The organism is Shinella sp. GW821-FHT11G07, from assembly GCF_058808115.1.
The window spans coordinates 279,817-334,696 of sequence record NZ_JBXARJ010000008.1 but is presented as its reverse complement, the minus strand read 5'-3'; the positions used below and the strand labels follow the sequence as shown (position 1 = coordinate 334,696).

Sequence of the window (54,880 nt, the reverse complement as noted above, 5' to 3'; positions counted from 1 at the left end):
CCGCTACCGCCGCAAACACCGAAACCAAAAACCGCTGGAGCGAACTCAAAACTGGATAAAACTTGGGGGCAAGGTCATGGTCAGCCTCCGATAAATACGGAAATGACCATCACTCTCTCCAAATTCTATAACTCAGTGCGTCCATCCCTATTCGACGGCAAGCTTACAGCCGATCAAGTCAAAGGGATGGACGCACTTATTTTGGCTGGCGTGGACCTTGATCTTCGCTGGCTGGCTTACGCGCTTGCCACGGCACATCACGAGACAGGGCGCAAATTCGTTCCCGTTGTCGAGAACCTGAACTACAGCGCATCGGGCCTTCTCAACACCTTCCCCAAATATTTCAGTAAGGCTGATGCAGCGAAGTACGCGCGCAACCCCGTAGCGATTGCCAACCGGGCCTATGCCAACCGCCTTGGAAACGGTGATGAGGCTTCAGGCGATGGTTTCCGCTGGAGGGGCAGGGGCCTTGTTCAGATCACCGGGCGGACCAACTACCGCCGCTTCGCACTGATTTCCGATCCTGATGCCGCCTTAGAACTGGACCGCTCTGTTTCGATCCTGCTCGACGGCATGACCAAAGGCAAATTCACCGGTCTGAAGTTCGCTGACTATTTCAACGAACGCACGACGGACTGGCGCAATGCGCGGCGCATCATCAACGGAATGGACCGTGCCGACGATATCGCCGGATACGCAAGAAAATTTCACGCGGCTCTTGAGGCAGCTTGTTCCTAACGCTTTCCGTCCGAAGGCGGCATTAACGTATAGATGAGAAGCGCAATTGTGCCGATTGGCGGTAACAAAATGAGAAGTTGATACCAACCGCTTCGGTTCGTGTCGTGCAAGCGCCGAGCGCCGACCGCGATGCTTGGCAAGAAAATAACAATGGATGTGATCAAGTTGAGTGTGCCGGACGGGTCAACCAAGTTGAAAGCGATAGCAGCGACCACCGAAGCTAGTGTCACCCACCAATAGGCTGACCGGCTTGCGCGCCCTTTGAAGTTTGCGAAATTTTTGAAGAAGCTCACCACAGACTCAACAAAATTGAGAGCCGGAGGTACGTCGCCGTATCGATTAGCGCCTGTCGGTTTGCTCGACACTACAAAATAGACGGGAAGGAAGAGGATGATTGCGAGGATCACCCAATGAACGACTGAAAAACTGCCCAAGACATAGCCCCCAATGCTGGTTGCATAGGTGCACGCTTCCGCGAGTGAAATCAATAGGTTCTATCTCAGGTTATGACTGCCAAACAGAAAAGCCGCTATCACACTGAAGCGATAGCGGCTTTCTTGCGTTGTAAAAAGGAGATTAAAACAACGCTTCTATTTAGTGTGCATCAAGCCGCCAATGCTTCATTCCACATCGTGTCGACCGTTTCCGCTGACAATTCGAGCGCTGAAGCAATAGTCAAAAGCGTCGGATTCAGCCGCTCAAACGTCGTTGAATCTTCCCACTCGATTTGCGCTTCGTCCTTCACTTGACCAGCCGGAAGTGCGGCAATCGTGCTGGTAATTGTATCTAGAGAGAAGCCGTTTCGTACCAATGTCAAACGCAATTGACGACGCGTAATCGGCTGCAATCCAGCGCGGATTTGTTCAGCGGTTGGCGCGATATACGGAAGAACTTCGTACTCGCCTTCGTTGTCGATCAGCCATTGGCGAATGGTCGGTGCGAGACCGAATTCATCGCCGGGTGCGCTGATATAAAAGCAACGATAGCGTTCGCCGTTCATGTCGGTTAGTTCGACATCTAAGCGATACACATCGGCGTCTTTCGTCGCCTGAACGGCGAATACGTCATGCAAAATTGCCGTTGGATTAGAATTTTCAATCGTCATTGTTATGCGGTCCTCTGGAGAAGCATTTCGTTGGCAACGCGTCCACGAGCACGCCAAGTTCCGGTAAGCGAAGCCCCGGCGCTGCCGTTGCCTGCGTCGACGTAACGGCTAGTCGTGCTGCTATGAATAGTCGGCACAATCGAGGCGTTACGGTCGGCGACGGCATCGGCATAGCAAATGATCGTGTGACCAAGACCGAACGCGGTGTTGTCGCGCGTGCTTCCTGTGTAGACTTCAGCCGCCGTGAAGCCGAGTGCGTGCGTGTGGGTCGTACCGGTTACACTATTGGTCGTGCTGTTCGTGATGCTTGACGGCGTACCGAGCGAGATGTTTCGATCAGCCGACAGATCGCCACCACCAAGCAGACCAAGGTTCGCATTGATCGAACGCGAAGTCGGCGGTGCACCAACATCGGCGGCGGACAGACTGATTGCGTGCGTGTGCGAAGTCGTCGTTACCGCATTGGTCGTGCTGTTCGTGAGCGTACCCGGTGTGCCAAGCGTAACCGTACGGTCGGCAGTCAAAGCACCACCACCAGACAAACCGTTACCGGCGATAATCTGGCGGGCGCGATCAGCAGGGGTAAAGCCGAGTGCGTTCGTAATGTCTGCGATTACCAGTTGCAGTTCGTGCGTGTGCGAAGTGGTCGTTACCGCATTGGTTGAACTGCCAGAAATCGAGCCGGGTGTGCCGAGCGTAATTACGCGGTCAGCGCCCAAGTTGCCCGCCACCAGTCAGACCGTTCCCGGCGGTGACGAGACGAATGGGCGTTACTGGCGTGTAGCCGATGATTGTGTTGATGCGCGATGTAGTTGCGTATGCATCAGTCCAGATGCGCGAACCATTCGCATAACCGACTTTCGTGTCGAGTTCGAAACGGAAGACTTCGGCGTAGTTTACATCGTCGTTGGACGTATCGAGATAGAGGTTGTTTGTATCGACGCGGATACGACCGTTATACGAGCTTGTCGTGCTATCGGAAAGCGTGATTGCTGGTGCAAATCCGGTGACAGTGAGACCACCAACGCCGAAATTCGAGATGCCAGTGTAAGAACCAGCCAAACGACCATTCGGCAGTGTGCCGGTAGAGTTGGTCAGATCGCGGTAATAAGCGCCGTGTTGACCATCCAGCAAGTCAGCATCAAGCGTCGAACCGGAACCATCATTGCCAGCGGTCCAAATTACATCGCTGTTGAATGACATATTGCCGGAACCATTAAGTGGGACCGACAAAACGAGACCGTCAATCAAACCGTTGTTCGCTGAACGATAGATCGCAAATGCATCAGAATTGACGCCAACCATGGCACCCAAGGTTCCGCTAGTGTCTCGGAATTGGATGTTTGGTGCGGTACCGGAAATCTTGAAGCCGGTCGTCTGTGGCGTTCCTGAAGACCACGTCACACCAGTAATGTCGATGTCGGTCGTTGACAGCGTGAAACCGCTATAAGCGCCATTCAGGCGTGCATTCGGGACCGTTCCTGCATTGAGATTGGATGCACTACGATAGAATGCGCTGTCCTGCCCATCCAGCAAATCGGCATCCAAGCCAGAGCCCGCACCATCGTTCGCGGCGGTCCAAACAGGACTACCCGCAACGGTGAGCGCGTTGGCGTTCCACACATGGCTGTTTTCGCCGGTCATGTAGATGATGCCGTTGTTCGCGAAACCGAGATATCCGGCACGAACGCCGTCGCCGTTACGGAATTCGAGCAAACCAGACCGGTCAACGGTGCCAGCGCGAAGCGACGAATAGCCGTTGTTCGCGGCGGTCGTACGGACAAGCACGGAATCCGTGACTGTCGTCGGCGCTGTAAATGTCGTGATGTTGGCGGCATTGGCAGCAAGCGTCGAAAATGTCGCGCTATTGGCGGTCAGCGCGCCTGAAATGTTGGCGGAGTTCGCGGAAATTGAGCCGTTGACGGACAGGTTGCCGGTGAATTTCGGGTCCTGCACATCGGCGGAAAGCAGAGTGAAGCTCGTGCCGTCGTATACCAGTTCAACGACCTTGTTCGCGCGGATTTGACCAGCGGTCAGCGCCGTACCGTGCGTGCTGAGAATGGACTTAGCGCCAAGCGAGTTGACGTTCAGTGTGCATGCTCCCGTGTTGTTGATGTGGGACCAAAAGCGAAGGACCATGCCTTTATAATAGGCGGTCGGTGCCTGAACGAAGGTCAGGACATAGGCTGCACCCGTGCCGGTCGAAGTGAAAATCGGGTTCGTGCGGACGAATTCACGCTTTGCAGCGCCGCGAATAGCACGAATGATCGGCGCAATCGAACTCGGGGAATATCCTCCTTGAACACCATTAGGCTGTGGCGACGTGTTGTTCGCGTCATTCTCCGACCAGTCTGCATTTACGTAATCTGTCATGGAAGCTTAGCGCCCCTCTTGTTTGTGCCTTTCGGTATTTATTGATTTTCGTCGTAGCCAAGGTCGATCAGGAATTCATCGATTGCTACAGCAAGAGCCTGATTGCCGCTGCGATTGCGAAGCGTTACCAAGTTCTTCATGTGCTGCTTGATGCCGCCCTTACGCATTTCCGCCTGACCGATATTCGCCAGCCAGTTCACGGTTGCCGGATCGGTCAACAGCTTCACGCGAGATGCGCGCGCCATGCCCCGGGAAGCGGCTTGTGCACCACCCTTCGCAGCGCCCACAAGCAAGCCAGTTGCCGCCGATCCGCCAGAAGCCATGATGCCAGCCGTTCCAAGAGCCGTGCCGAGCACGTTTTCGCGGGACAGCGGGTCCAATGATTTCAATGACGACTGATGCGCGGCGGTGTTCGAATGGTTCGCGTTCTTGCGGTACTTGGTGAAGTTTTCTGCAATGCCGCTAAGCCGATCTAGGTCCGCGCGGTACTGAGCGTTCGCGGTGCCCTTGAACATCGCGTCCTTGGCTTCCTTGGAAGTCTTGTTCCAGTTGCGCATGAACGTGCCCGGGTCGAAATCGTCGGCGCTGTTCCTGCCGAGCCGATCCACATAGCCGCCAACAACGGCGTTCCACGCATCCTTGCCGCCTTCTGACTTCTCAACCAGCCGACGCGTCGAAGCGATCCGGTTGCCGCCGTTCTTCGCGTTTGCCGTCGCCCAATTAAAGATTTTGTCGGTATCGTCGGCGGATACAATTTTGTCTGCAACCGAGCCTTTACCAAAGCCGGTTTCGTTATCAACAAGACGGCGATAGTGGTTGTTTGCCTTTCGGAAGGCTTGCTGCGCATCGGGACCGCTTGCCAGCGCCGTATTCTGCATGTCGTCGGAAAGCGAGCGGTACAGCCCGTCGAGATGACCTTTCATCACCTTGTCGGTTTCGTCGGCGGCAAGCTTGCCGATGGTCGTGCGAGCTTCCTTGATCTTGTCGAAGCTCACGCCGTTCTGCGCATCGGCAACGATGGCTTTCGCCTGTTCAATTATGCGATCTGTCTGCGATCCGCGTGTCAGCTTATCGAATTCACCGAAACCAGCGCGTTCGCCTTCCAACTTCTGAAGGAAACCAGCCGTGCTATCGACAACGGCAGGCGATGTGATCTTTTCACCGGCTTGGCGATACAGGTCATTCGAGCGAGCGAAACCAGCTTCCTTTGCAAGTTCTGCCTGTCGGCGAAGTGCTTCACCAGCTTCAGCGATTGATTGCGGCTGATCTGTAAGACCGCCGATGATGCGAGAGAATTCGTTATCCTGCGCTTGAAAGGCCTGCTGAATGCGGTCTTCGATGACGTGACCGCTACGGGTCGGGATAAGCGCATGTTCAAGCTTTGCTGCACGATCTGAACCGGTCGCCATGCCAACGGTTGGTTCGACGCCAATCGCGCGGTAGTCGGCAGCACGAGCCGCGATTTCCGGTGTTTCGTCCATTTCGCCGATGATCCGGCGGTTCCACGCGTTCTTACCGGCTTTGAGACCGTGACCGATTAGACGACCAGCGCCTTCGCCAGCCGCGCCCATGGCGATGTTCGTGCCTGTGTCGCGGAGATATTCGCCGGTTGTGCGGGTGTCTTCGTTGCCGAACCACCAGTTCAAGCCGCGTTGCGTGAGGTCACGCGCACCAGCCGCACCAACACCAGCACCGGCAACCGCGCCACCGACGCCGCCCGTAGCCGTACCAACGACCGGGACCGCCGAACCGGCAATCGCACCACCAACGCCACCAACGGCAGCGCCGCCGATACCGCCAACGGTTTCAGCCGCTTCAGGGACAATACTGGCGAAATCCGAAAGGGACGGAACCCAGCCCTCTTGGTTGTACTTGTTTGTACGCCCGGTCTCGGGATTGGTGTAAATGAAGTTCTGGTCGCCATTCGGCACGGCATCGGGGAAGAAACGGCGCAATGCGGTCAGGCGGTCTTCGTCTTTGTCGAGCGCGCCAACTGCCATGCGGACCATAGCGGGCGCTTCGGCAGAATCGTCAATGTTCGTGGCGTCTGGACCTGTAACCGTGCCGAAGATATCGCTGCCTTCGATGGCGCGTTTCTTCCAATCCGGTAGAACGGTTGAACCTGCAATGGCTCGTTGTTTCCAATCTGACATTAAAGCAGAAAACCCCCAATCCCGCCGAGTCCGCCCCGGCGTTTGCGTTTATTGAGCCCCGGCACTTCGGTGCCCATGAGCGAAATCTCAATCGGCGATGCGACACGACTACGCGCGGCATTCGCCTGTATTTGGCTATTTAGCTGATTGTCCTGCGCTGCCATGGCTTGTGCGAAACCGCCAAGGCCTGAGAAGGCGTCCATAACCTTGTCTGTACCGACGCCGCCAATGGTCGAAGGAACCTGTGCGTTCTTGCCCGTTATGCGATTGAACGCCTGAACAAGCGGACCATTCAAGGACTTCGGCTTTTCGGCAACGGGCGTGGTGTCGGCGCTGGCTTTTGCTGCCATCACTTCGGCAATCGGATCATACGTCTTGTTCTTCACGGACTCCGCAATGACCGTCGAGGAAACGACCGGATCGGCGGAACCCTTGGAACCGTTGTAGGCATCGCGCAACCAGCCGGGAGCGTTGTCGCCCTTGCCGCCAGCACCCCATACCCCGGGCTTTCCCATGCCGACATGCATCGTGCCTTCGCCCATGTAACCGGGACCAGCGCCGAAGCCGGTGATACCAGCCTCTTTGCCCTTGCGGACGATGTCTTCGAATATCGGGCGGTCTTCAGGATTTGCCCAATTGAGGCGTCGGTCTCCTTGGTAGAACCGCATATCGCCAGCGCCACCGTGGTCGTGGCGGACAGAGCCGGTACGCTGAGAACCTTCGCCAATGCCGTCTTGTCCACCCGAAAACACTTCGGCGGTGATGCCCATTTGTTCAAGGTAGGCGAGCCGCTTCAGAAGATCGTCCGAAAGCGGCTTATTCCTCGTAGCCCCGGAATTGGCGTAACGGATGTAGTTCGCCATTAGCGCTTCACCCGCTTCGTTCCCGGCGGATCGTCATCGAAGCTGAACGTGGTGCCAGACGGCAGGGCTTCGAACTGTTCCTGTGTGGAGACAACGACGCCAGCCGGAACGGCGGACGAACCGGTATCGCCAGTGGATGAGGTAAATTCCTTGAACCCCGCGTACGGGTTCGGCAGTGCGCGGATTTCGGCTTCGGCTTCTTGCCATGTGATTTCGTTACGCTGCGCTTTCGATGCGATTTCAGCGGCGGCAATCTTGTTCTCGGAAATGCCCTTCATCGTCTGTGCGATGATGGCGTTACCCTGCGGGTTTCGGCTAAGGGACGGGATAGACGCGAGGTATTGCTTCGCGTCGAAGTCGGACGTGGCACCAGCACCGGCAGGACGCAAGTTTGGCGCGATACGCGATGTGATCGAGTCGAACGCCTGCGCTTCCGAAAGACCGTCGATATCGATGCCGAGCGCTTCCGCATACGGACCAGCGGACAGCTTGAATTCGGCAACCTTGCCGGTTCCGATCTTGCTGCCAAGGTCCATCAACATTTCCATATCCGACACCATCTGCGGTGCGGCACTGCCAGCTTCCACAATGGTAGCGAGACGTTTCGCGGCTTCTTCGTCGGACTTCTCAGCGAACTTGTTTGAGTTCTGACCAACCGTGACCGTCGTCGCACCGGCTTTCTTGCTCGCGCGCATCCACGTTGTGAAGTCTTCGGGTGCTTCACCCGTTGCGGTTGCTTGTTCGACATACAGGTTGTATTCGCGGATGTCGTCCGTCTGGCGGAAGGCTTCTTCACCAGATACGCGACCGCCAGCCTTGAAGCGTTCGGTTGCGCCAAGACCCTCGTTATAGCCGGGTGCGGCTTCGAAACCATCAGCGCCAACCGTGAGACCGGCTTTCGCGCCTGTCTGCTGAAGCTGCTGGATCATACCGAGCGTATCGCGGGCACCGGCATCGTCGCCAACGGAAACCTGATATTGGAGGTACTGCTTCAACTGGTCGATGGAATAGCCCATGTCGCCGTTGTCGCCACCGGCAAACAGGCCTTCGCGAAGCTTCGCAGCTTGTTCGGCTTGCTGAAGTTTCTGTTCCGATTCCTGTGCGGCGGCGCGCTGTTTGGCGAATGTGGCGTCGGCAACAAGGCTTTCGTCATATCCGGCAACACCAGTGCCAACGCCCGCACCGAGCGCGGAAAGGAAGTTGGTAGGCTTCATCGAAGGACCACCAGCCATCATCATGCCAGCGCCGCCTTGCATAAGAGCACGAGCGAGGGCGCGTTTCTTGTCCTCATCTTCGGGCAAAAACTGCGAAAGGAAGTTCTGGCGGTCAGGCGAAACGACCTGTTTTAGATCGTTTCCGCCGCTCTTTTTGAAGAAATCGAATACGCCCATTATGCTGCCCTCGCTACGAACGAAGCAACGTCAATGTGCTTCCTTCCGTCAATCTCAACGACCGCTTCCGGGTGCTCTTCTTCAAGCTCTTCCGCAATCGGACCAATCCAGATTTTCTGTTCTGGATCGTCTATGTATGAGAACGAATAGATTGGCAGTTCCAAGCCATTCGTGAGCGGCATGTGACCAACAATCGAGTGCATAATTTTCGCAGCACGCGTACACAAAGCGAACAGACCAGCAAGCGATGACAAACCACCAAGAACCTGTGCACCAGTGTTCGAGTAGACTGGCGTAGTTTGGTTCTGATATCCACCGCCTTGCAGCATGTTAAGGAAGTTCTGCACGTTCTGAATAGGCTGCTGTTCTTTCCTATCCCATTTGTTGATGTCAGCCTGAAGTTCAAGCGTCGAACGGTCGTCCCTCTGCTGACCCACGCCCGCCAATTGCTGATACGGAAGGAACTGGTTGTTGTACGCATCAGCCGACTGACCAGCCGCCTGAAGACGCTGGTTGTTCAGGTTCGATTGATAGCTATTCTGTGCATTAGCCGCGTTCATGCGCTGGTCATTCGACGCAAGCATGTTCTGGATATTCGACTGATAGTTGTTGTTCATCATATTCAGACCTTGCATCTGATATGCACGGTCCTGATTGAACTGATCGTTCATCGAATTTGCCGCATTCAAGCGCTGAGTCTGCTGAGAATCGTTCAGGTTCCCATAGAGTTGTGCGCCCTGCATACGCGTATTTTGCTGCTGATTAAGCAAGTCGCCGTATGCGGTCGTGGCATTCAAACGCTGTTGATTCTGATCGCTCGAAAGCTGTCCATACTGCTGATTTCCGGCAAGGCGCTGGCTCTGCTGACTGTCATTGACGTTCGCCCAATTCTGGTTGCCCGCAAGGCGCTGAGCTTGCTGTTGGCTGTACGCATCAGTGAGCGCATTCGCCGAATTCAAACGCTGCTGGTTCTGATCGCTGGCAAGTTGTCCGTACTGCTGGTTAGCGTTCAAACGAGCGTTCTGTTGGCTATCGTTGAGCGCACCGAGCGAGTTGGCGGCATTCAACTGTTGCTGCTGTTGCTGACCGTACATATCGCCGTACATTTGGGTTCCAGCGTTGCGCATCTGCTGTTGCGAATTCTGAAGATCGCCGTACATTTGCGTGCCCTGCATGCGGTTCTGCTGTTGCGCATTGCTCGTCTGCGAAAGGGCTTGATTCGCCTGCATCTGGTTTTGCTGATCCGCGTTGTAGAGGCTACCGTATTGGTTAGCCGCCGACATCTGGCGATCTTTGTCAGTGTTGAACTGATTGCCGTACATTTGCGTCGCGACATCAGCCATGGCGGTGCTGGCAGCGGTTTCGGCGTTGTTGCGCTGAGTAGCGAATGCACCGCTGCCGAGCCTGCCCATAGCGGCTGCTTGGCTATCAATGCCCGGGTTCGTGACGTTCTTCAGCTTGTCGGCGATCTTATCTTGCTGGCTGGAAACCATCTGATCGAGATACGGATTGTTGCCGATTTCCGCACCGGAAGCCGTCTTCTTCAGCATATCCATCGCAGGGTTGTTGCCATTGGCGAGATTGTTCGCCTGTGTGTTCTGAAGACCGGATGCAGCATTGGTGTACTGGTTGTAACCAGCTGCCTGACCAACTGCGCTGTTCTGGAAATTGCCAGCCTGTGCAGCCTGTGCGAGGGCAGGATTCTGCGCACCAAGCATCTGCTGGATATTACCGATGGCGGAATTCTGATAGCCGGTCATGCCCTGCGTATTGTGGAGCGCCGGGTTGGAGAAGTCTTGCAGGTTGTTCAGCCGGTCGATGCCGCCGTTCGTGAAATTCGAAAGCTGTTGTGCTTGTTCGGCAGCGCCATTGGTGTAATTCGCTGATATACCGGCGTTCTCGATAGCAGGGTTGTTAAAGTTCTGGAGGTTCTTCAGATCGTTAGCAGCGCCATTCTGAAAATTGCCGAAATTCGCCGCTTGCTCAGTCGCCTTGTTGGTGTAGTTCTGATCGAATTTCCCGGGCGAATTAGCAGTCTTGCCGTTCGCGATATTGCTAACGAGCTTGTCTGTCGGGTTCTTGCCGAGTTCAACGCCCTTTTGCAGATCAGTCAGCGTCTTGTTCGACGGCGACTGCATCGTCTGGTTCATGATCGAATTGACGGTCTTGTTCGCGTTCGTGAGCGCCGATTGATCGCCGTTACGAGCAAGGTTTTCGATACCCTTTAGCGCGTCGGTCGTTGCCTTCGACTGGTCAGCAATGTTCTTGCCTTCCCAAGGCTTCGGGGAGCCATTTTTAAAAAGCTGGTCGGCAAGTTTGTATTGCTCAAGGATGTACGGTTTCGCGCCGTCCCAAGGTTCAGTTTTGGTAGTCGTTTCTTTTGGTGCTGAAGGCATTGGTTATAGCTCCTTGAAGAGTTCTTCTTGTCCTTTCTGGAACCCATTTCGCTGCAAGACAGCGTTGAATTCCTTTCGTGGTTGTCCTACGATTTTCGTGTATCCCAACGCCTTTAGGTAATATCCAACGACCACATGGGCCTTCATGATTTCGCGTAGGGACTTGTTCCTTTCGCCGCCAATAAGCAGCACATTTGCAATCTTTTCGCCGTCAACAACGCATAGCTGAAGCACGGATGCGGCGCGTTCTGTCGTGATAAATGTCCACTCATCAGAACGAAGCTTTTCGAGCAGCGTTTCTTCGGTGATCTTCGTTGGATCATGCGCGATAGCGGCAAGCAGCCAATCCCGAACACGCTGATATTCGTCCTCTGTGAAACCAACCCTCATACGCCGAACACCGCGAAATCGAACGGTCGTGCGGTCGTTGCGGATGTGTGACCGACAACGAAGCTGCCGTTACCGATAGACGACACAAATGCAGATGCAGACGCCGCATTTGCATTGCGCGCCTGAATGAAAATCTTGCTCTGCGATGTGACCTTTGGATCGGTGACAGTCGTCGTGGTTGCCGTGTTGGCAAGCGAAAACGAGCCGGTGTTCTCGCTGATCGCGGCGACGACTGAGTTCAAAACTGTGGTGACTTGCCGGGAGTCGGCATGGTTATAGACTCGTTCCACTTTCCTTTCCGTGTTTCGGGTATTTAGCTATCGCCGCCCCGCTGCCTTCGCATCTACCTGCAAAGCGTACGCACGCTTCCATTCGCCATCGATAGTGACCTTGAACCTTTGATACCGGCTCTTCTCACGGAAGTAGCAAAAACCAGTTTCGGCGTTGGCTTCCTTCTGGTCGGACCAGTCGAGGTCTTTGTTCTGTAGCGACTTGGTGCCGACTGATACGCGTGCCGTGCCTTCACCTTCGAACAGCGGACGCGCGGCGCTGACAATGGCGATATCCGCGCCGTTCTGGCTGACCTGTCGCGAAAGCTGATATTCGGGCGTCTCGATTTCGAGCGGCATCGTCGGACCACCGAAGCTGTAGACAGCGCCGGTAGAATTCATTGCCCAAAGCATCGCCTTACCGCCTGCCCAAATCGGATCGTCAAAGGAGCTTGGGACGGCGTTGATGGTGACAAACTCGTCAAGCTGATCCAGCGTGAACGGCAGGCTCATGCTGTTGAAGATGAAGTGCGTGGTAGCAGTCGCTGTCGTCCACTCGCCTGTGTTGTAGTTGAAGATCAGCATCATGTCCGGAACGCCCGGGGTCGCGTCCTCGCTGCAATACTGCCAATAGACGAGCGTTTCGCGCGGATCGGCGGCAACGGTCATATAGTTGGCTTGGGTCAGGTCAGCGGTATCGAGGAACCACTTATCGATTTTGCCAGCGCCGATTGGGGTAAGCTGACCCTGGGAAAGCTGGTAGAACCCGTCATCTGAGATGAAGAAGTGTTTGCCTTCGACCGTGATGACGGACTCGGGGACCGAACAGCCTTTGCCAACGACGCGGTCGGTGAACTGGAAAATATATGGCGCACCAACGAACTGCATTTGGACGATGCCGCGTTGCAAAAGCAGGTAGCAGGAGTCATCGGCGACGATTCCAGTGATGGCACCGAAGCCGACGACATCCTGAAAATCCGCCATGGTCGAAGGGCTAAATGTCCAATCAGATGGGGCTTCAAGACCTGACCAGCGGACACGGTAGGGAACAGCGCCATCAAGCGCGTCATAGGTGTTGCCAAGGATGACGAAGCCCTTGTGCGTGTTTATGTGCCTGCCTTTCACCAATGTGGTGAGATTGGCGAACTGCACGTCGGCGTTCATGTCGATGAATTGCGGCTCATCAAGATAGTTCGTTGCGATCTGTAGCGAGCCGTATTCGCAGAATTTCCAGCGTTCATCGCCTGTGGTGTTGTAGCCAGCCGTTCGACCGATGGATGTCCATTTGCGGTCAACGGCGGACAGCTTGTAGAGCTTCCCGGCATCGCCTGAGTACACACGCGCATTGCCAAGCCGGTCTTGCCCTACGGCTGAACCGAGCGGCATCGATGTCATAGACGTGTTGGAATAGAGCGTGGCGCTCTTCAGCGGGAAGAACGTGACGTTACCCTGACCACCGCCGCGACCGGGCGTGCAGTTATGGGCGCGCACAAGGCCCGGGCTGTTGAGCGCCGGGACATCGGGCATGAAGCTGCTGAAACCGACATCGATCAAAGCCATGTCCCGGTATCCATAATGATAGTGCCGGTCTGGCGTCCGCGCCGGTCGTCTTCAGCAGCCACGCCAAGGGCTTCCTGAAGGGCCTGGCTTTCGATCTGGACGCCTTCCGGGTCCTTCTCGAATTGGTAGAAGGCCTTCATCACGGCAGCGAGGTACACGCCGACGTGGCGGTCAAACAGCCAGTTCGTTTGCGTTTCGGTCAGATCGGAGAAGGCTGAATGGTAGACGATATCAACCGTGCTATCCGGTTCGCCAACAAAGACCAGATCGTCGGCGACACGAAAATAGCCGACTTGTCCTTCAAGCAGGGTGGCGCTCGTCGGTGATACGGGCTTGTATGTTCGGGTGCCGGTGATCGAACGAATTTCGATGAAGTCAGCGGGTAGGGTGGTTGTACCATCCGTTACCGTGAGCGTGACACTCTTCTCAGCCAGATAATGCTTCACGAGCGGGCGAAGATAGGCTTCAGCGCGACGGATAAAGGTGACGATTGGCGCGTCATCACGGATGGTCAGCGCGTTGATGTGGGCAATGAATTCGTCGTAGGTCAACGGTTAAAGCCTCCACGAATTAGTGCGAAGCTTCTGGAAATCAGCATCGTTCAGGCGGCGCTTTAGGGCTTCGGGATCGGATGTGATACCTTCGCGCTGCCAATCGTAGAAGAGGCCCACAGGAATGTGTGCGATTCGGACTGTGTCACCATGTGATCCGGTCGAATTGAATGAGTTTTGAGCTTGTGAATTTTCGTCCAAAATCGCTTGGATCACATCGGGCTTCCATTCGGTTGTGATGCGGAGTTGATCACCGTCGCGTGTCATCCAAACCCAATATTCGGGTGTTTCTTCCCAAAGGACAGTACCGTGTGTGACCAAGTCACCGGCAGTTAGATCGAGCATTAGCGTTCCCTGTGTTTTTGTCTATTTAGGGAACAGCGAAAATAGAAAGAGCGCCCCGAAGAGCGCTCCTAAGTTTGGTCCTGAAGTTGTTGGTTTTATCAGCCGTGAAAATAGAAAGAGCGCCCCGAAGAGCGCTCCTAAGTTTGGTCCTGAAGTTGTTGGTTTTATCAGCCGTTCAGGTCGGCAATCTTCGCAGAACCACTTTCATTCAACGACTCAAGCGTGACTTCAGTAACGATCTGAACCTTGTCGGAGTCGCCGACTTTACCAAGCTCATTCTTCGTGTAACCACGATAGACAGCCTGCTTCCACAAGTCGGGATCATAAGCAATTACCGTGGTCGTGGACATATGGCGATGAGCTTGGATATCGTAGACCCCGAAATCTCCGTTATAGACATCGACACCGGCGTAGATCGTCTTTTCCTTGGCAAGCTGCTGCTTTGTGCCGCCGCCATTGAACGTGGAAAGCTTTGCCTTAAGTGACGGCGGGGCGATGATCTTGGAAACTGATCCACCGGCACTGTATGCCGATTGGAGGCCTGTTTTCAGAAGTTCTTCTGTGAACGCGCGTCCAGTGCCAGCGGTAGGAGCGGCAACAAGACCAGTGCCAAAATTGTAGCCGGTTGAGGCGCCGTTCGCGCCATGAAGGCTGTTCGAAGAAATCCAAGATTCCATACCGGCAAGCTTGCGATTACCGGAGGCAACAGAAGCGTTTCCGCTCACGAACGCGGCTTCTACATCACGACGGAGTTCCTTGCCGGCTTTGGCGATCTGCCGAGCCATTTCGTCTTTAGCGCCAACAGTATCGGCAGCGCGAAGCGAACCAGAAACCATGACAGTTTTGGTGAAAATCTGAGCATGGTTTGCAAGGCGTTCCGGCGTAGAAAGCGTAGCGTCGGCGGCATCAGCACCTTCAGCGGCAGCGTTATCCTTGTTGACAGCCGCCAGATCGTCGCGGAAAAATTCGTGTGTCTTCTGCGTTGCTTTTGTTTTGCCGATGGACGACGTAAAAGGAACGTCTTCCGGAGAAATCATGCTGATTACAGTGTCGAGCGACTCTTTAACGTGAGCAGCATTGGTTGAAGTAAGAACGGGCATTTATTTTACCTTCTAGTTAGAGCAAGCCCTTAATGAGCGCAGCGGCATCACTAATGTTGCGGGATTTGTTGAATTTGTCGTACTGAGCGCGATCAAAATCGGTGGTGTTACGCGAACCATTCTTCTGCGAAATGACCGGCTTCTTCTCAATCTTGGCGACTACTTCCGGCACGGCTTTGTGCTTTTCGCGCAGTTGCAGATAGTCGTAGACCAAAGAGATAATCCGGTGGTCGTTAAGGCCTTGCAGTTCTTCGCCGCTAAACTGGTACTCGCCCAAGAGAGAAGCCATGCTTTCAAGCGCGGCGTCGGACTTGGCTTTGTCCTTCAGTTCCGGATAGCGTTCCAACAGCTTTGCGCCTGACTCCTTTAGCGCGTATTCGTGCTGTTCGCGTTCGTATTCGGCTTGCTTGGCACGTACGTGCTGCTCTGCTTCAATGAGTTGGCGGACAGTTGCTTCGCGCCTCTGCCATGCATTTTGCTGGCGCAAATATTCGCCCGGGTCATTTTCGATTAGGAATTCCCAATCCGGCTCGTCCATCGTACGAAACTGAACAGCAAGCTCTTGCTTGATCGCTTCAATACTCTGTAGGGCCTGTACACGGACTTCGTTCACGTCGCGCTGGTTCTGCTGATACGTACGGCGTTCTTCGGCAAGTGCCTGAGTTTTCCGCGTGTAGTCAGCCTGTTTCATGAAGCCGCTTTTGAGGTCGGTTAGCGAAATCTGTTCGCCGTCGATATCGAAAAACGTGTCTTCAATCGGCTCGACAACGTCTTCGGTTGTCGGTACTTCAACATGCTCTTGAGGTTGCTCCACAGAGTCTTCAGGCACGTCCATTGATTGGCTAATCAGGTTAGCCGCTTCATTGATGTCGATGCTTGCAGTTCCCGTATCTTCGGGATTATTGCTTTCGTCCATTTATCGTCTTTAATTCCTTTTCTGAAATTCGTTGGTATTTAGCGTTCTTCGTCCTTTGCGGATTCGAATTTGGCTTGTTCAACGTATTTAGCGATGCGATCCGTTACGAGTTTGAAACCGTGTGCGAGCGAATGTACGTTGCTCAATTCTTCGCTGTTGCCAATTTTCGTGTTTTTGAATGCCGCAAAGACATCGGCTTCAATCCAGCCGATAACGGCTTTGAAGTCCTCGTTTTCCTGTAGACGCTTTGCGGCGTTAGCTTTGTCAAAGACGTTCATTGCGGCATCCCCATCGGGTTAGCTGGCGGCATAGGCGGCTGCGTAGGCGGTTGTTGTTCGGGCATAGGCGGCTGTTGTGGTGCCGGTGCTGGCGGTGCAGCCTGTGCGACCGGCAACGGCACGGGATTGCGCGGCAAGTCCTGTTCCAGCTTCATGCGCTCGATATCCACCTGTGCCGCGTATTTCGCGCGGATTTCGGCTTCCTTGAGTGCAAAGTCTTGCGCCATGCCATCGCGCTTCAGGTCCAATTCGGCTTGGAATTTCGCCATCTGGAATTGGCGGTCGGCATCGTCGGACTGCGCTTTAAGCTGTGCCTTGACCTTCTCGACTTCGATCAGACCGGCGTTCGGGTCTACTGGCGGCGGCGGTGGCGATGCAGGCGGCAATGTCGAAGGATCGACAAAGTATGCGCCCGTGTTCTTGAAGCCCTGCACTTCGGCAAGCTTCGACAAGGTTGCATAGATGTTTTGCGGCGCAACGATTGGCGAACCGGTGGACATAAGCTGTTGCTGCTGAGACAGGATGTTCATCAGCGATTGTGTGGACTGGTCGCGGGTGAGAACGCCAAACGCTACAGAGGTCGTGACGTCGAGTTCTGGCGTGAATTGGTCAAGCGCCGGTACGAAACCGTTGGTCAGGCGCGAAACAAGCTGTTGAGCCTCTTCAGGCTTCTGCAACAGAAGGTCCACGACGATACGGGTCAGATATGCGTATCCGCCTTCAGCAAAGAACCGGGACACCATCTCAACAAGCAACTGGCTGGCGTTGGAGCGCTGGTTGGTTGCAGCGGCGGTCGTGCGTTGAAGGTCGGCGGCGTCGAGTGACATCAGGTTAGCGCCGACACCAACCGAGTAGTCGAGCGACTGGCTAAGGCTCTGAATGATCGGCAAGGCCTGCTGACCGGCAAACGGCGGCGCATTGTAGCTGATACCGCCAGTCGGGTCGGTTGAGCGGACAACGCTTCCGGGCGCGACGTTCAAAAGGTCGTCAAGGTTCGTGCTGTCTGGATTGGCGATCTTCAGTGGATGAACAGCCATATGGAGCGAATCCAGCATGGCGCGCTGCATCTTGGTAATCAGCACATGGTCGTCCGAAATTTTATCTGGAATCCCGAGCGAAAACAACGTGTTAGCCAGAGGAAATGGAATCATCGGCGCGTAGGGAAAGTATGGGCTGGTCTCTTCGTAGTCGAGCAAGACCGGGCTATCCAGATCACCAGCAAGGATAAGCCGGTACGGGCGCGTCTTCTTGTCGAGCTTCAGGCGGGAGAAGATCGTGTAGACTTCTACGTCATCGCCTGAGATGCCTTGTTCGCTATCGATGTCGCGGGTGCGCTCAAGTGCGATGCCATCGGTCTTGTCTGATGCAAGCGGAATGGCTTTGACCTTCTTGGCGTCAAAACCCATTTCAATGAGGGCCTGCTTGCCGATCACCTTGCGATGTCCCTGGACTTTTGCAGCGATGCCGCCTGTCTCTGGATCAATCTTAGCGTCCTTCGAAACGACGAAATCTTCCGGTGCGACGGCAAGAACCGAGAATACGGGCGTCTTGCGGATGGTGCGGATTTTCAGGTCGCGAACCATGCCCATTGGACCGGGGTAGGGCTTGCCTGCCTGTTCGATGACGATCTGACCGGCTTGTTCTTGCTGATCGAAATCGACCAACTGTTCGTCGGGAATGCCTTTCACCGTTTGCGGAAGGGATTCCTGTGTGACGGTCTCGAATTCGACGGTAGCGATGCCAAGACCAGTCAACAGGCCTGATTGAAGCCATGGCTGAAGGTAGGAGAGGTGGCGGTTCTTCGTCTTGAGAATCCAGTTGACGGTTTGCGTTTGCTGTCGAGCAATGGCTTCGTCTTCAGGACCAAATGGCAGGAATTCGCAGACGTTTTCAGGTGCGTCGAAGATACGGATTAGCTGAGCAGTCATCCAATCGACGCGCTGTTGCACTTCCGGTGACACCCACTTAGAGCGCCCGCGAAGCTTGTCGTCACCCGGAAGGGCGGCGCGCTTGTAATATTTTAGGGCCTGTTCTTGCTTGTTTGCAATGTTTGAATTTGAGAAGTTGACGGCGTCTTTCAGTCGCGTTCCAACCATCTTCAGGATATCGTCTTCGGTCGTCATATACCTTTCTCGAAAGAGTGTTCTTTCGCGTATTTAGCGGCGGGGTTCATTCGAAGGATTGGAGGTTGTCGTACACAATTGGCTTCGACCAATTCCACTTCGATGCAAAGCGCGTTTTGGACACGGCAAACGAAATGGCGAGCGCGTCGGCATAGTCTGGAGAACGACCGCCAAGGCGCTTTTTAATCGCCTTTTTATCCTCCAGTTTGATCTTGCCGGAACCGTCTTCGTACGTCGGCGTGGCAAGCTCTTCGATCAATCGTTGATGGTTCGGGATGCTGACATTCTCAGAGTGAATCCATTCCCGCATTTCCCACCAAAGCTGATCCCTTATTCGGCTAAATCTATCGGGCGAACGTGTTGGCGTTCCGGCGAAGATGCAGGCGTGAACGGGAAGTCCCCAATCCTTGAGGATGGAATAGACACCATTACCGAGACCAGTCGCATCAATCGAGATAACGGCTGGTCGGTCCTTCTTCGGTGCCTTTTCGTAAAGTTCCCGAATTTTGTAGGCGAGGGGAGTCGGCTCCAAACCTTGCCACTCGTGAAAGCGAAGTAGCGTGTTGTCATGCCTGATCGCCATCACGGATTGGTCCTTGCCAGCACCAGCCGGGTCCAAGCCCCATACGTGAGGGACATTGTCCGCTGGTACGCATTCTTCATTGAGAACGGCGGCGTCGATGAATTCGCGGTTGATCAGCCCGTCAACGTCTGAAAGCGGGAATTCGCCTTCGACCATCACGCGATATTGGCGAGAGGTTGGACCGCCGTAGTTTTTCGCAAGCTGCTGAAATGTGACCGGGTCGAAATGCGGCGAGTCCGCCATCTTGCCGTGAACCTGTGTCCATTCAGCGGAAATGTCGGGATCGCAATGGGTACGCCAGAAGAAGCCGGATGCTTTCGACGGGTTCGATACTAAGCAGAGCTTGGCGTTCGGGTCGGTCAGGACGTTGAGCAGAACGCTTAGAACCTCGTCATCGACGCCGGATGCCTCATCCACCAGTACGAAGTTGTTCTTGGCGTGGATACCACGGGCGCTATCAGGCCTGTCGCCGCTCGCCAGACGCATATCGGCAAAGCAGGACGCCGGATTGACCTTGCGGCTAATTCGGGTCGCCTGAACGTCGTACGCGTCCTTGAACATCGGATGCATGCGACCGTGCAGGATTTGTAGTTCCTTCCAGATGCCGCCCTTCAGGTTCGGTTCTGAAGGTCCGAATACGGATACCTGCACCTCGTCATGGCAGAGCAAGGCCCACCACGTAACGATGGCTTCGCAATGCGTCTTGCCGAAGCCGACACCACCGCGAAAGGTGATCGTCCGTTTGGTACGGAAAGCTTCGCAGAATTCGCGCTGCTTTGGAGTGAGGTCTGAATTGAAGACCTGTTTTGCAAAGACCGCGATATCGCCGTGATACAGGTCTAGAAGCTGTCTAAGCTCCTGAAGATTTTGGGTATTGTCCGTCATCCGCTATTTAGCGGGACCACATTTTACCCGTTACTTCTTAGGGGCAATCAGCCGCAACAGAATGTCTTTCACAGCGTCTTTCAATGCGCCCGGGTCGCGAGCATAAGCCTTTGCAATCCCGATGATCGCTTCAGCCAGATACATGCTGATGAGGCCCACGATAAAAGCTACTCCGCTGATAACTTGCGGGTCGGGAATGCCCAAAGCCAATACGAATATGGGGGTGAGATAATAGCTCGACACCGCACCAGTGAAGCCGCCGATAATCCGCTCTGTAAGGGTGCCCGATTTGGCGAGGTACGCACGCACGAGACCGCCAAGAAAACCGGCGATCAGATAAGATGATTGACCACCATCGGCAAAGCCATTGGCGGATGCGAAAAGAAGTAGGGCGGTGAAGCCGGTAACAATCCAATCAATCACTTGTCTTCACCCGGCACCGGCACAAACGCGGCGTCTTCTACCGGGGTAGGCGTGATGTCGATTGTCTTGCTATTGTCGGTCAAACGCATCGAATTGACCTGTGCGAGCATGTCCGCAATGCTGTGAGAGTGCGACACCTTCACCTCGCTTTGCGTTGCCGCCTTGGCAATGAACGGCGAGAGCAAATACTCAGCCGCCTTGATGCGTGCCATGTCGTTCTTGCTGTTCTGCATGACATCAGCCATGATCTGGACGGCTTCAAGCGTCTTCTCAGACATCGCATCTTTGACTTCTTGCGGCAGCGCCTTGCGACCACCACCGGAACCTAGACCACCGCGACCATCGCCCTTTTTGAAGCCGATCTTTCGCATGTGTTCCGCGTGTTCTGGCGTCTTTCGTTTGTCAATCTTCGCTGTCAACAACGCGTCCTCCAAATGTCTTGAGAAACGCGTATGCATCGTCCTCGTATACGAAGTTGGCAACGAAGTCCTTTGGGGTAATCGCCAGCGTAAAATCGTCTGAAATCAGGTTACGAATGCGCGCACCGAATTTCCGATCAACCCACCCGTCGAAGTCGTTTTCTTCCCGGGCTTGTGTCATTTCTGCGAGATAGCCGCGTGGGAAATCAAAACGAACTTTCAAAATTTCTGTTGCCTTCTGTGGTGAATTAGGTTTGACGTATTTAGCGGCGAAACGAATTGCAAAAGGAGTCGAACGATGAGCACGTTTTTAGAGTACGCAAAGGGCTACGAAGTTCGAGATAGCGAACACATTGCAAAGTTTCTCGCGGCGCTCTTGAAGCAGAAAAGGGCCTTCGAAACAGGTCCGCTCAATCGACGTAGTTGGGTACAGGAAGACGGCGAAGGCTATCGCATCAAGCTGGGAAAACTTGAAACGGTCTATCGCGTCCGTGAGAAGACCGACGTTAGTGCGTTCCTGCACAAGGCTGCTGTTGGTGCGCAAACCGAAGACGATTTCCGCGCACTCATTGAGAAGACTTACGGCGGCGCTGAACCCGCAAAGACGCGCAAGCCGCGTAAGCCAAAGGCTGAGTAAGTGTGTGACTGCTGAAAACACGAAAGCCGCCCGGTGAAGGCGGCTTCACTTGCCGTGGAAACCACGGATTACTCTTGCGTCATGGCGGAGACAATCATTGTTTCCCACTCGTTCCTTGAATTTATGGGGCATGCGACTGTGTATCCATCGTCTGTCCAACGCATAAGGGTTTGGTGAAGGTTGTAAAGATTTGGTCGGGCACCCGAAATAGGGAATAGCTCCCTGCCCACCTGCGTAATTGCTGCCATTCCAATGTAAAGTGATTGCCCGAGTGTGGACAACGGTGCGATAATCTCGACCGGTGCCCCATAATATCGTGGGACAATAACCTCTTCTTCGAAGCTCATGGCAAGGTCGTCAGAGGATATTGTTACCAAGCCCAATGACGCAAGGTGCAGTAACTTACCATATGAGAACCAGTCGCTTCGAAACGAGCCGGGATAACTGTACCATATCGTCACTGTCTGGTCGTCGGGGAATGATTCCCATGCGCAGGCACAGAATTCGGTAAAGAGGTTCGCATCTTCTTTAGACAGCGTCGAAACAACGTCGATTGTTTTTTTTGAGAATGAGCGCGGGGTATTTGCCTCTTCAGCCAATATTCGAGCCCAGAACTCTTGCATTTCTTCATCAGACACGATGCGTGCTTTGCTGAACACGTGTGCCAGCCAGTCGTTTTCGAGCACGTCCGTTCTGGCATCCTTGCCGATGTGGGGTATCGCCTTATAGGTAATTGACTCGATATTGTGTTGTTCGATGGCTTGCTGGCGGATCAAACGTGCTATTCCGCGTTGCTCGATTTCCGATAGCTCTATCCGCGAAAGCGCTGCGATCCTAGCCGTTTCGGCGGCGGCTTCGGCTTCGGCTTTGGCAACGCGTTTAATCTGCCCGGGCTTAGCAATTCCGCCCACGGCATCTGAGACTTTCTCGATGAAGGTCGTGATAGGTTGCGCGAGGTCGCCGATGTTTATGAGCGTCATTCTTAGTCGATTCCCGTTGGCACCTATAGATTGTAGGTTGCCGCTGTATGTTCATCAAGCACGACGCCGATGATGAAGTGCTACATCACTTGATCAGGAGCGCGGCACCGATTTAAAACCAAAGCCCAACTCGCCAAATGTCCGTCCCATCACTGGTTCACCGAGCGATTGCCGATAGGCTGACTTCCGATAGAGCAAGGGACACGAATCTTGAAAAAAATAGCGGTGCTGATCGGACTGACGCTCTTTGGTCCTGCGCTACTTTTCACCGGCATTCAGTGGACACTCAACGGCGAGTTTCCACGCACAGGCGGTGGTGGATTTATCCAAGCAGAAAACCCCGTCGCTTTCGCTCTCGTGATGCTGGTATGGTTCGCGGTGACGATACCGATGGCTTTGGCAGGCATCGGCGTGGCAATGGGGTACGCACTGTCCAGAATGGACCCCAACGATCAAAGACACTACAGAGCACGTAAGGTTCTAGTCTCCGCAAACAATTGCATTTGGTCGTTTTTGAAATGGCTGAACACCATCACCGATTTCAAGCGTGGAAAGTAAGCGCCGGATCAGAAGTCTGTGAAAAATAAAAAATCGTGGGGGGCGACGTAATAGAGATTTTTTGGTGCGCAGCGGGGCAAGCGCCTGTGTGCGTAGCCAAAATTCGGCGATTTTTCGGGTGATTTTCGCGGTCGGCATGAGTGCGCCGTGGTCCCGTGATGATGGCGCAATTGTAGTGGAAATCGGCGGTTGAGTCAATGGCTATGTGGTTGATTGGACTCGATAATCCTTGCATCTACCTTCGGTATGGTTTACTATGGGTATAGCTATGATAAACCAGATATCGACTGTGGTTTCTCAGGCTGTTGCGGACACTCGACAACGCCAGAATGACACCATGACACTGAACCACATTAAATGAACCAAGAGACCCACATGCATGTACGTGCCTACCTTCGCGCATCCACCGATGAACAGGATGCCAACCGAGCCAAAGCCGATCTTATCAAGTTCGCCCATGACCACGGGATGAAGATCGCGACCTTCTATGCCGAGCACGAAAGCGGTGCGAAGCTGAAGCGACCTGAACTGTTCCGCCTCCTATCCGAAAGCCATCCCGGCGATATCCTTCTGATAGAACAGGTTGACCGACTGTCCCGCCTTGATGAAGCCGACTGGCTGAAGCTGCGCGCTGAGGTAAACGCCAAGCAGGTACGTATCGTGGCGCTCGATTTGCCCACATCGTGGACGTTCTCCGCACCATCGGACGAATTCACCAGCCGCATGTTCCAAGCGTTCAATTCGATGATGCTCGACATGCTGGCTGCTATCGCTCGCAAAGACTACGAAGACCGTCGTAGACGCCAAGCGCAGGGCATTGCGAAGGCGAAGGAAGGCGGACTGTATAAAGGCAAGCGTGAGGACGTGAGGCGCAATAAGGCTATGGCTGACATGCTGGTAAAGGGTATGAGCTATAGTCAAGTGCAGGCGGCTACAGGTGCTAGCCGTGCGACCGTGGCGAAGATCGCTAAACGACTGCACGAACAGCCGTGACTCTACCGTGACTCTATTGCGACTAGCGCGTAATAATATTGCGTGGTGTTGTAATATTGTTGTTCAGTAGTATGGTATGCTAACTATTATGTGCCGGAATTCTGGCGACTATACGAGGCGAGGGCGGGAAATGTCATCAATGTAAGGATGTTACTTCTTCTCATCTTTCAGCCACCAACCCATTTCTCTACAACTTGACCGCATGGGCGCATGAAATACACCGATGAGGTGTGTCTCTCGCCATCAGCTTTCTTATAGTAGAGATCGACGCTGGTGATTACGTAGCCGAACCACGCGTCCACAAATCCCAAATTTGGCTTCTCAATTTGCGCATTACAGCAGCCGGGCACTTCTTTTCTATAGTCGTCCACGGTTTCAATATGAGCCGGGATAGCGCCTCTGTTTCGGGCAAGCTCGTACCCAATGGCGGTATCGATCAAGAATTCGTCCGTGCTGAAGAACCCGCCGTCATAGCAAAATCTGTTTTTGCCGAGGGTGTATGGTACGATCAAGAGGACTGCGACTGCAACAAAGATGGCGGTTTTCAAGTTGATGTACGTCATTCCCCGACCGCGCCTTCCAGCATCCCCTACGGCTGATATAATACACGGGGACCTGATTGACGAGCTATCCGCCGTCTCGATTGTTTTCAGCCAATTGCTATGACGACAATGGTGCTTGCTACGCAAGCGGTCGCTTCGCTCCATAACAGGTCTTTGGATGTTGGTGGGTTCAGGCGCAACAGCGATCATTGATCCCTACGGGATACAGGAGGAAAAAGAATATGCCTTCGGCTATTCGTTGGATTGCATGACCATTTCATTTTTCAAATCTAATGTGTCACGTTTTCCTTAAAAGAACCCATTATAGGTTTTCGTGACAGTTTAGATTCAAGAATCCATAGGAAGACCGAAGGTCTATTTTCTTTCCTCCTGAGACCGAAGGTCTAACCAATCGCTGTTGCGCCTGAAACTACCAATCTCAAAATGCCTGTTAAAGGAGTGCCGCAAGGCGCGACACGGGCGTAGCCCGACCTACTATCCTATTGATTTTGTTGTTGACTATTTCGTGTCGACGATGTACAATTGCCCCTATCAGATGACGAAATTCGCTCTCTGAAAAATCCCCATCTACTAAATAAAAGCATCTGGAACGAAACCACTCGGAAAGCGGCTTCTGTTCAGAGGTCATTTTCGTCGGTTTGGTTCCGCACCTGTACTGCTCAATAAGAAAAGAGTCTGAAGGGTCATAGCGCGTTCCGAGTGGTCGCTATGACCCTTTTCTTTTTTTGAGCAATTAACAGGTTGAAAGGATGAATTCACTTAAGTTTTACTACGTCGACTCGCATACCGGTTCAGGCAAGACATACGCGCTGCGGTTCGTTATCAATCCCAATTCAAGAGCCATCATTGGCACGCCGCGCACTGGGATTAGCAATGAGATTGCCGCCGACCTTCGGGACCGAAACCTTGGCATCACAGTCAAAGTCATCAGCGGGAAGACGCATGCGAAATGCAGCAAAGCTTTCCGTGAGGCAGTGAAATCAGGAAAGTACGCCGTTATCATCGCCAACCACGCCGTCGTTATGCGCAAGTACGCCGGCGCTGAAGAGACCGATCCTTGCCTCACGGCTGACTATGATCTGTACATTGACGAAGCGCCCAAGGTTGATGAAGCGGTTAGCCTGAAGGAAGAGCACGAGCATCTGAAAGAAGCGTTCGCTTCGGTCCTTCACGGACATATTGGCATCGATGCCGCATTCCATGAACTGGGCTATACGAAACACGTCGCCGATGTTCTCGACAAGCACAAAAGGATGAGCGGCGCGGCGGTCACGCAGTTCAGCGATTCATACATCCGCTTTTGCCACGCTCGGAAAGACCCTGACTATCGGGTCGTGATCCGTGCGGACGAGCTTCGCCGTTATCATGACGCCGATACGACCGGCAATGAGGACGGCGGTGAAGACGTGTATACGCTGCATTTCCACCTTCTGAAGCAGCCGTCGATTTTGGATGGTTATAAGACAGTAACCTTCATGGCGGCGAACTTCCTCCACATGGAAGTGTATCGCCATTGGGAACGCTTGGTGGATTTCGTCCCGCATCCGGTGATGACCGACCGCCTCCGCTATAGCGATTTCTCGCACAAGGCTGGCTTGTTCCATATCCACTTTCTTTCGGAAATTCATGGATCATGGGCAAAGCAGCAAGAGATTGGATATCAGCACTTCTTAAACAAGATGAAGGATGCATTCCTTGCCCGGTTTGGCAATGTCGAGCACATCTTTTGCGTCAAAAAGAACAAGCCGAAGCTTGGTGAGGAACCTTACATTTGGGGTCTCGATAGTGAGCACAATCCGGACGGAAAGGGACATCGCCTTGACCCAAGCGCCAAAGGTCTCAACAGCTACCAGCACATCACATACGCTCTTCATCTGGTGCCTTTGAACCCGCCGACGCGCACGTTCAAATTCAAGAACGACTATTTCAACATGGACGGCGAGGCACTAAAGGCGGCTATCGCGTACGAGTCACACTACCAATTCGCTTCCCGCACCAATGCACGCGATTTCGATGACCGTCGCGAAACCCATATCTTCGTCTTGGATCGTCGCGCGGCTGAAGAGCTTGCTGAAAAGTATGGTCCTGCTTGTGCTGGCGAACCGCAATTCTTCGACATCGGAATTCCGGAATTGTCAAAAGCGAAACAGGAAGCAAAGACGACAAAAGAACGAAAGGCAAATCAACGAAAGAGAGAGAAAATGGAACAGAACGACCACGAAAACACCATCCAATACAACGATTTCTTGTTTCGCCAGTGGGTAAACAAGGGTGATGTCATGCCAACTCAGGTGCCGCTTCGGTGGTCTGAAGTGGTCGCGTACCTGACACATACTGCGACGAACAACACCCTTAAATCAAAATCAAATTCAGCGGAATTTCGCGAAGGCTTCTTCAAAGACCTTGATGTTCATACGCTCAAGGGAAACATCATGTCAGCGAAACTGATGCTAATGGATATCGACAAGGCAACGCGTGATCCTGCCGAACTTGTAGCATTCTTCAGGCGTAACGGAATGTCCGTTCTGCTCATTCATAGCTTCAGTAGCACGCCGCTTGAACCGCGTTTCCATCTTATCATACCGATGTCTGAAGCCGTGAACCAAGAGAATTATGCCCGCATTTTTAACCTGCTCAAGGCTGACATTGAAGCGGCATTCGGTGATGCGTTTGAGGTTGAGGAGAAGTATTTTTCGTTCAATCAGCGGATGTCTATTCCGTACGCTTCGAACTTTAAGGCGGATATGATCATCGACGGCACGGTGTGGAAGGACGTGATGACCTACACCCACGCGTTTCTTGACGTGCGGTTCTTCCTCAATGAGCGCAATGAGGTCGTGAAGTTCAGCAAGAAACCGGCTATCGAGACCGCCAAGCCCGAACAGGCTATGGACAAGAACCGCGACGATCTTGCCCGCGAAGTGATTGACCGTTGGGCAGTAGCGCCGGGGCAGGGGCTTGGACGCAAGCACTTTTACAACGCGGGCGTAGACCTGAAAAAGGCTGGCTTCACATATGCTGAATGCCTTTTGATCCTTGCACAGAACCGGCAGTTCTTTGGACATGGACAAGACCGGGACGCCAAGGCGGTTGCCGATCATGTCTATTCGAACACATGGCGACGGGCGGCATAACAGCCGCCATATCAAGTTCGAGGTTTCAAGTAGATGAAGGACTTCTCAGGCAGGTTTTTCGAGGCACGGATTGCGGTTCCAATAACGCCGTGCAAGACCTTTATGCATAGCTCCATCGCCGCTATTCTTCTTTGCAGGCCTGAAAATTCTAACCCATGGTCGAACTGAAAATGCGGGAATACAAAGTTCTCCCCGTCGTAGTCTTCGTTGTAAATGTCCAGCCTTACGTGAGATAATTCGGTGTCGGAGTGGGCATAAACCTTATTTCTGACCAAGACTATTTCATCGTGCAGAGTTTGTTCGTCATCAGTAAACTCAATATCAAGCAATTCCGGTGTTAGTCTGTTTGGCTTCCCGCCGAAAGATTTGGAGAATGGACGGCAGTATGCGATAATAAATGCCGTCTCATAGCACTTAAATTCCCGCAGCTTAACCTTCGTATAGCGGATATCTTCGTTCAGCTCGTTCAAAAATGTAATGGCACTTAACGCCATTTGTAGGTCACCGTGCCATATGGTGAGCATCTTCAGGAGATCGGTTGAAGCGTCGTTCAAGAGTATCGGTCCCTAACATCATCAAGTTGATAGCACTGTATTAGCCTATCCGCCCCGCGTAGCAATCATCGCTGCCACGATTAGGGCGGCTATCCCGATGGCGAAGTGACCGTTCGCCGATATCTCAGCGATGCCAAAGAGATTGATTGTCAGGGATTCCATGTGCAGCGGTCCTCTCACCAAAAGAAAAAATTGGTGGTGCTGCTTGCTGCTTCGCAGAGTGACTTTGTTCGCGTGTTCGCGCAACCACGATTTTTACGCAAAATTAAGGGCGAAGCGTTGACTCGATCTAACGAGCCTGCATGCGAAAGACCCATGTATTCGCGCCCTTCGACCCGCAAGCCATGCACCGCAAAGCGGGGCGCAAGTCAGCCATATATCGATGCTTGCCGAGCCGGGACGCAATTTAGTCCGTGAGGCGCTCGCATTTGCCGACCGCCACGTAAGGGGTATCCTCGTTGTCCCCATCGGCGTCCATATAGCCGCCTTTGAACATGAGCTGGAAGCGCATCGTTGAGAAATCAAAGATGTAAGTCGAGCCAAAGTACGAGCACTGCATGTCACCATCTATGGTCGCCACAACTTCTCCCGTTGTGACCGGGCGTTGACCGAAGCAGTTACGAAGCTTGTCGTCCGTTCCAAACTCTTTGATGCCAACGGTGTAGAGACGCGCCTTCACGACCGCATATTCAATGTCCATACGTTCGCCAGTGTCGGTGAGCTTGACCAGATAACTTTGATCGTCGTGATTAAAGCTCGTGCCTATCCAGCCGCCATTCTGCGTCGGTGCGACACCGCCCATCGCCTCTGTTTTCCAAAGGTACGTCCCTGAGAAGTCTGGTACGCTTGGCGTCTGTGCCGCCGCCGTCGAAACGATTGAAACAAAAACCGCTAGCGCACGTAAGGTCGGGATGGCGGTCACGATGAATGCTCCGGTGTTTTGACTGGCTCCTGGTTGCATTTGACCTTTACTCGGAACCTTTGCAAGGGCTGTTTCTCTGGCTCGCCCGAACCGGGTTCTTCTTTGTCTGTGCGGACACATTAGGGGCGTTTGGGTTCCGTCTTGTCGCAATGCAAGCGCGTGCTAATATTCTTGGGTCGCAGGAACTCTTCAGCCCCTGTAGCGCGTCCTGCGATATCTGCCAAAGAAGCCGAGGCGATTGTCAGCGTGATCGCTTCGGCTTTTCGTTTCGTTATGGCAGTAAGTCAAAGTTAATAGCGAAGCTCGCCTGCGCTGCGTAGGATGCGCGGATCGGCAGCATGTGAACGCGTATTCCAATCGCAAAAGCGTTCATGTTTTCGCCGCCAATCGGGAGGCTCTTATGCAGCACTCCAATCACTTACAGCCGGAAGAGCTTTCCGAAATTCGGATTATATACGCTGATATCGTGGCGAGCGACTGGTTCGATCCACGCGAGGAAGCCAAGGCGTCATTTGCGCGTTATCTGATCGACACCTTTTCGACCACTCAGATCGATCCTGTACGATTTCGTGCGATTGCTGAATGCTCAGCGCGGTCGCATTATAGCCGTACGAGATAAGAAACATCCGGGGGTGGATGCAGGGACTCGGTGTCAGAGACGACGCCGGGTCCTTTTCGTTCCATGATCAGCATGCGCCAATGCGCGGTGGCAACGAGAGACAATCTCGATTGAACTCACCCGATTTGACTATGCCCGTCTTGCTTGTTCATTCGGCAGTAAATGCTAATGTTCCGTCGCAGTCGTGAATACCCCCTCCTGACCCCCTCAAGCTCGACTGCAAGAAGGAACCCGGCTCGGCAAGGTCGGGTTCCTTTTTTATGGGTTCTTTTTGGGTTGATGGGCTGGCAGACATGATGCCGGGTCCCTTTTCGTTCGACAGACTTCAATATTAGCGTATTGTTGTGCTACCGGTCGCCGTTACAACGGGCGCGACCATGAGAGTTTGACGACTTTCGCCCCAATCTATGAGGCGAAGCTATGTCGCGTAGCTCTGTTATGCTTTTTGCAGACAAGAAAGAGTGGTCGGTAATCGTCATTGAAGACGGTGGCGAGTCTCTTCATCCCTTCCGCCTCCACAAGCATGCAGCCAGTTTCGCCGATGGACAGCGGACGCGCCTCGGTTTTTCGCATATCGATTTCACGGCTTGCGGCAACGCAAATATACCAGTCGCAGGAAGATAGTTTCGCACGTCCGAGTGGGGGACGCCTGCAAGCGGCGGCATGGTTCTGAGTAGCCGTCGCTTGCTCTTCCCGCTCAAGCGGAGTCCAAGCGTTGCGCGCAAACTCAGTCGTGATTTACGTCGAAGATGAAGATTGGGTCGTTGCCGTTTCAGACCCGCACGGCGATACACGACATTCGTTCCGCACACGCGCCTACGCGATTGATTTTGCTGATCGACAGCGCATGAGGCTTAAACTGCCGAAGCACGGGGAACAGCCGAAGAGTGACGGTGTTTCAAGGGTCGTTCTGGTGGAAGACCCGACACCAACCGAATATTGAGATAAAGCGCGTTATATATTGCCCGGGAGGTGCCGAACCACCCTGGAAAAATTTAACGCAAATTCGCGAAATACGGGGTCCGCAAAGCACTGATTCTCAGGCGGTTCAGAGGCCGCTTTTCGTTTTCATCAATCTGAGCAAAGAAAAACCCGACTGCCTGTGCGGTAGCCGGGTCTTCATTTTGTGTATCATGGTCTTACTGCTGATCGGTCTGGTTAGCCCATCGCGTATGATAGGCGTCCATTCTGGCTTTCAGTGCGGCGGACTGGCGATTGTGCCAATGACCAGCCTTGGCACCGAAGGCGATGATAACGCCGCACACGAGCGTGAATGTGAACGCTGATACGGTGATCATGGCGTGTCCCTTTTCACTGTGAGGTTGAAGCCGACGAAGAACAGGAAGTAGGCGAGGATCGCCGCCTTCCACCAGACGATGATGATCATCGTTTCCATGTCGTCACCTCACTGGCTGGTTTGAAACTCGAAAACAGCTTCGTGCAGCTTCTCACTGGCTCGCCAGACAAGTTCGCGCCCTTTGTGAGCAATTGCGCGTGCTTTCGGTTCAGCTACGCCGAGTGATGCAGCCTCACGATACGCGTCAATCGCTTCGCTTGCATTGCGTTTGCATTCCCGCACGTATTCAAGAGCTACCCCATAGTAGCCGGTTTCCAATATCATCCGCTCAACGTCACCGGCACTGTCAATGTAAGTCTGAGCCGTTGTGCAACCAAAGTTCATATGGTTGATGAAGGTTTCGTTCAATGTCATTTGGTATTTCCTGTCAGTGATCGAATGCGGAGAATTCAAACATCATCCGCTTCAGGTTTCGTTTCTGTGAAAGTGCCACTTCGGTTAATCCCATTTCAAGCAGCACCTTTATTTCGTCGTTGTAGTCTTTCATGAAGCCTTTCCGTGCTTCCATATTGGTGAACATTTCGTCGTAGTTGTACATTGTATGTTTGGTAGCCTTTTACCTATTGAATTACCTTTCGATTTCGTGATCTTTGCGGTTCTCTATGCTGCCTGTTTGTGTGCGTCTTCCTCCCTCTTTTGGATGATTTCTGTCTGTCGTTTTTCGCCGTGTTCCATCGCCGCTTTGACGACATTGTACTTCTGCTCAAGCTCGAAACCGTCGCCATAGTAGCCGTCCATGGGGTTCACATCTTTGGTGTGTCCCATCAGGGCAGATCGGATATCCACTTGCGCGCCTGATCGCCGCAAAAGGTCTTCGAAGCGATGACGGAATGAGTTCCAGCTACGGTCAACGCCGTTCTTGCGAAGAAGCGTGGCAACGCGTGTCGAAACAGCACGGTCGCCGCTAGGTCCGAGATAGCGACTGAAGCCGGTCTTCGCGTAGGGCTTGATAGCTTCGACCGCCTTGTTAGTGAGCGGCAATTCTCTTGGACGGTTATCGTTCTTCAGGTGCCCACGCCGAGAATTCGGACGAATTTTAATGTGCGGATAGGGCGTGCCTTCCAATACGATGTCAGCCGGTTCAAGACCGATAAGTTCGCGGATACCAGCGCCCGTGCATTCGGTGATAAACATCAATGCGCGGATATCGGGATTGGTCTCTGTGATTGAGTTGACGACAAGCATTTGTTCTTCGGTCAACGGCAAGACCGTCTTTTCGGTCTTCGCGCCTGTGCCCTTTTTTTCAGTGATCGTGAGACCGGCGAAGGGGTTCTTCTGAATGTCGTAGACAGAGTCCAGAAGCGTACCGACAACCATGTTGACGAATGTCAGCTTCACATTCGCTGTCTTCGGTCTGATGACGGTTGAGTTCTTGTCACCCTTTGGGCGCTTGCCAATGCGATTTTCGAGTGCTGCCTTGAATTTGACGGCGTGGCTCTTCTCGATTTTGCGGATGTCCATATCGCCGAAGAGGGCAATGAAATCATCGATGGGGAGTTGCCAGCGCTGGACCTTAGCGCGCCGCTGGTTTTCGGGAATGTCGCTGACCTTCGACGGGTTGAGTTCGATGTACTTTTGTAGAGCAACGGACATCCGAATTCCGTTGGCGTCGATGGCACCCCAACCAGCGGCACGGACAACTGGCGGCGGTTCCCCACCAGACTTTGTGAAGTCCTTCAGCATTTCGAGGAACGCGGCGACTTGCTGAAACGACTCGATCAGCGGGCGGTTAGCAAATTCGGTGTGGTGCCATCGCGGCAAGCCAAGATCGGCTTGCGTCTGCTCGATCACCTTGGGCTTTTTGGTCTCCATTAAATCGACCGGAGACAGTGGGCGCTTCGATTGAAATAGAAGCTGATATTTCGTCCGCAGCGGCTTCGCCCGTTCAATGGCTTCGTTTAGGTCGCTGGTATCAAGCGACTTCCAAATCTGATTGGAACCAAGTTTTTTACGTAGATGCTTCGGTACGGCAATGAGGAAGTACCAAGTCTTTCCACGTAAGTGCAGGTGAGGGACGTCGAGTTTCGGCATGTTTCTATGTCTTTCTTGTATGCATTGTGAAATAGCCGCAATGAGCGCGGCGTATGGGAAAATCTACTATTCGTGTTGATTGGGTCCGTCGCGAGACCGAGAAGTTCCGTGTAAACTACACGGCTTCGGGCGGCTGATTGGACGTGACAATCTCCCTTTACAGCCGCTAAGCAGGCTTGACAAGGGGGGTCCAAAATATTTTCTGAAGCTAACCTTTTGCCAAGAAGCTTTGCTAAGAACAATCCTTTGACCGCAAAACTTGAAATGAAATCGAATTCCTATTTCTGTGATTTGTACTCGGAATTTGCTTTTAAATCGAATTCTGCGCATCAAGACTATACTTGAAGTCGGTGCGACTGATTTAACGCCTAAATTAGCGAAAACCAGGGGTATTTTGCCATAGTGCGTTGATTTTGCAGGGGAATTCATCACAGTGGAAAAGCACCAGAATTCATCCCATCCGGCCATCAACCGCGCTAGAGTTGCAGCTCTCTGAATCGGTTCTCCGGTCTCCCTGAAATCTGTTGCCATGGCCTACCGGCCATGATGAGTTCCGCATGGACACGCAGTCTTCCGATCCCATGAAGGGGATTTTTCTCAAGGTCGCCTCGGTGGTGATCTTCCTGTGCATGTCCGCGCTCATCAAGGCGGCCGGCAAGGATCTTCCGGCGGGGCAGATCACCTTCCTGCGCTCCGCCTTCGCCATGGTGCCGATCCTCGTGTTCCTTGGCATGCATGGCCAGCTGCGCGATGCCTTCCGCACCAACGACATCTTCGGACATTTGAAGCGCGGCTTCATCGGCATTCTCTCCATGGGCTTCGGCTTCTACGGTCTCATTCACCTGCCGTTGCCGGAATCGATCGCGCTCGGTTATGCCCTGCCGCTCGTCACCGTGGTGGTCGCCGCGGTCTTCCTCAAGGAGAAGGTCGGCGTCTACCGCTGGTCGGCAGTCCTTGTCGGCCTGCTGGGTGTTGCCATCATCAGCTGGCCGCGCCTGACGCTCTTCCGCACGGGCGGCCTCGGCTCGTCGGAGGCGACGGGTGTGCTGGCCATGTTGGCTTTTGCCGTGCTCGGCTCCTTTGCGATGGTGCTGGTGCGCAAGCTGGTGCAGACCGAGCGCACGCCGACGATCGTGCTCTATTTCTCGCTGTTCGCCTCGATCTTTTCGCTTGGCACGCTGCCGTTCGGGTGGATTGCGCTGAGCTGGCAGGCCTTGGGCCTGATGGCGCTTGCCGGCTTCTGCGGCGGCATCGCCCAGATCCTGCTGACGTCGAGCTACCGCTATGCCGACGTGTCCACCATCGCGCCGTTCGAATACACGTCGATCGTACTCGGCCTCATCATAGGCTATTTCATGTTTGGTGACGTGCCCACCGGTCCCATGCTGATCGGCACCGCCGTGGTCGTCGGCGCCGGCATCTTCGTGATCTTCCGCGAGCACCAGCTCAACCTGAAGCGCCGGGCAGAGCTTCGCCACAAGCTGCCGCAGGGGTAAAGGAAATTCCGGCAAAAGCCTGGTGTTAACGCCACTCCGGCGTCGTCGTGTCCTCGACCCGCTCGTCCGTCACCGCATCCGGCTGGAGAGCGGCCGCCGCCGCATCCGCGCCAAGCGGCTGCGCAGACATGGCCTGATAATCCGTCTTGTTGACGAGGCCTTCATTGGCTTCACGCCGGCTGATCCGCCAGGCGGCATAGGCGCCGTAGAGTGCGAAATAGACTGCCAGTACCCCAAACAGCGAACCGGGCCCGAAGCGATCCATGATGGGACCGACCATCAGCGGGCCGGAAATCGTGCCGAAGCCATAGACGATCATCATGCCTGAGGAAACTTCGACATATTCGTCCGGCTGCGCGCGGTCGTTCGCATGCGCCACGTTCAACGCATAGATCGGGAAGATCACCGAGCCGACGAAGACCGCGACCGCATACAGCAGCACCGCCGGCCCGCCGGCCACCATGGCCATCACTAGGCAGGAGAGGGTGCCGACAATGCCGCAGACGACCATGACGAGGCGACGGTCCATGCGGTCCGACGCGCGGCCGATCGGAATTTGCGCGAGCGCGCTGCCGAGCAGTACGCAGGCGAGCAGCGTAGCACCTTCCGCGGTCGACAGGCCGGCGCGCTGTGTGAACACACCGCCGAGGTTAAGCCAGGCGCCGGAAAGCGCGCCGGCAAGAAAGGCGCCGATGACGGCGACCGGCGAGCGTCGGTAGAGTTTCGGGATGTCGAAGCGGGCCTGCGTCGGCGCGGCGGGAAGCGGCGAGGAGGTGAGGGCGGTCGGCAGAAGCGCGACGGAAAAGATGATGCCGCACAAAATGAACAGCGAGGTGTTGGATGGGTCGCCGAGCGGCACGAGATATTGTCCGCCGATCGTACCTACCATCGTGGTGATCAGGTAGAGCGAGAAGACGGAACCGCGGTTCTCATTGGTCGCGCGCTCGTTCAGCCAGCTTTCAATGATGAGGTAGCTGCCGGAGATGGCGAAACCGGATATGGCGCGAAACAGCATCCAGGCCCGCCAGTCGACAACGAGCGCGCAAAGCAGGATGGCGATTGCAAGCAGCGTGATCAGCGCGACGAAGACCCGCACATGGCCAACCAGCAGCACGAATTTCGGCGTGACGATGCAGGAAAGCGTGAACCCGACCGTATAGCCTGTCGCAATCATTGCTATCGTCTGCGTCGACCAGCCCTCCGCCACCGCCCGCACCGGCACGACGTAACTCTGCAATCCGAACGCCACCATCATCAGCAGGGTGGACAGCATCAGGCTCAGGATGGAGACAAGGCTCGCCAGCATGGAGGCTCCGGGAGAGGGCGCGAACGGCGCATTCATTTTCCGAGTGTCGCTCTATTGCGACGGCCTTGCGCTGTCCACTGCGACAGTGGCTGACGTAACCAAGAAGATTTGGGGAGGGCGGGAATTCAGCGAATTCGCGGAAGGCATCGCTGCGGTATAAAAAGATGCGAGACGTTTCGAAATCCGGCTTACGCTGACGATCAGGTTCAGAGGTTGGCGCTTCACCCTGACGATCAGCTAAGAAAACGGAGATGGGGCCTCGGCCCGGTCTCCATCGGAGAAAGGCGTCTCACCTCCTCACGATGAAGATAGTATCACGGCGGCAGCCGGGTTCAAAGCCGCGGCCGAACCTCAGTTCGGCAGGAAGGCCTTGAGCGGGTCGCGGCGCTGGACGGAATCGCGCGGCAGCGAGGCCAGCACGGAATATTCCCGGGCCGCGTTCACGGCGGCGCGGATATCGGCAATGTCAGAGATCAGTTTACGGATCTTGGTCATGGCTTGCTCCTTGAATCGTTGGCGCGTGCTCAGCGCGTGATGAACTCGGAGAAGAGCTGAACGGGGCGGCTGATACGGGCAAAGCCCGTCGCCGTGAGCTGCTCGTTGGCCCGGGCAGCGATGCTGCCGAAGCCGTGCCCGGCGCGAAGACCGGAGTGGCGGAGCGTCTCGAAGCTCGAATGAATGGGCCGAAAGCGGGCGGTCATGGGTCGATTCCTTAAATCCTATCCCTCCCGTTTTGATATATTGCGCCGCAGCATTGATTTTGCAATGCGACATTCTGCCCGGCAGATATGTGCAATTCACATGGCTGTTGAAACAATTTGTTCATGCTTGAGGCAGGTTTGCGGCGAAACCAATTCCGGGAATCGCGGCGTAAAAGCCAAGTCCATGAAAACGTTGAATATAGCCCGGCCGCTTAGCCTTTGAGCCCTGCACGAAAAGCAAGCAGGTCCTGCCAGGCGAGACGCTTGCTGATCGCCGCTGTCACCAGGTCTTGCGGATGCAGGGTCGCAAATGCCGGAATGGCACGCCCGGAAACATCGATTTCCCGCCATTCACCGCGCAACTGATGGATCGTATCGTTCGAGCGGAACAGGAATCGCGCGGCGAAATTGCCGAGAACGAGAAGGTGATTCGGCTCAGCAAGCGCGATCTGCCGCTCGATGAAGGGCCGGCAGATATCAGCCTCGCGTTGCGACGGCGGGCGATTGCCCGGCGGCCGCCATGGAACCACGTTGGTGATCAGCAGATCGGCGCGGGCAAGCCCGATACCGCCAAGCATGCGGTCGAGGATAGCACCCTGCCGGCCGGAGAAGGGCTGGCCGTCGCGGTCGTCCTCGGCATTCGGCATGGCGCCGATGACCATGATGGACGGTTTGGCATTGCCCTCGGCAAACACGAGGCAGCGGGCGCTGGTCTTGAGGTTGCAGCCGTTGAAGGCCTCCATCGCCGTGCGCAATTCGTCCATCGAGCGCGCGCTGCTCGCCGCAAACTCGGCCTCGGCCACTGCCTGGCCATCCGGAATTGCGACATTCGGCATGGGAGCAGGGGCCGCAGGGCGCGGCTGCTCCTGCCGCGCCGGCTGCTGCGGAGCGGAGGCCGTCTCCGGCTGCGCCGGCGCACCCCGCGCCGCACGCATCGCCTCGAATTCGGCAAAACGATCGACCGGTTCCTCCTCCAGCAGCCATTCCACGCCCGCATCCGCATAGAAATGCAGAAGCGAACGAAGCTGCTCGGGGTGGAGGTCTCTGGCGGCGTTCATGGTCGCACCTTAGAACAATCCCGGCAAAAGTGCGAAGCCGTTTTGCGTCAAGCGCTCACGCTGCCCACGTCGCGACATCGTCGCTTTCGCCGATGAGCGCGAGGCCGTGTGCAATGGAGAGAAGTTCCCCGCCACTCTCGATCTTGCCTGCATCGAAACGACGGGAAAAGATGTCGCGCACCGCCGGCACGAAGGAAGTGCCGCCGGTCAGGAACACCTTGTCGATTGCGCCCGGCGCCGTGTTGGTTGTTTCCAGCACCTCGTCGAGCGCACCCTCGATGCGCGCGAGATCGGGCGCGATCCAGCGCTCGAAATCGCTGCGCTTGACCATCTTGCGGCCGGCGGCTCCCAGCGGCGGGAAGTTGAACTCCGCCTCGTCCGTTGCCGACAGCGCCATCTTGGCGGCCGAGATCGCCTGGTACAGCGGGTAGCCTTCGTCGTGCTCGACGAGGTCGATGAAGAGTTCCAGCTTTTCCGGCTCGAGCGAGGAGCGCACCAGCGACTTGAGATCGGTGAATTCGCGCGTCGTCTTGAAAATCGACAGCTGGTTCCAGCGGGCGAAGTTGGCATAGTAGCCGGACGGCACTTCCAGCACCTTGTCGAAGCTCTTGAAGTGGGAGCCCTTGCCGATTTCCGGCGCGACGAGATGTTCGATCATGCGGGAATCGAAATGATCGCCGGCAATGCCGACGCCCGAATGGCCGATCGGCGTTGCCGACAGCCGACCCGCCTGCCGCTCGAAGCGGATCAGCGAATAGTCCGTCGTGCCGCCGCCGAAATCAGCAACGAGCACCGTGGCGTCGCTTTTCAGCGTCTGGGCGAAGTAGTAGGCGGCCGCGACCGGCTCGTAGACATAGTGGATTTCCGGAAAGCCCAGCCGCGTCAGCGCCGCGTTGTAGCGCTCCAGCGCCAGCGCCGGGTTGGGGCTTGCGCCGGCAAACTGCACCGGCCGCCCGGCGATCACCCGCGAGACCTCTGTCGGCCATTCATCCCCCGCATAGGCCTTCAGCCGGCGCAGGAAGATTTCCATCAGGTCGTCGAAGGCATGCCGGCGGGCATAGATCAGCGTGCCCTGGAAGAGGGCACTCGCCGCAAAGGTCTTGATCGATTGCAGGAAGCGGCAGTCGCCGGGATTGTCGATGAACTGGCGGATGGCCGCCTGTCCCGCCTCGACCTTCAGCGCCTGCGCCCCGACGAGCGGGTCCTTCATGAAGGACAGCGCCGTGCGCATCGTGTCGGTTTCGCCGACGCTGCTGGTAAAATGCATCGATTGTGTTTCGCTGCCGCCGGCCGCGAGCGCCATAACCGTGTTCGTCGTGCCGAAATCGAGCCCGAGTGCGCGTGCCATCGCCGTGCCCCTTGTGGTCGCCAAAATGTGTTGAACCGGAGCGAGAGGCTCCGCGCGAAAGGGCGCGCTATCGCGCACCCGAAAATTTGAGAGCGCGCCAGATGGCACAGGGCATGGAGAATGGCAAGGGGAAGGGCGGCTTTTAGACCGACCGCGCCGCCCCGCCGTCGCAGCGCACCAGGCTGCCGGTGACGTAGCTTGCCGGCGCACTGCACAGGAAGGCGGCCGTCGCCGCAAATTCCTCGACGGCGCCGTAGCGCCGGGCTGGAATGGCCTTTTCCGAGGCGGCGCGCACCTCCTCCACGCTCTCGCCGCTGCGCTCGGCCGCCGCCGCATCGAGGCTCTTTAACCGGTCGGTCATGATGCTGCCGGGCAGCAGCATGTTGCTGGTGATGCCATATTGCGCGACCTCGCTCGCCAGCGTCTTCGACCAGCCGGCCAGCGCCGGGCGCAGCGTGTTGGAGAGCGCGAGGCCGGGGATCGGCTCGATGACGCCGGAGGAGGCGACGGTGAGGATACGGCCCCAGCCCTGTTCCTTCATGCCGGGCAGAAGCCGGTTGGTCAGCGTGATGATCCTGAGCACCATGGCTTGAAAATAGGTGATGAGCTTTTCCTCGCTCATGTCCTCGGTCGAGCCCGGCGTCGGGCCGCCGGAATTGTTGACGAGGATATCGATGCCACCAAGCTTTTCCTGGACGGCCTTGGCGAGGGTGTCGACGAAGCCTTCGTCGCCGAGGTCCGCCTGCACCCAATCCGCTCGGCCGAAACCTTCCGCATTGATGGCATCGCAATTGGCTTGCAGCGTTTCGGCACTGCGGCCGCAGAGCAGCACCTGCGCGCCCTCACGGGCAAGGGCAACCGCGATGCCTTTGCCGAGGCCGCGGGAAGAGGCGAGAACGAGGGCGCGTTTGCCGGCGATGCCGAGATCCATGGTGATGTCGTCCTTATGTTGCGCTCAGTCGGCGCAGTAGGGCACCTTGCCCGTATTGAACAGATTTTTTGGGTCGAGCGCCGCCTTGATGGCCTGCGCCACGGCACGGCGCGCAGGATTGCCATAGGTAAGATAAGCACGACGCTTTTCCGTGCCCACCCCGTGCTCGGCAGAAAAGCTGCCGCCGAGTTCCGCAACGCCGGAATAGACGGCGTCTTCGATCGGTTCCTTGAATGCGGCACCCGCGACACCATCGCCAATGACGGAAATATGCAGATTGCCGTCGGCGATATGGCCGTAGACATAAGCGTCGAAGCTCACGTCTATCGCCTTCAGCCGTGACCTGAGACCCGTCGCATAGGCGTCGAGCGTGCCGGGCGGCACCGAGACGTCGAAGGAGGGGGCAGCCGGAAAATGCCGGTACATGAAGTCGCTGTCCTCGCGCAGCGCCCAGAAGCGGCGGGCCTGGTCGAGCGAAGCGGCGACGATGCCGCTCGACAATCCCTGTTCCTCCCAGAGCGCCGCGAGCCCCTCTTCCAGGGCTTCGCGCGCCTCCGCCTCGCTGCCGGCGGAAACCTCCATCAGCAGGACTGCGGGCGTGTCGTCCTCCAGCCAATCGACATCAAACCCCTTGTCGGCCGCGCTGTCGCGCAGATAACGCTGCCACATCAGTTCCGCGCCTTCGAGCTGCAAGGTCGGCTGTGCCCGGAAATGGGCGATGAGGGCAAGCGCCGAGGTGGCATCCCGCACGCCGACGAGCGCTGTGGCGCGCATCGGGTTGAAACTTTCGAGCTTCAGCACGGCGCGGGTGACGAAGCCGTAGGCGCCTTCCGAGCCGATGAGCAACTGCTTGATATCCGGTCCGGCACTCACTTTCAGCACGCGCGTGAGATCGCTGAACAGCGTGCCGTCCGGCATCACCGCCTCGATGCCGAGTACCTGGTGGCGCATCACGCCGTTGCGGAAAGCGAGGATGCCGCCGGCATTGGTGGCGATCATCCCGCCGATCGTCGCACTTCCGCGTGCGGCAAGGTCGATGCCGGGGACAAGGCCAACCTCGGCCGTCGCCTCCTGAAGCGCTTGCAGCGTCACGCCGGCACCAACGGTCACCGTGCGGGCGAGGGGATCGATCGCCTCGATGCGGTTCAGCCGCGCGGTGGAAAGGATGAGGTCGCCCGGCCGGCTGATGCCGCCGCCGACGAGGCCGGTGCGGCCGCCTTGCGGCACGATGGGCACATTGTGTTCGAGACACCAGCGCACCACGGCCGCCGCTGCTTCCGGCGTTGCGGGCTCAGCCATGACGCCGGCGCCAAAATTGTCGCGGTGTTCGCCGGGATGCCGGTTAGCCAGCCGCTCGCTTCCGATAAGGTGAAGGTTCTCGCCGAAATGGTTCAAGTCGCGCTGGAGCGATCGGATAATCTCGGACATGGCTGGCGATCCTCTGGCGGCTGGATGGCTCAAATGCCTAATCCTGCATGCGGGCGGAATCAAGCGAGCAGATCGTTGCGTCTCCGACAAACGGTTGACGTTTACGTTAAAGTCAATAAACTTTCGGCGCTGTCATGAAGTCATGCGCAAAAGCGGGGAAACTCTGTCGCAGAACGGCTCGACAAGGTTTCTGGTATTTGTCATGACAGAACCGACCCGAGGGACTTTCCGCGGCTTTTGAGGGGTTGCGGGGTGGAGAGACGAATGAGCGAAGCAATGGAACTGCCCGAGCGCGAAAGCATGGAATTCGACGTGGTGATCGTCGGCGCGGGGCCTGCCGGCCTGTCGGCGGCGATCCGGCTGAAGCAGGTCAATCCGGACCTCACCGTCGTCGTGCTGGAAAAGGGCTCGGAAGTCGGCGCGCATATCCTCTCCGGCGCGGTCGTCGATCCGATCGGCATCGACCGTCTCTTGCCCGATTGGCGCGAGGACGACAGCCATCCCTTCAAGACCGCGGTGACGGACGACCATTTCCTGCTGCTCGGCCCGGCCGGCTCGGTGCGCCTGCCGAACTTCGCCATGCCGCCCCTGATGAACAACCACGGCAACTACATCGTCTCGCTCGGCAATGTCTGTCGGTGGCTGGCGACGAAGGCGGAAGAACTCGGCGTCGAGATCTATCCGGGCTTTGCCGCAACCGAAGTGCTCTACGATGACGAGGGCGCCGTCATCGGCGTCGCCACCGGCGACATGGGCATCGAGCGCAACGGCGAGCCCGGACCGAATTTCACCCGCGGCATGGCGCTGCTCGGCAAATACACGCTGATCGGCGAAGGTGTGCGCGGCTCGCTCGCCAAGCAGCTCATTTCCAAATTCGATCTCCAGAAGGATCGCGAGCCTCAGAAATTCGGCATCGGCCTCAAGGAGCTCTGGCAGGTCAAGCCGGAGAACCACCGTCCGGGCTTGGTGCAGCACTCCTTCGGCTGGCCGCTCGGCATGAAGACCGGTGGCGGTTCGTTCCTCTATCACCTGGAAGACAACCTCGTCGCCGTCGGCTTCGTGGTGCACCTCAACTACAAGAACCCCTACCTCTTCCCCTTCGAAGAGTTCCAGCGCTTCAAGACGCATCCGGCGATCCGCGGCACCTTCGAAGGCGGCAAGCGGCTCTCCTATGGCGCGCGCGCCATCACCGAGGGCGGCTACCAGTCGGTGCCGAAACTGTCGTTCCCCGGCGGAGCACTGATCGGCTGCTCGGCCGGCTTCGTCAACGTGCCGCGCATCAAGGGCAGCCACAATGCGGTGCTGTCGGGCATCCTCGCTGCCGAAAAGCTGGCGGATGCCATCGCCCATGGCCGCGCCAACGATGAGCCAATCGAGATCGAACAGGGCTGGCGCGACAGCGCCATCGGCTCGGACCTGCGCAAGGTGCGCAACGTCAAACCGCTGTGGTCGAAGCTCGGCACGGCGCTCGGCGTGGCACTCGGCGGCCTCGACATGTGGACGAACACGCTGTTCGGCGGCTCGATCTTCGGCACGCTGAAGCACGGCAAGACGGACGCACAGTCGCTCGAGCCGGCAGCCAAGCACAACAAGATCGACTATCCGAAGCCGGACGGCGTTCTGACCTTCGACCGTCTCTCCTCGGTGTTCCTGTCGAACACCAACCACGAGGAAGACCAGCCGATCCATCTTCAGGTGAAGAACCCGGAGCTGCAAAAAACGTCGGAACTCGACGTCTATGCCGGCCCGTCTACCCGCTACTGTCCCGCCGGCGTCTACGAATGGGTGGAGAAAGACGGCAAGGACGTCTTCGTCATCAACGCGCAGAACTGCGTGCACTGCAAGACCTGCGACATCAAGGACCCCAACCAGAACATCAACTGGGTGCCGCCACAGGGCGGCGAAGGGCCGGTCTATCCGAACATGTGAGGGACACTCACTGCAATGAATTGGCCGCCCTGGAGGCGGCCTTTTTATTGCCATGCACCTTAATATGTCCTGCAACCAAAGCGCGCCGCTTAACCATCGGTTAACCATAACCACATAATTTTCGGCCCAGAGGATCATATATTCAAAGGGTTTTAACCATGTCGATTTCCCGCCGCGGATTCCTGCTTGGCGCATCTGCCGTATTGCTCGCAGGCTGCGCGACGAACGGCACCAGCGATCATGCCAATTACAGCGATCGCATGGAGGAAAAATTTCCGCTGAAGGCGATGCCGCTCGACAAGATCAAGCCCGAGCTTCGCCGCCAGGAAGTCGCCTATGTCACCCCCCATGCGGCCGGAACGGTCGTCGTCGATACGCCGGAACGCCGGCTCTACTACGTGCTCGGCAATGGCAGGGCGATGCGCTACGGCATCGGTGTCGGCCGGCAGGGCTATTCGCTGGCGGGCAGCGCCTATATCGGCCGCAAGGCGGAGTGGCCGACCTGGACGCCGACGCCCAACATGATCCGCCGCGACCCGAAGAAGAACCTGAAATATGCCGGCGGCGTGCCGGGTGGCCTCAACAACCCGCTCGGCGCGCGCGCCATCTACCTCTATCAGGGCGGTAACGACACCATGTTCCGCATCCACGGCACCAACCAGCCGTGGTCGATCGGCCAGGCCATGTCGAGTGGTTGCGTGCGCATGCTCAACCACGACGTGATTGACCTCTACGAGCGCGTCAAAACCGGCGGTCGTGTGCACGTCATCCAGGGGCGCCGCGAAGCCTGATTTCCGAGAATACCGCGAAGAGACAAGGCCGGCTTTTGTAACCGGGTCGCAAAACTTTCACTTTGATTGGGAATTTTGCGACGGCGTGTCGGTTCCCGTCCAGGCCGATCGTCTTTATCCCGAGCGGCCGGAAAAGCCTGTCCGCCTCATCGAGGAGAAAACAGATGAAGTTCGTTGCCTATCTCAGCTTCGACGGCCGTTGCCGGGAGGCCTTCGAGTTCTACGCCAAAGTGCTCGGCGGCAAGATCGTGGCCATGCTCAGCCATGGCGAGACGCCGGCCGGCGAGCATGTGTCCAGGGAATGGCAGGACAAGATCATCAATGCACATCTGATCGCTGGCGACCAGGAACTGATGGGAGCGGACTCGCCGCCGGAAATGGGCGGAGGCGCGAAAGGAGGCTTCAACATCTCGATCCAGATCGACGACGAGAAGGATGCCGAGCGCATCTTCAATGCCTTCGCCGATGGCGGCACGGTGATCATGCCGTTCGAGACGACCTTCTGGGCGAAGAAGTTCGGCATGGTTACGGATAAATACGGGACGCCGTGGATGATCAATTGCGGGATGACGGGTTAAGTCGCGGAATCCTCAGTGTCGCGACAGATATCTGCGATGGGACCTATTCCACATTTCAGTGACGGGCCGGGCTTTTGCCCGGTCTTTTGTTTTGCGGGTTGAAAAAGCTGAATTGTATCATACCATTGCCGGCGTGCCCGCGACCTTGGACAAAGTCGGGGCGGTCTCGCGAATTTGATGGCTCCATGACGCATTGGGGTCAATCGTGGGCGCATTTGTACCGGCATTCGACTCCGTAGCTGCAAAAGTCGAGCGTGCGGTATCGCGACGTCGGGCCTTGCAAGGCCTGTTGTCCGAAAGCGATCTGCTAAGATCACGGGCCCGGCCGCGGCGGTGCAGCGGGCCCTTGTCGGCACAATGACACCGTCGAAATGAGGGAACGGATATGAAACATCTTCTTGCTTCCACCTGCCTCGTCGCTGGCCTGTTCGCCATGACGGGTGCGGCGCGCGCCGAATGCGGCGACGTGACCATTGCCAGCATGAACTGGCAGAGCGCCGAGGTTCTCGCAGCCCTCGACAAGTTCATCCTGACCGAAGGTTACGGCTGCAACGCCGAAGTCATCGTCGGCGACACGGTGCCGACCATCACCTCGATGATCGAAAAGGGCGAGCCGGATCTGGCACCGGAAGGCTGGGTCGACCTGCTGCCGGACGTCGTCAACCGCGGCATCGAGGAAGGCAAGCTGGTCGGCGCTGCTGTCGCGCTGTCCGACGGTGCCGTTCAGGGCTGGTGGGTTCCGAAATACATCGTCGATGCCAATCCGGACATCAAGACGATCGAGGATGCGTTGAAGCATCCGGAACTGTTCCCGGATCCGGAAGACAAGGCCAAGGGTTCCGTGCACAACGGCCCGCAGGGCTGGGGCGGCACGGTCGTGACCGGCCAGCTCTACAAGGCTTACGGCGGCGAAGGCGCGAACTTCACGCTGGTCGATACGGGTTCTGCTGCCGGCCTCGACGGCTCGATCGCCAAGGCCTACGAGCGCAAGGAAGGCTGGGTCGGCTACTACTGGGCCCCGACGGCGCTTCTCGGCAAGTACGAGATGGTGAAGCTCGAGCATGGCGTGCCCTATGACGCCGCCGAGTGGAAGCGCTGCAACACGGTTGCCGATTGCGCAGACCCGAAGAAGAACGACTGGCCGAAGGACAAGGTCCAGACGCTGGTGACCAAGCCGTTCTCCGAGCGTGCCGGCGCCGATGTCATGGGCTACCTCAACAAGCGCGCCTGGACCAACGACACCGTCAACAAGCTGATGGCCTGGATGACCGACAACCAGGCGAGCGGTGACGATGGCGCCAAGCACTTCCTGGAAGAGAACGAAGCGCTCTGGAAGGACTGGGTCTCGCCGGAAGCTGCCGAAAAGATCAAGGCTGCTCTCTGATCGCCTGATCGAAACGGGCGGCGCGTCATCGGCGCGCCGCCCTTTGCCTTCGTTTTAGCGCATGCCTTTGGCGCAAATCGCTGCGCACTCTCCCTCGGCATGCTTCAGGGTTGGCTCATGAAACCGGCGCAAGACCGGCCGGAGCCGGAAGGGGATCGATATGGAATGGTTCACGAAATTTCCGACAATGGACGCGGGCTCGCTGCGCGACCTCAAGAAGGTGATCGATGAAGGCTTTCGCGCCTTCACCCGCGCCTATGGCGACAGCATCGAAACCATCTTCGTGCCGTTGCAGCATTTTCTCATCTGGTCCGAGCGTTTCATGACGCGCACGCCCTGGCCGATTATCATCCTGCTGATCGCGGCCGTCGCCTGGTTTGCCAGCCGCAACTGGAAGATCGTCGCCGGCGCCGTCGGCACGCTTCTTGTCATCGGCTATTTCGACATGTGGGACGATACGATGAAGACGGTCTCGATGATCTTCGTCTGTACGGTGCTCTCCATCGTCATCGGCATACCGATCGGCATTCTCATGTCGCGGTCGGATCGCCTGCAGGGCGTGATCAACCCGATCCTCGACGTCATGCAGACCATGCCGAGCTTCGTCTACCTCATCCCCGTCGTCATGCTGCTTGGCATCGGCAAGGTGCCTGGCCTGATCGCGGTTGTCATCTACGCCATCCCGCCGATGATCCGCCTCACCAATCTCGGCATCCGCCTCGTCGACAAGGATGTGCTGGAGGCTGCCGACGCCTTCGGCTCGTCGAGCTGGCAGAAGCTCAAGAATGTGCAGATGCCGCTGGCGCTGCCCACCATCATGGCCGGTATCAACCAGACGATCATGATGGCGCTCGCCATGGTGGTCATCGCCTCGATGATCGGCGTACAGGGCCTCGGCCAGCCGGTTCTCAAGGCGATTTCCAACCAGTATTTCACGCTCGGCATCTTCAACGGCCTCGCCATCGTTGGCATCGCGATCATCTTCGACCGCGTCAGCCAGGCTTTTGGCAAACGGCTGCAAAAACACCGCGAGATCATCCACGGTTGATCCAAACGCAGACATGGAAAAGGGCGCCCCGGCGAGAGCCGCAGGCGCCCTTCTTTTTTGAATTTAGCGCTTCGGTGAGAGGACGCCCGTCGAGAGCGCCACACCCGCGCCGACGACAATAGCTGCGGTGATTTCGGCGATGCCAAAACTTTCCCCCAGGAAGATCGCTCCGCCAAACGTTGCCAGAACCGGCGTGATGGCGGTGAAGGCGGCGGCCTGGCTGCTGCCGAGCGCCCGGATCGCGGTGCCGTAGGCGAAGGTGGCGATGAGGCCGGAAAGAATGCCCTGGCTTGTCACCTGGAGCGCAAGGTCGGGAAACGATGCCGCCGCCAGATGCGTGCCATAGAGCGCGGCCAGTACGAGATGGATCAGGAAGGACCAGATCGCGATGAGGGCGGCACCTTGCAGTGCGGTGAGGCCCGAGCGGCGGAAGGCATGGGTGAAGCCCGCCCAGAGCACGGCACCGATGGGCAGCAGCACGAAGCCGGTCATCGTCATGCCGCTCTTTTGCATGCTGGCGGCAAGCAGGATCACCACGCCGGCGACGATCGCGGCAAGTCCGAAAAGGCGCATCCGGTCCGGCCGTTCGCCGAAGAGAGTTATGCCGATCAGCGCGGTGGCGAGCGGCAGGGAGCCGCCGAGCAGGATGCCGCCCGGCGCCGCAGGCGTCACATGCAGCGCACCCGCGGTGACCTGAAAGAACAGCGCACCGGCCCCCGCCACCATGACGACCACGAGTTTCAGCGGCACGCCCTTCGGCAGAAGCCCGGTTTTCAGCCAGACCGGCGCAAGCAGGATGGCCGGCACGCCATAGCGGATCAGGCCGATATCGATCGTGCCGAGCGGCGTTGCGGCCGTGTGGCGTGTCGCCAGGACCCAGGTCGCCCAGACCAGCACGGTGACGACCGCGCCGGCATAGCCGGCGGCCAGCGGGTTGGATTTTTCGTCGGAAGAAAACGATAGCACGGCCATGGCGATATCCTTGTCTCGGCTGTGGCGCAAATCATGGCCAGACTCTAATGCCAGAGGCCGGGGCATGTCCTTGCGTGTTGTGCCTGTCAGCATGTAGTTTGCGCAGGATCATGCCAAAGATCGCGAAGAAGGTTCCCAAATATGCCAAATCTCGATAAATTTGATATCGCCATCCTCAAGGTGCTGCAGGAGGATGCGCGGGCGACGAATGTGGAGATCGCTGAGCGGGTGAACCTCTCGCCGTCGCCCTGCCTGCGCCGCATCCGCAATCTGGAAAAATCCGGTGTGCTTCGCGGCTACCGTGCCGATATCGATCGCAAGGAGGTCGGGCTCGGGCTCACCGTCTTCGTCGAGATCAAGGTGGGGCGTCACAGCCGGGAAAACGCCATGGCCCAGCAGGAGGCGCTGCTCGCCGTGCCCGAGGTCGTGTCCTGCTTCCTGATTTCCGGCAACGCCGACTTTCTGGCGGAGGTGGTGGTGGAGGATCTTTCGGCCTACGAAAGACTGCTGACAGAAACGCTGCTCACCATGCCGGGCGTGACCGATATCCGCTCCAACTTCGCAATCCGCAGCATCAAGACCGGCGGCCCTCTGAAACTGCCATCGATCTAAACACGAAAACCGCCCCGACGGGCAGCGTCGGGGCGGCGGGGACGGCCGGAGAGGCAGGGCCGTCCTTCCATGGACGCCGCTTCCGGAGAGAAGGGCGGCGCCCGGCCTGTCGTCAATGCGCAGGGACGACAGGCGCTTTCGCGGATTTCCAGGCGACGACCATCAGCGCGCCGATGACGGTGACGTGCTCCATAACCACGTAGAATTCGATGGTGCGGATCGGCTCCTGCATGGTCCAGAAGTTGTGGGCGATCGGGATGGTGAGTGCTGTGAACACGGCGAGCATGCCGGCTCCAAGCCAGGTCCAGCGGTTGGCGATGATGAGGGCCGAACCGACCAGTTGCGTGACGGCGACGGCGATGTTGAAGGCCATGGCCGGCTCCAGGCCGAAATGCGCCATCTCGGCGACGCCGGCATTGAAATCGGCGATTTTCGCAATGCCGGAAAGCCAGAACATCGAGGTCAGGATGGTGCGGGCCAGAAAACCGAAGACGCGGCTGCCGGTGATGCTGTCGATAAGGGCGGACATTCAGTATCTCCAATAGACTTCATGGGCTTGCGGTCCGTCGTTTCTTGCGTCGTTTCGGCGGGCTGCGATGACCTATGTCTAGCAGAGTCCGGGCGCGGCCCTGTCACTTTGGTAACAGGATTGGCGCGCGTCGATACAAACGAAAACGGCGCCTGATGGGGCGCCGTTGTGATTGTCCTGCAGGCAGTTGGCTACTCGGCAGGGCAGACCGGCGTTGCCGCGCGATCCATCTTTTCGAGCGACAGGGAGACGAGGAACACGCCAAAGCCGATGACGGCGGTTGCCGCACCGACGAAACCCATCGATTCGTAGCCATAACCGCCGCTGATCGCCAAACCGCCGAAGAGCGCGCCAAGCGCGTTGGCGACGTTGAAGGCGGAATGGTTGAGGGCTGCGGCAAGCGTTTGCGCGTCACCCGCGACATCCATCAGGCGCGTCTGGAGGGCAGGGCCGACGACGAAGCTGCAACCGATCAGGAAACAGCAGATGCCGAGCAGGATCGGATTGTGCGCGGTCAGCGACAGGCCGATGAGCACGAAGAAGTACAGCACCAGCGACCAGCCGATGGTGCGCATCAGCGACAGGTCGGCGAGCTTGGCGCCAAAGATGTTGCCGACGATCATGCCGCAGCCGAAGATCGCCATGATGACCGGCACCATGCTGACATTGAGGCCGGCGACTTCGGTGACGATCGGCGAAATATAGGTGAACACCGCGAACATGCCGCAGAAGCCGGAAGCCGCAACGCCAAGCGTCAGCCACACCTGCTTGCGCTTCAGCGCGCTCAGTTCCGTCAGCGCGTTGATGCCCTTCGGTGCTTTGTCGCGCGGCAGGAAGATGGCAATGAGCGCGACGGTCAGCAGGCCGGTGATGCCGACCGCGATGAACATGTATTGCCAATCGAGCAACTGGCCGAAGAAGGCGGCAAGCGGCGTGCCGATCAGCGTCGCGAGGGTGAGGCCGAGCATGACCTTGCCGACCGCCTGCGTGCGCTTGTTGACCGGTACCATGGAGGCGGCAACCAGCGCGGCCACGCCGAAATAGGCACCGTGCGGCAGGCCGGAGAGGAAGCGGAGCAGCATGAAGCTTTCGAATGTCGGGGCGACGGCGCTGGCAAGGTTGCCGGCGGCAAAGACGCCCATCAGCACCAAAAGAAGGTCGCGCCTGCGGAACCGGGCGCCGATGACGGCGATGATCGGGGCACCCACCACGACGCCGAGGGCATAGGCGCTGATGACGTAGCCAGCCTCGGCGTTCGTCACGCCGAAGGTGCCGGCGACATCGGGCAGCAGGCCCATGATGGCGAATTCGCCGGTGCCGATGCCGAAGCTGCCGACGGCGAGGGCAAGGATGATCAACGTGACGGTAAGCGAGGAAACGGGCAGTGGCCCCGAGGAGAGGGCAACATTCGGCATGGGATGTTCGGACACGGGGTGGCTCCGCAAGGGTGGCCCATGCGCGGCAAATCCAGCGACAGACCCTGCACGGGCGGCCACTCCTCCTGGCTGCTGATGCGGTATGGTCTGGCCGAAAGGGCCACGGTAGGGAAGAAAACAGTCCGGCCGGCAAGCGCACTCCCGACGCAGGCAACCGTGCGGCAATATATCAGAGACGAGCGCCCTGCCTACTCCGATTTTTGACCTCTCGCGCATTTGATCGGATGGTTCGATGCTCACGATTTATTGCATTGTATTTCGCGATCGCCTGTTAATCGCCGTTTTCTCGACTATCTAATGGATCGACTGTCACCCTTCAGGCGTTCTCGGCTGAGACGCGGAGTATGAGAATGAGAATTCAGGCGATATTCAACAGGGACGGGGGGACGTTCCGCACCACCGACATGGAGGCGTTTGCCCGGCATGCGGAAGAGGCTTTCGCCGCGGCCGGGCACCACCTTGATTGCGATATTGTCGAAGGGGCCGATATCGAGATGGCGCTGAAGCGCTGTTCGGACCGCACGGATCTCGACGCCATGCTGGCGGGCGGCGGCGACGGCACGGTTTCGGCCGCGGCCGGCCTTGCCTGGCAAAACAAGATGCCGCTCGGCATCGTTCCGGCCGGCACGATGAACCTGTTTGCCCGCTCGCTGAACATTCCGCTCGATATCTGGCAGGCGATCGACGCGCTGGCGGATGGCGACATCGCTGCCGCCGACATCGGCACGGCGGATGACCGCGCCTTCGTGCACCAGTTTTCCGCCGGCCTGCATGCCCGCATGGTGCGCTTGCGCAACGCCATGACCTACCGCTCGCGGCTGGGCAAGATTGCGGCGAACACCCGCGCCGCCTTCGGCGTCATCCTCGATCCGCCGGAATTCGAAGTGGAATTCAACGTCGATGGCGTCGAGGAGCATCGCAATGTCTCGGCCATCAACGTGTCGAACAACCGCTTCGGTGCAAATGGCCTGCTTTATGCCGATGATCTCACCGGTGGCCATCTTGGCTTCTACACGACAAACCCGCTGAAACCGGCAGGTGTCGCCAAACTCGCCTTCGATATCCTGCGCGGTAAGCTCAGGGAAAACGCCGATGTCACCGAAATGACTGGTACGGCCGTCGACCTGCACTTCCCGAAGGTCGACCGGGCGATCAATTGCGTGATTGACGGTGAACTGCTTCCGATGGACCGGGATGTGTCAATCCGGCTGCATCCGGGCGAGTTGAAGGTGATGGTGCCGAAGGTACAGGCGGCGAACATGGCGACGAGCGAGCCGGCTGCGGCTTGAGACGGAACTGCCGCCAGAGGGGCTGCCCCTCACCCTAACCTCTCCCCGCGAGCGAGGAGAGGGACGTGCCCCGCGAAGAGTCATTGATTGAGGAAACCCGCGCGGCATATTCCCTTCGCCCCGCTTGCGGGGAGAAGGTGGCCGGCAGGCCAGATGAGGGGCGGCGCACCGGCCGCCCGATATCTTTAAATCCGCGGCAGATAGGTCTGGTAGTCGAAATCCGAGACCGTGCGCAGGAACATGATTGCCTCCTTGCGCTTCGTATCGCCGTAGAGCTTCTGGTATTCCGCGCCGAAGGCATCGGCGATGAAGGGTGACGCGGAAAATTCCTCGACAGCCGTCAGGAAGTCATGCGTCAGCCGCTTGGCATCGGGTGCATCCTTGCCGGGTTCCGTCACCGGGCCCGGATCGAGTTCGTTGTCGAGGCCAAGCAGGATGCCGCCGAGGATTGCCGTCAGCAGCAGATAGGGGTTCACGTCGGCACCCGCCACGCGGTGCTCGACGCGTGCTGCGGGGCCGTCCTTGTCCGGAATGCGGATCGCGGTGCCGCGATGGCCGAAACCCCAGGTGAGATCGACCGGCGCAAACGAACCCGGCTGGAAGCGGCGGTAGGAATTGGCGAAGGGCGCGAAGACGAGCTGCGCATCGCGCATCGTGGCGAGCATGCCGGCGCAGATCGACTTCAGCTTCTTCGGATCGCCACCCTTGGCGTCGAGGATGTTCTTACCGTCCTTGTCGATGACGCTGCAATGGACATGCAGGCCCGAACCGGCATGCTCCGCATAGGGCTTTGCCATGCAGGTGGATTTGAGCCCGAACCGCGGCGCGGCCAGCTCGGCGATGCGCTTCAGGTAGATGCAGTCATCGGCAGCGGCGAGTGCGTCCGGCCGGTGCAGCAGGTTGATCTCGAACTGGCCGGGGCCGAATTCCGCCGTCGTCGCATCAGCGGGCAGATCCATGGCCTTCGCCCAGGCGCGCACCGTCTGGAGATAATCGTCGAGCGCGTCGGTCGCGCGCATGTCGTAGAGCTGGAAGCCGTTCGGCTCGCCGCGGTACATCAGGGCTGCCGGCGGGCGCGGCTTGCCGGTCTCGCGCCAGTCGTCCTCCACCAGGTAGAATTCGAGTTCGGTCGCGACGACCGGTGTCAAACCACGGTCTTCAAACCGCTTCACCATGCGGGCGAGGATGGCGCGGGGATCCATGAAGGAGGCGGTGCCGTCGAACTCGTGCATGGTGGCGAGCACCTGCTGGGAACCCTCCGGCGCCCACGGCATGACCGTCAGTGAACGGCGGTCGGGGATGCACACGCCGTCCGGGTCACCAACGGAAAGGGAGAGGCCGGTAATGTCGTCATTGTCGTCGCCCCAGATGTCGAGCGACTGGGTGGAGGAGGGCAGGCGCACCGAGCCGTCCCAGATTTTCTTCTCGCCTTCGAGCGGAACCTGCTTGCCGCGCAGGTCGCCGTTCATGCCGACGAGAAGGATTTCGATACGGGCCGGGGCATTGGCGGGCGGGGAACCGGCTGCCTTGGTGTGATTTGTCATGGTGCCTGCTTCAGTTTGGCGGGAAGCCTGGACAAGAAATTTTGCTTTCGCTCGATCACTTGCCAAATGCTTGTTGTATGGGCATTTTCGTAACTCATTCTGTCCCGCCGTTCAATAAGGCGGAACCTACCCCTAAGGATGTATTCAAAATGTCGAACAGCAATGTAGCAGCCATATCCAACCTTGGTGCCCTCGATGCCGCCCATCACCTTCATCCTTTTTCGGACATGAAGAAGCTGAACGCGACCGGCACGCGCATCATCGAGCGCGGCGAAGGGTGCTACATCTTCGACAACCACGGCAAGCGCTATCTCGACGGTTTTGCCGGCCTCTGGTGCGTCAATGTCGGCTATGGCCGCAAGGAAATCACCGATGCGGTGATGCGCCAGATGAACGAACTGCCCTACTACAACACGTTCTTCGGCACGACGACGCCGCCGGCCGTGCTGCTCGCCCAGAAGATCACCGCGCATGCCGGCCCGAACATCAACCGCGTGTTCTTCACCGGTTCCGGCTCCGAGGCCAACGACACCTGGTTCCGCATGGCCCGCGTCTATTGGGGCGCCATGGATAAGCCGACCAAGAAGGCGATTATCGCCCGCAAGAACGGCTATCACGGTTCCACCGTCGCCGGCGCCTCGCTCGGCGGCATGAAATGGATGCACGAGCAGGGGGATCTCCCGATCGCCGGCATCCACCACATCGACCAGCCCTTCTGGTACGCCGAGGGCGGCGACCTGACGTCGGATGAATTCGGCCTGAAGATGGCCCGCCAGCTGGAAGAGAAGATCGACGAACTCGGCGAGGACAATGTCGCCGCCTTCGTCGCCGAGCCGATCCAGGGTGCCGGCGGCGTCATCGTTCCGCCCGCCACCTACTGGCCGGAAATTGCCCGCATCTGCAAGGCGCGCAACATCCTGCTCGTCGCCGACGAAGTGATCTGCGGCTTCGGCCGCACCGGCCACTGGTTCGGCCACCAGCATTTTGGCGTCGAGCCGGATCTGGCACCGATCGCCAAGGGCCTGTCCTCCGGCTATCTGCCGATCGGCGGCGTCATGGTTTCCGATCGCGTCGGCAATGTGCTCGTGGAAGAAGTCGGTGATTTCAACCACGGCTTCACCTATTCCGGCCATCCGGTCTGCGCTGCCGCTGCCCTCGAAAACCTCCGCATCATCGAGGACGAAAAGCTTGTCGAGCGCGTGCACGACGATATCGGCCCCTATCTCGCAGCCGGCCTGAAATCGCTGGAAGACCTGCCGATCGTCGGCCAGATCCAGCAGGTCGGCCTGAT

At 57.1% G+C, this 54,880-nt stretch carries 54 protein-coding genes (1 of these 54 cut by a window edge); 15 read left to right on the top strand and 39 right to left on the bottom strand.

From position 1 onward, the window contains the following. Positions 1-738, top strand: a 738-nt coding sequence (locus AC1RT2_RS17955; protein WP_493104004.1) for a hypothetical protein, incomplete at its 5' end; no start/stop codon positions are given. Here the strand turns inward: AC1RT2_RS17955 and AC1RT2_RS17950 are convergent. From AC1RT2_RS17950 to AC1RT2_RS17850, 21 genes are all read right to left on the bottom strand, one after another. Further along, positions 735-1,172 carry a DUF805 domain-containing protein gene (locus AC1RT2_RS17950; protein ID WP_493104002.1) on the bottom strand — a complete coding sequence of 146 codons (438 nt, stop codon included), beginning with the start codon at positions 1,170-1,172 and terminating at the stop codon, positions 735-737. The genes AC1RT2_RS17955 and AC1RT2_RS17950 overlap by 4 nt on opposite strands. 170 nt (positions 1,173-1,342) lie before the next feature. Further along, positions 1,343-1,843 (bottom strand): hypothetical protein, encoded by a 501-nt coding sequence (locus AC1RT2_RS17945; RefSeq protein WP_493104000.1) that lies wholly within the window; start codon positions 1,841-1,843, stop codon positions 1,343-1,345. 2 nt (positions 1,844-1,845) lie between these two features. Next, the gene (locus AC1RT2_RS17940; RefSeq protein WP_493103998.1) at positions 1,846-2,562 is read right to left on the bottom strand and encodes a hypothetical protein; all 717 of its coding nucleotides are present in this window, start codon (positions 2,560-2,562) and stop codon (positions 1,846-1,848) included. Beyond that, positions 2,552-4,216, bottom strand: a complete 1,665-nt coding sequence (locus tag AC1RT2_RS17935; RefSeq protein WP_493103996.1) for a hypothetical protein — start codon at positions 4,214-4,216, stop codon at positions 2,552-2,554. The genes AC1RT2_RS17940 and AC1RT2_RS17935 overlap by 11 nt, the downstream gene beginning before the upstream one ends. A gap of 38 nt (positions 4,217-4,254) precedes the next feature. After that, the gene (locus AC1RT2_RS17930; RefSeq protein WP_493103994.1) at positions 4,255-6,369 is read right to left on the bottom strand and encodes a hypothetical protein; all 2,115 of its coding nucleotides are present in this window, start codon (positions 6,367-6,369) and stop codon (positions 4,255-4,257) included. Then, positions 6,369-7,232 carry a hypothetical protein gene (locus AC1RT2_RS17925; RefSeq protein WP_493103992.1) on the bottom strand — a complete coding sequence of 288 codons (864 nt, stop codon included), beginning with the start codon at positions 7,230-7,232 and terminating at the stop codon, positions 6,369-6,371. The genes AC1RT2_RS17930 and AC1RT2_RS17925 overlap by 1 nt, the downstream gene beginning before the upstream one ends. Continuing rightward, positions 7,232-8,623, bottom strand: coding sequence for a hypothetical protein (locus tag AC1RT2_RS17920; RefSeq protein ID WP_493103990.1), 1,392 nt, complete (start codon positions 8,621-8,623; stop codon positions 7,232-7,234). Before AC1RT2_RS17920 ends, AC1RT2_RS17925 begins: the two co-directional genes overlap by 1 nt. After that, entirely contained in the window at positions 8,623-11,019 is a 2,397-nt protein-coding gene (locus AC1RT2_RS17915; RefSeq protein ID WP_493103988.1) for a hypothetical protein, read from the bottom strand. Before AC1RT2_RS17915 ends, AC1RT2_RS17920 begins: the two co-directional genes overlap by 1 nt. Before the next feature lie 3 nt (positions 11,020-11,022). Beyond that, entirely contained in the window at positions 11,023-11,409 is a 387-nt protein-coding gene (locus AC1RT2_RS17910; protein WP_493103985.1) for a hypothetical protein, read from the bottom strand. Continuing rightward, the gene (locus AC1RT2_RS17905) at positions 11,406-11,699 is read right to left on the bottom strand and encodes a hypothetical protein (RefSeq protein ID WP_493103983.1); all 294 of its coding nucleotides are present in this window, start codon (positions 11,697-11,699) and stop codon (positions 11,406-11,408) included. The genes AC1RT2_RS17910 and AC1RT2_RS17905 overlap by 4 nt, the downstream gene beginning before the upstream one ends. Before the next feature lie 27 nt (positions 11,700-11,726). Further along, positions 11,727-13,238, bottom strand: a complete 1,512-nt coding sequence (locus tag AC1RT2_RS17900) for a hypothetical protein (RefSeq protein ID WP_493103981.1) — start codon at positions 13,236-13,238, stop codon at positions 11,727-11,729. After that, entirely contained in the window at positions 13,229-13,789 is a 561-nt protein-coding gene (locus tag AC1RT2_RS17895) for a phage adaptor protein (RefSeq protein WP_493103979.1), read from the bottom strand. The genes AC1RT2_RS17900 and AC1RT2_RS17895 overlap by 10 nt, the downstream gene beginning before the upstream one ends. A gap of 3 nt (positions 13,790-13,792) precedes the next feature. Next, on the bottom strand, positions 13,793-14,134 hold the full coding sequence (locus tag AC1RT2_RS17890) for a hypothetical protein (RefSeq protein WP_493103977.1): 342 nt from the start codon (positions 14,132-14,134) through the stop codon (positions 13,793-13,795). 167 nt (positions 14,135-14,301) lie between these two features. Beyond that, the gene (locus AC1RT2_RS17885; protein ID WP_493103975.1) at positions 14,302-15,234 is read right to left on the bottom strand and encodes an SU10 major capsid protein; all 933 of its coding nucleotides are present in this window, start codon (positions 15,232-15,234) and stop codon (positions 14,302-14,304) included. Between the two features lie 16 nt (positions 15,235-15,250). After that, the gene (locus AC1RT2_RS17880; protein ID WP_493103973.1) at positions 15,251-16,150 is read right to left on the bottom strand and encodes a hypothetical protein; all 900 of its coding nucleotides are present in this window, start codon (positions 16,148-16,150) and stop codon (positions 15,251-15,253) included. A gap of 38 nt (positions 16,151-16,188) precedes the next feature. Continuing rightward, entirely contained in the window at positions 16,189-16,428 is a 240-nt protein-coding gene (locus tag AC1RT2_RS17875) for a hypothetical protein (protein ID WP_493103971.1), read from the bottom strand. Beyond that, positions 16,425-18,551, bottom strand: a complete 2,127-nt coding sequence (locus AC1RT2_RS17870) for a portal protein (RefSeq protein WP_493103969.1) — start codon at positions 18,549-18,551, stop codon at positions 16,425-16,427. Before AC1RT2_RS17870 ends, AC1RT2_RS17875 begins: the two co-directional genes overlap by 4 nt. Positions 18,552-18,597: 46 nt before the next feature. Continuing rightward, positions 18,598-20,019, bottom strand: coding sequence for a hypothetical protein (locus AC1RT2_RS17865; RefSeq protein WP_493103966.1), 1,422 nt, complete (start codon positions 20,017-20,019; stop codon positions 18,598-18,600). Between the two features lie 30 nt (positions 20,020-20,049). Then, positions 20,050-20,442 carry a hypothetical protein gene (locus AC1RT2_RS17860; protein ID WP_493103964.1) on the bottom strand — a complete coding sequence of 131 codons (393 nt, stop codon included), beginning with the start codon at positions 20,440-20,442 and terminating at the stop codon, positions 20,050-20,052. Next, a complete protein-coding gene (locus tag AC1RT2_RS17855; RefSeq protein ID WP_493103962.1) occupies positions 20,439-20,861 on the bottom strand; it encodes a hypothetical protein in 423 nt (140 codons plus the stop codon). The genes AC1RT2_RS17860 and AC1RT2_RS17855 overlap by 4 nt, the downstream gene beginning before the upstream one ends. Next, on the bottom strand, positions 20,845-21,084 hold the full coding sequence (locus tag AC1RT2_RS17850; RefSeq protein ID WP_493103960.1) for a hypothetical protein: 240 nt from the start codon (positions 21,082-21,084) through the stop codon (positions 20,845-20,847). The genes AC1RT2_RS17855 and AC1RT2_RS17850 overlap by 17 nt, the downstream gene beginning before the upstream one ends. A gap of 75 nt (positions 21,085-21,159) precedes the next feature. Here AC1RT2_RS17850 and AC1RT2_RS17845 point away from each other — a divergent pair, with 75 nt between their 5' ends. Further along, a complete protein-coding gene (locus AC1RT2_RS17845; protein ID WP_493103958.1) occupies positions 21,160-21,498 on the top strand; it encodes a hypothetical protein in 339 nt (112 codons plus the stop codon). A gap of 68 nt (positions 21,499-21,566) precedes the next feature. On the opposite strand, the gene AC1RT2_RS17840 is transcribed toward AC1RT2_RS17845, so the two are convergent. Next, complete coding sequence (locus AC1RT2_RS17840) at positions 21,567-22,478, bottom strand: DUF2806 domain-containing protein (protein ID WP_493103956.1); 912 nt, start codon at positions 22,476-22,478, stop codon at positions 21,567-21,569. Between the two features lie 210 nt (positions 22,479-22,688). Between AC1RT2_RS17840 and AC1RT2_RS17835 the strand changes: the two genes are divergently transcribed. Next, the gene (locus tag AC1RT2_RS17835; protein ID WP_493103954.1) at positions 22,689-23,036 is read left to right on the top strand and encodes a hypothetical protein; all 348 of its coding nucleotides are present in this window, start codon (positions 22,689-22,691) and stop codon (positions 23,034-23,036) included. Positions 23,037-23,411: 375 nt separating this feature from the next. Then, positions 23,412-24,029 carry a recombinase family protein gene (locus tag AC1RT2_RS17830; RefSeq protein WP_493103952.1) on the top strand — a complete coding sequence of 206 codons (618 nt, stop codon included), beginning with the start codon at positions 23,412-23,414 and terminating at the stop codon, positions 24,027-24,029. Between the two features lie 167 nt (positions 24,030-24,196). Here the strand turns inward: AC1RT2_RS17830 and AC1RT2_RS17825 are convergent, their stop codons facing one another. After that, complete coding sequence (locus AC1RT2_RS17825) at positions 24,197-24,592, bottom strand: hypothetical protein (protein WP_493103950.1); 396 nt, start codon at positions 24,590-24,592, stop codon at positions 24,197-24,199. Positions 24,593-25,341: 749 nt separating this feature from the next. On the opposite strand from AC1RT2_RS17825, the gene AC1RT2_RS17820 reads away from it, so the two are divergent. Continuing rightward, entirely contained in the window at positions 25,342-27,726 is a 2,385-nt protein-coding gene (locus tag AC1RT2_RS17820; RefSeq protein ID WP_493103948.1) for a DEAD/DEAH box helicase family protein, read from the top strand. An 11-nt stretch (positions 27,727-27,737) separates the two neighbouring features. Here the strand turns inward: AC1RT2_RS17820 and AC1RT2_RS17815 are convergent, their stop codons facing one another. Together AC1RT2_RS17815 and AC1RT2_RS17810 are read right to left on the bottom strand one after the other, a co-directional pair. Further along, complete coding sequence (locus AC1RT2_RS17815; protein WP_493103946.1) at positions 27,738-28,280, bottom strand: hypothetical protein; 543 nt, start codon at positions 28,278-28,280, stop codon at positions 27,738-27,740. 406 nt (positions 28,281-28,686) lie between these two features. Next, complete coding sequence (locus AC1RT2_RS17810) at positions 28,687-29,202, bottom strand: hypothetical protein (RefSeq protein WP_493103944.1); 516 nt, start codon at positions 29,200-29,202, stop codon at positions 28,687-28,689. A gap of 1,352 nt (positions 29,203-30,554) precedes the next feature. On the opposite strand from AC1RT2_RS17810, the gene AC1RT2_RS17805 reads away from it, so the two are divergent. Beyond that, on the top strand, positions 30,555-30,764 hold the full coding sequence (locus AC1RT2_RS17805; protein ID WP_493103942.1) for a hypothetical protein: 210 nt from the start codon (positions 30,555-30,557) through the stop codon (positions 30,762-30,764). A 196-nt stretch (positions 30,765-30,960) separates the two neighbouring features. Here the strand turns inward: AC1RT2_RS17805 and AC1RT2_RS17800 are convergent, their stop codons facing one another. The 3 genes from AC1RT2_RS17800 to AC1RT2_RS17790 form a co-directional block, all read right to left on the bottom strand. Continuing rightward, positions 30,961-31,119, bottom strand: coding sequence for a hypothetical protein (locus AC1RT2_RS17800; protein ID WP_493103940.1), 159 nt, complete (start codon positions 31,117-31,119; stop codon positions 30,961-30,963). 107 nt (positions 31,120-31,226) lie between these two features. Then, positions 31,227-31,532, bottom strand: coding sequence for a hypothetical protein (locus AC1RT2_RS17795; RefSeq protein ID WP_493103938.1), 306 nt, complete (start codon positions 31,530-31,532; stop codon positions 31,227-31,229). Between the two features lie 246 nt (positions 31,533-31,778). Beyond that, positions 31,779-33,209: a DUF6538 domain-containing protein gene (locus AC1RT2_RS17790; protein ID WP_493103936.1), complete on the bottom strand. Its 1,431-nt coding sequence runs from the start codon at positions 33,207-33,209 to the stop codon at positions 31,779-31,781. Positions 33,210-33,766: 557 nt separating this feature from the next. Here AC1RT2_RS17790 and AC1RT2_RS17785 point away from each other — a divergent pair. After that, positions 33,767-34,705, top strand: a complete 939-nt coding sequence (locus tag AC1RT2_RS17785; protein WP_493103935.1) for a DMT family transporter — start codon at positions 33,767-33,769, stop codon at positions 34,703-34,705. Between the two features lie 25 nt (positions 34,706-34,730). On the opposite strand, the gene AC1RT2_RS17780 is transcribed toward AC1RT2_RS17785, so the two are convergent. The 7 genes from AC1RT2_RS17780 to AC1RT2_RS17750 form a co-directional block, all read right to left on the bottom strand. Further along, positions 34,731-36,011, bottom strand: coding sequence for an MFS transporter (locus tag AC1RT2_RS17780; RefSeq protein WP_493103933.1), 1,281 nt, complete (start codon positions 36,009-36,011; stop codon positions 34,731-34,733). Between the two features lie 351 nt (positions 36,012-36,362). After that, on the bottom strand, positions 36,363-36,506 hold the full coding sequence (locus AC1RT2_RS17775) for a hypothetical protein (RefSeq protein ID WP_444800338.1): 144 nt from the start codon (positions 36,504-36,506) through the stop codon (positions 36,363-36,365). Positions 36,507-36,535: 29 nt separating this feature from the next. Continuing rightward, on the bottom strand, positions 36,536-36,712 hold the full coding sequence (locus AC1RT2_RS17770) for a hypothetical protein (protein ID WP_444800337.1): 177 nt from the start codon (positions 36,710-36,712) through the stop codon (positions 36,536-36,538). A gap of 212 nt (positions 36,713-36,924) precedes the next feature. Continuing rightward, entirely contained in the window at positions 36,925-37,770 is an 846-nt protein-coding gene (locus tag AC1RT2_RS17765) for a uracil-DNA glycosylase (protein WP_493103931.1), read from the bottom strand. 55 nt (positions 37,771-37,825) lie between these two features. Beyond that, positions 37,826-39,118 carry an Hsp70 family protein gene (locus AC1RT2_RS17760; RefSeq protein WP_493103930.1) on the bottom strand — a complete coding sequence of 431 codons (1,293 nt, stop codon included), beginning with the start codon at positions 39,116-39,118 and terminating at the stop codon, positions 37,826-37,828. Between the two features lie 142 nt (positions 39,119-39,260). Further along, complete coding sequence (locus tag AC1RT2_RS17755; RefSeq protein WP_493103929.1) at positions 39,261-40,049, bottom strand: SDR family oxidoreductase; 789 nt, start codon at positions 40,047-40,049, stop codon at positions 39,261-39,263. Between the two features lie 24 nt (positions 40,050-40,073). Then, positions 40,074-41,477 (bottom strand): FAD-binding oxidoreductase, encoded by a 1,404-nt coding sequence (locus AC1RT2_RS17750; protein WP_493103927.1) that lies wholly within the window; start codon positions 41,475-41,477, stop codon positions 40,074-40,076. A gap of 264 nt (positions 41,478-41,741) precedes the next feature. Here AC1RT2_RS17750 and AC1RT2_RS17745 point away from each other — a divergent pair, with 264 nt between their 5' ends. From AC1RT2_RS17745 to AC1RT2_RS17725, 5 genes are all read left to right on the top strand, one after another. Then, complete coding sequence (locus tag AC1RT2_RS17745; RefSeq protein WP_493103926.1) at positions 41,742-43,406, top strand: electron transfer flavoprotein-ubiquinone oxidoreductase; 1,665 nt, start codon at positions 41,742-41,744, stop codon at positions 43,404-43,406. Between the two features lie 158 nt (positions 43,407-43,564). Next, positions 43,565-44,197, top strand: coding sequence for a L,D-transpeptidase family protein (locus tag AC1RT2_RS17740; RefSeq protein WP_444800331.1), 633 nt, complete (start codon positions 43,565-43,567; stop codon positions 44,195-44,197). Positions 44,198-44,361: 164 nt separating this feature from the next. After that, complete coding sequence (locus tag AC1RT2_RS17735; RefSeq protein WP_493103925.1) at positions 44,362-44,775, top strand: VOC family protein; 414 nt, start codon at positions 44,362-44,364, stop codon at positions 44,773-44,775. Between the two features lie 385 nt (positions 44,776-45,160). Next, on the top strand, positions 45,161-46,159 hold the full coding sequence (locus AC1RT2_RS17730) for an ABC transporter substrate-binding protein (protein WP_069059372.1): 999 nt from the start codon (positions 45,161-45,163) through the stop codon (positions 46,157-46,159). Positions 46,160-46,319: 160 nt separating this feature from the next. Then, positions 46,320-47,207, top strand: coding sequence for an ABC transporter permease (locus tag AC1RT2_RS17725; RefSeq protein WP_493103922.1), 888 nt, complete (start codon positions 46,320-46,322; stop codon positions 47,205-47,207). 63 nt (positions 47,208-47,270) lie between these two features. Here the strand turns inward: AC1RT2_RS17725 and AC1RT2_RS17720 are convergent, their stop codons facing one another. Next, entirely contained in the window at positions 47,271-48,179 is a 909-nt protein-coding gene (locus AC1RT2_RS17720) for a DMT family transporter (protein ID WP_493103920.1), read from the bottom strand. A 141-nt stretch (positions 48,180-48,320) separates the two neighbouring features. On the opposite strand from AC1RT2_RS17720, the gene AC1RT2_RS17715 reads away from it, so the two are divergent. After that, positions 48,321-48,791, top strand: coding sequence for an Lrp/AsnC family transcriptional regulator (locus tag AC1RT2_RS17715; protein ID WP_493103918.1), 471 nt, complete (start codon positions 48,321-48,323; stop codon positions 48,789-48,791). A gap of 112 nt (positions 48,792-48,903) precedes the next feature. Here AC1RT2_RS17715 and AC1RT2_RS17710 read toward each other — a convergent pair whose 3' ends face one another. Together AC1RT2_RS17710 and AC1RT2_RS17705 are read right to left on the bottom strand one after the other, a co-directional pair. Next, positions 48,904-49,320, bottom strand: coding sequence for a DoxX family protein (locus tag AC1RT2_RS17710; RefSeq protein WP_493103916.1), 417 nt, complete (start codon positions 49,318-49,320; stop codon positions 48,904-48,906). Between the two features lie 191 nt (positions 49,321-49,511). Beyond that, the gene (locus AC1RT2_RS17705) at positions 49,512-50,735 is read right to left on the bottom strand and encodes an MFS transporter (RefSeq protein WP_069059367.1); all 1,224 of its coding nucleotides are present in this window, start codon (positions 50,733-50,735) and stop codon (positions 49,512-49,514) included. Between the two features lie 371 nt (positions 50,736-51,106). Here AC1RT2_RS17705 and AC1RT2_RS17700 point away from each other — a divergent pair, with 371 nt between their 5' ends. Further along, positions 51,107-52,045, top strand: coding sequence for a diacylglycerol/lipid kinase family protein (locus AC1RT2_RS17700; protein ID WP_069059366.1), 939 nt, complete (start codon positions 51,107-51,109; stop codon positions 52,043-52,045). A gap of 185 nt (positions 52,046-52,230) precedes the next feature. Here AC1RT2_RS17700 and AC1RT2_RS17695 read toward each other — a convergent pair whose 3' ends face one another. Beyond that, complete coding sequence (locus AC1RT2_RS17695) at positions 52,231-53,589, bottom strand: glutamine synthetase family protein (RefSeq protein ID WP_069059365.1); 1,359 nt, start codon at positions 53,587-53,589, stop codon at positions 52,231-52,233. 149 nt (positions 53,590-53,738) lie between these two features. Between AC1RT2_RS17695 and AC1RT2_RS17690 the strand changes: the two genes are divergently transcribed. Next, on the top strand, positions 53,739-54,880 hold the 5' portion of the coding sequence (locus tag AC1RT2_RS17690) for an aspartate aminotransferase family protein (RefSeq protein WP_493103913.1). The gene runs 232 nt beyond the window's last position; only the first 1,142 of its 1,374 coding nucleotides appear in the window; the start codon lies at positions 53,739-53,741; the stop codon falls past the right edge of the window.

Excerpts from the sequence above, each read along its gene's own strand:
- AC1RT2_RS17945 (WP_493104000.1), bottom strand. The coding sequence starts at position 1,843 with ATGACGATTGAAAATTCTAATCCAACGGCAATTTTGCATGACGTATTC.
- AC1RT2_RS17935 (WP_493103996.1), bottom strand. The coding sequence starts at position 4,216 with ATGACAGATTACGTAAATGCAGACTGGTCGGAGAATGACGCGAACAAC.
- AC1RT2_RS17930 (WP_493103994.1), bottom strand. The coding sequence starts at position 6,369 with ATGTCAGATTGGAAACAACGAGCCATTGCAGGTTCAACCGTTCTACCG.
- AC1RT2_RS17925 (WP_493103992.1), bottom strand. The coding sequence starts at position 7,232 with ATGGCGAACTACATCCGTTACGCCAATTCCGGGGCTACGAGGAATAAG.
- AC1RT2_RS17920 (WP_493103990.1), bottom strand. The coding sequence starts at position 8,623 with ATGGGCGTATTCGATTTCTTCAAAAAGAGCGGCGGAAACGATCTAAAA.
- AC1RT2_RS17915 (WP_493103988.1), bottom strand. The coding sequence starts at position 11,019 with ATGCCTTCAGCACCAAAAGAAACGACTACCAAAACTGAACCTTGGGAC.
- AC1RT2_RS17910 (WP_493103985.1), bottom strand. The coding sequence starts at position 11,409 with ATGAGGGTTGGTTTCACAGAGGACGAATATCAGCGTGTTCGGGATTGG.
- AC1RT2_RS17900 (WP_493103981.1), bottom strand. The coding sequence starts at position 13,238 with ATGGCTTTGATCGATGTCGGTTTCAGCAGCTTCATGCCCGATGTCCCG.
- AC1RT2_RS17890 (WP_493103977.1), bottom strand. The coding sequence starts at position 14,134 with ATGCTCGATCTAACTGCCGGTGACTTGGTCACACACGGTACTGTCCTT.
- AC1RT2_RS17885 (WP_493103975.1), bottom strand. The coding sequence starts at position 15,234 with ATGCCCGTTCTTACTTCAACCAATGCTGCTCACGTTAAAGAGTCGCTC.
- AC1RT2_RS17880 (WP_493103973.1), bottom strand. The coding sequence starts at position 16,150 with ATGGACGAAAGCAATAATCCCGAAGATACGGGAACTGCAAGCATCGAC.
- AC1RT2_RS17875 (WP_493103971.1), bottom strand. The coding sequence starts at position 16,428 with ATGAACGTCTTTGACAAAGCTAACGCCGCAAAGCGTCTACAGGAAAAC.
- AC1RT2_RS17870 (WP_493103969.1), bottom strand. The coding sequence starts at position 18,551 with ATGACGACCGAAGACGATATCCTGAAGATGGTTGGAACGCGACTGAAA.
- AC1RT2_RS17865 (WP_493103966.1), bottom strand. The coding sequence starts at position 20,019 with ATGACGGACAATACCCAAAATCTTCAGGAGCTTAGACAGCTTCTAGAC.
- AC1RT2_RS17845 (WP_493103958.1), top strand. The coding sequence starts at position 21,160 with ATGAGCACGTTTTTAGAGTACGCAAAGGGCTACGAAGTTCGAGATAGC.
- AC1RT2_RS17840 (WP_493103956.1), bottom strand. The coding sequence starts at position 22,478 with ATGACGCTCATAAACATCGGCGACCTCGCGCAACCTATCACGACCTTC.
- AC1RT2_RS17830 (WP_493103952.1), top strand. The coding sequence starts at position 23,412 with ATGCATGTACGTGCCTACCTTCGCGCATCCACCGATGAACAGGATGCC.
- AC1RT2_RS17825 (WP_493103950.1), bottom strand. The coding sequence starts at position 24,592 with ATGACGTACATCAACTTGAAAACCGCCATCTTTGTTGCAGTCGCAGTC.
- AC1RT2_RS17820 (WP_493103948.1), top strand. The coding sequence starts at position 25,342 with ATGAATTCACTTAAGTTTTACTACGTCGACTCGCATACCGGTTCAGGC.
- AC1RT2_RS17800 (WP_493103940.1), bottom strand. The coding sequence starts at position 31,119 with ATGATCACCGTATCAGCGTTCACATTCACGCTCGTGTGCGGCGTTATC.
- AC1RT2_RS17795 (WP_493103938.1), bottom strand. The coding sequence starts at position 31,532 with ATGACATTGAACGAAACCTTCATCAACCATATGAACTTTGGTTGCACA.
- AC1RT2_RS17790 (WP_493103936.1), bottom strand. The coding sequence starts at position 33,209 with ATGCCGAAACTCGACGTCCCTCACCTGCACTTACGTGGAAAGACTTGG.
- AC1RT2_RS17785 (WP_493103935.1), top strand. The coding sequence starts at position 33,767 with ATGGACACGCAGTCTTCCGATCCCATGAAGGGGATTTTTCTCAAGGTC.
- AC1RT2_RS17780 (WP_493103933.1), bottom strand. The coding sequence starts at position 36,011 with ATGCTGGCGAGCCTTGTCTCCATCCTGAGCCTGATGCTGTCCACCCTG.
- AC1RT2_RS17775 (WP_444800338.1), bottom strand. The coding sequence starts at position 36,506 with ATGACCAAGATCCGTAAACTGATCTCTGACATTGCCGATATCCGCGCC.
- AC1RT2_RS17770 (WP_444800337.1), bottom strand. The coding sequence starts at position 36,712 with ATGACCGCCCGCTTTCGGCCCATTCATTCGAGCTTCGAGACGCTCCGC.
- AC1RT2_RS17765 (WP_493103931.1), bottom strand. The coding sequence starts at position 37,770 with ATGAACGCCGCCAGAGACCTCCACCCCGAGCAGCTTCGTTCGCTTCTG.
- AC1RT2_RS17760 (WP_493103930.1), bottom strand. The coding sequence starts at position 39,118 with ATGGCACGCGCACTCGGGCTCGATTTCGGCACGACGAACACGGTTATG.
- AC1RT2_RS17755 (WP_493103929.1), bottom strand. The coding sequence starts at position 40,049 with ATGGATCTCGGCATCGCCGGCAAACGCGCCCTCGTTCTCGCCTCTTCC.
- AC1RT2_RS17750 (WP_493103927.1), bottom strand. The coding sequence starts at position 41,477 with ATGTCCGAGATTATCCGATCGCTCCAGCGCGACTTGAACCATTTCGGC.
- AC1RT2_RS17745 (WP_493103926.1), top strand. The coding sequence starts at position 41,742 with ATGAGCGAAGCAATGGAACTGCCCGAGCGCGAAAGCATGGAATTCGAC.
- AC1RT2_RS17740 (WP_444800331.1), top strand. The coding sequence starts at position 43,565 with ATGTCGATTTCCCGCCGCGGATTCCTGCTTGGCGCATCTGCCGTATTG.
- AC1RT2_RS17735 (WP_493103925.1), top strand. The coding sequence starts at position 44,362 with ATGAAGTTCGTTGCCTATCTCAGCTTCGACGGCCGTTGCCGGGAGGCC.
- AC1RT2_RS17730 (WP_069059372.1), top strand. The coding sequence starts at position 45,161 with ATGAAACATCTTCTTGCTTCCACCTGCCTCGTCGCTGGCCTGTTCGCC.
- AC1RT2_RS17725 (WP_493103922.1), top strand. The coding sequence starts at position 46,320 with ATGGAATGGTTCACGAAATTTCCGACAATGGACGCGGGCTCGCTGCGC.
- AC1RT2_RS17720 (WP_493103920.1), bottom strand. The coding sequence starts at position 48,179 with ATGGCCGTGCTATCGTTTTCTTCCGACGAAAAATCCAACCCGCTGGCC.
- AC1RT2_RS17715 (WP_493103918.1), top strand. The coding sequence starts at position 48,321 with ATGCCAAATCTCGATAAATTTGATATCGCCATCCTCAAGGTGCTGCAG.
- AC1RT2_RS17710 (WP_493103916.1), bottom strand. The coding sequence starts at position 49,320 with ATGTCCGCCCTTATCGACAGCATCACCGGCAGCCGCGTCTTCGGTTTT.
- AC1RT2_RS17705 (WP_069059367.1), bottom strand. The coding sequence starts at position 50,735 with ATGCCGAATGTTGCCCTCTCCTCGGGGCCACTGCCCGTTTCCTCGCTT.
- AC1RT2_RS17700 (WP_069059366.1), top strand. The coding sequence starts at position 51,107 with ATGAGAATTCAGGCGATATTCAACAGGGACGGGGGGACGTTCCGCACC.
- AC1RT2_RS17695 (WP_069059365.1), bottom strand. The coding sequence starts at position 53,589 with ATGACAAATCACACCAAGGCAGCCGGTTCCCCGCCCGCCAATGCCCCG.